Source organism: Aquimarina macrocephali JAMB N27 (assembly GCF_000520995.1).
Taxonomy (GTDB): Bacteria; Bacteroidota; Bacteroidia; order Flavobacteriales; family Flavobacteriaceae; genus Aquimarina; species Aquimarina macrocephali.
This window is the reverse complement of record NZ_JACA01000001.1, coordinates 230,687-287,580: the sequence shown is the minus strand read 5'-3', so window position 1 is coordinate 287,580 and position 56,894 is coordinate 230,687. Positions and strand designations below refer to the sequence as shown.

The window sequence follows — 56,894 nt, the reverse complement described above, 5'->3', positions numbered from 1 at the left end:
ATTTTGCCGTAAAGCACATGCTAGATTAAATTCTTCACTACTGTGATGTATAATATGCCGGTTCCAGAATAAATTTATTGTATGATTAAAGCGATGAGACCAATAGCCAACAAAATCTAAGCCGATAAAGGTTAAAATGTATATCAAAATTGTAGATTTAATTTCTATTAAAGCCAGATGTTCAACCATCCACTCATAGCTTAAAATAATAACAGTAAGGCCTATCAAGCTTTTGAGTGTGTTTGTGATACCCGAACTAATACTCGAAATTGTATCCATACCTTCATTAACCGGTATTTTTCTCCATCTACTTATTAAATATTCAATAAGTATGAGTACAATAAAGCCTGGTATTGCATAGCTTAATGCGGTTGCATAAGTTTCCATTTAACTAGTTTTATCTAAAAATAAGGAAAATATTTATTTCGAAAAATTAATTCAATCAAACAATTCGAAGCTGCCATATAACCATAAAAAAAGAGATGTCATGGGAGTTGAAAAAAGAAGTAAAGTGCTACTTGAAAAAAACTAAAGAAATTGAGTTATTTTTTTCATTTTAAAAGACTATATTTGCAGCCTGAAAAAAGCTAGTATTCAGTATGGTTGAGTACTTGATTTTTTTAACATAGTTAAATACTAAACATTAAATAGTTATATAATGTCTAAAGTTACGGGTAAAGTATCTCAAATTGTAGGTCCGGTTATCGATGTAGAATTCGCAGCTGGTACTGAATTACCAAAAATTTATGATTCGTTAGAAATTAACAAAACAGACGGTAGTATACTAGTGTTAGAGGTTCAGTCTCACATTGGTGAAGATACTGTGCGTACTATTGCAATGGATTCTAGTGATGGATTGAGCAGAGGGATTGAAGTAGTTGCAACAGGAGCTCCTATCCAAATGCCAATAGGTGGTGACGTATATGGACGTCTATTTAATGTAATTGGGGACGCGATTGATGGTCTTGGAGATCTTCCAAAAGCAGGAAAAGCAGGACTTTCGATTCACCGTCAAGCTCCTAAATTTGAAGATTTATCAACTTCTACAGAGGTTTTATTTACTGGGATTAAAGTAATCGATCTTATTGAGCCTTATGCAAAAGGAGGTAAGATTGGATTATTTGGTGGTGCCGGTGTAGGTAAAACAGTACTTATTCAGGAGTTGATTAATAATATTGCAAAAGGACATGGTGGTCTTTCTGTATTTGCAGGAGTTGGAGAAAGAACACGTGAGGGGAATGACCTTCTTCGTGAAATGTTAGAATCTGGAATTATCAAATACGGTGATGATTTTATGCACTCTATGGAAAATGGAGGATGGGATCTTTCTAAAGTAGATAAAGAGGTAATGAAAGAATCTAAAGCTACTTTCGTATTCGGACAAATGAATGAGCCTCCAGGAGCACGTGCACGTGTAGCACTATCTGGTCTTACTATAGCAGAATATTTCCGTGATGGAGCTGGAGATGGACAAGGGAAAGATGTACTTTTCTTCGTAGATAATATCTTCCGTTTTACACAAGCAGGTTCTGAAGTATCAGCACTTCTGGGACGTATGCCATCAGCGGTAGGTTACCAACCTACATTAGCAACAGAAATGGGTGTGATGCAGGAACGTATTACTTCTACAAAGAAAGGATCGATTACATCTGTACAGGCAGTTTATGTACCTGCAGATGACCTTACCGATCCTGCACCAGCAACAACATTTGCTCACTTAGATGCAACAACAGTATTATCACGTAAAATTGCAGAGCTTGGTATCTATCCAGCGGTAGATCCACTAGATTCTACTTCAAGAATCCTTTCGGCAGACATTCTTGGTGATGAGCATTATAATTGTGCACAACGAGTAAAAGAGCTATTACAACGCTATAAAGAATTACAGGATATTATTGCTATCCTTGGTATGGAAGAATTATCTGAAGAAGATAAGTTAGCTGTAGGACGTGCGCGTCGTGTACAACGTTTCTTATCTCAACCATTCCATGTAGCAGAACAATTTACTGGTATCCCAGGATGCTTAGTAGATATTAAAGATACCATTAAGGCATTTACAATGATTATGGATGGTGAATTAGATCACCTGCCAGAAGCAGCATTTAACCTTAAAGGAACAATCGAAGAAGCTATAGAAGCTGGTGAAAAAATGTTAGCAGAGGCATAAATTAGTAGTGAGAAGTTAGTAATTGAGTAGTGAGATTAGTTTCTTTCTCATTATAGTCTAAATACTAATTACTCAATACTCAATACTTAAAAATATGTATTTAGAAATAGTAACTCCAGAAGCAATATTATTTAGTGGTGAAGTAACTTCGGTTGCTGTACCAGGAATAGATGGAGAGTTTCAGATGTTAGATAATCACGCACCTATTGTTTCTTTGCTAGGAAAAGGAGATGTAAAAGTGTATGGTGAGATGAATCTAGAAGAAGAAGTTGCCGATAAATTCATAAAAGGTGGAAATGGAGCAACACTACTTTCTATTACCTCAGGAACTATCGAAATGAAAGATAATAAAGTTATTGTACTTGCAGATTAGTTAGATTAATACGATAATTAATTATTAATAGTATATATGAATCCCTGTTACATCTAGATGTAACAGGGATTTTTTATTTAAAACCCCAAGGAATTATAAAAAGAGATGCTAATATTATGTTTAGAATTTGAATTATCGAATAAAATAAATAAGACTGTCTGTCTAAATAGCTGGTTTTTAGATAAAATTATGTTAAACAGCCTTTTTTAGTAAAAAGGTTTTATACTTTTCCAGAGCATATATAATCACTCTAATTATTAAAACCTTACATATGATTCAAAGACTGATCACCTTTGTAGTTATACTAAGCACCTCATTGATTTCTGCCCAGAAAAAAACATTGACTCATGCTGACTACGATTTATGGAAAAATATTACTGATGTTAAAATATCAGATAAAGGGAAGTTAATTGTATCTACTATTGAAACCAATACCAAAAGAGGAGATGGCTATATAGAGATATATAATACTCAAAATAAAACTAAATTTAAGTATCCTAATGGATACGATACTTCAATATCCTTAGATGAGAGCTATGTAGTTTTTAAGAAAAGACCTAAATATCAACTCACCAGAAAAGAAAAGAAGGAAGAAATAAAAAAGGAAAATAGAACTAAAGATGTATTGTTTGTCTACGATGTGAAAAATAATACTATTTATGATTCTATCTTAAGGGTGAAAAAATATAAAATGCCCAAAAAACAAGATGGTTGGTTGGTTGTTGAAAATTTTAAAAAAGTAAAAAAGAAGGAAAAAGGAAAGAAAAAGGCAAACTCTGAGCAAAAAACGGATAGTATAGATAAAAATGCTCCAATGGCGTTTAAACAGAATTATGCATTGGTTTATAATTTAAAAACAAAACAGAAAGATACAATTCATCAAATAAAAGATTTTATTCTACCCGAGAAAGGCAAGACATTTTATTATACTTTGAAAAATAAAAAGGATAAACAAAAAGATATCGGAGTCTACGAGTATCACTTAACATCTGGAGCAAAAGTTGCTATTGATACTACAAAATATATTTATGATAAGCTGGCAGTATATAAAGATGGAAATCAATTTGTTTATCTATCTGCCGTTGATTCTACAGCAATAGACTCCTTAAAGTTTGAATTGTATTATTATAAAAATAAGGAGCTACAAAAGCTTGTAAATACCCCAGATAAGAACCTTAGAGAAAACTGGGAATTGAGTAAAGATCAGACACCTTTTTTCTCTGATAATGGGGATAGGTTATATTTTTATTCAAAACCAAAAGTAGTGTACTCAAAAGATACTACATTATTAAAAGATGAAATACCACAGGTAGATGTTTGGAATTGGCAGGATAAATTGATTCAGCCAGAACAGAAATCAAAATCTGAACAGCTTAATAAAAAAGCATTTTTGTCTTATTATAATACCAAATCTAGCCAGTACATTCACATTCAGGATCAGACAATCGAAACTCTTAATTTTGATAAAAATAAGCAACAACAATATATAGTAGGGTCAACAACATCTCCATATGATGTAATGCGTTCATGGGATTATCCATGGACAAAAGATTATTATGTGATTAATACCAATACGGGAAATAAACATTTGATTCTTAAAAACAAAGGAAGGCAACCTATTCTTTCTCCAGATGGGCAATATGCATTGCATTATGATATGAAAGAAAAACATTGGTTTTCGATTGATTTATCGGCTATAAAAAAAACAAACCTTACCAAAGAGTTGGATGTAGCATTTTATGATGAAGATGATGATCACCCTTCATTACCTTCTCCTTATGGTTTTGGGGGATTTGATTCGAAAGGAAACGCATTGATTTATGATAAATTTGATATTTGGCGAGTTTCTCTTTCTGGAAAAGAAAAACCAAAGAATCTTACACAAAATGGAAGGAAAAACAATGTTGAATACAGAACAAAAATGTTGGATCCTGAACAAAAAAACAAAGCAACATATAGTAATAAAGAATTATTGATTACCAGTTTTGATAAGATAACAAAAACTTCTGGATTGTATACTTTACGAAAAGGAAAATTGATAGAAAAAATCAGGCCGTCAGAGTTTCGTATCAACTCCTATCGAAAGGCAAAGAATGCCGAGGTGTATAGCTATAGAAAACAAAACTTTACTACATTTTCTGATCTTTATGTATCAACAAATACATTTCAAAACTCAGATAGAATAACAGCAGTAAATCCACATCAAAAAGATTTTAAGTGGGGAACTTCAGAATTGTTTTCCTGGAAAACATATGATGGTAAAAAACTAGAGGGAATTATTTATAAACCCGAAGATTTTGATCCTTCCAAACAATACCCTTTGATCACTTATTTTTATGAAAAACGATCTGATAGCTATCGTAATTATCATATCCCTAGACCCAGTGCTTCTATTGTAAACCCTTCATATTTGGTAAGTAATGATTATATCATGTTTGTTCCCGATATTGTGTATGATGAAGGTAAACCTGGAGCCAGTGCATACAATTGTATAGTCTCTGGAGTAGAAGCTTTAGAAGAATTAGGATATATAGATAGGGATAATATAGGAATACAAGGGCAAAGCTGGGGAGGATATCAGGTGGCATATTTGGTAACTGTTACTAATAAGTTTAAAGCAGCGATGGCGGGCGCACCAGTGAGTAATATGACTTCTGCTTATGGTGGAATCAGATGGAAATCGGGATTGAGCAGAGCATTTCAATACGAAAGAACACAAAGTAGATTAGGTAAAAACTTATGGGATGGATTTGATCTTTATATTGAAAATTCACCACTTTTTGGTATCCCTAAAATAGAAACTCCATTGCTAATGATGCATAATGACAATGATGGAGCAGTACCTTATTATCAAGGTATAGAAATGTTTATGGGAATGCGTAGATTACAAAAACCAGTATGGTTACTGGTGTATAATGAAGAAGCTCATAATTTGAAAAAAATAAAAAACAGGCAGGACCTTTCTATCAGAATGATGCAATTTTTTGATTATTATTTAAAAGGAGAGCCTGCCCCTAAATGGATGACCAAAGGGGTTCCTAGAATACAAAAAGGAAAAGACTTGGGGTATGGTTTAGAGAATACAAGAGCATCAAGTATTACGCCCAGTTCCAATGAATAAGATGCCATTCTGTACCATCAGATTCATGAGTGATTAATGTTTTAAAACCGATGGCATAATGCGCTTGTAAAGAACGCAAATTATTTGATGCTACTTCGGTGATTAGGAGATTATATTTGTCTTGTAATTCGGTTTTCATGGTTTGATACAGACCTCTAAAAATCCCTTGTTTACGATAGGCTTTATCAATACATACCTGTCCCATTATTACATAGGATATAGAAGAATCTAAGTGATTTTCGATTATAGAAAACATGGGCTTTAGTAGTTCTATATCCTCTTTAAAATCTTTTAGCATACACAATGCATACCCAACTACTTTATCACCATCTTTAGCAATGATATGAGGTTGTTTGTTATTCATTTTTCTTAGAATATCAAGATCATGTTGTACAGAAACAAAACCCTCTGCTTCTTTTTCTGTTTGAGAAATTGAAACAGGTAGGTTATTATGCTGAAGCACTAAAATCTGCTGTAATTCTGTCTCAGAACTAATAACAGTATACGTTATATTCATTGTATATTATTTAGGTTTTAACCAGTTTTCGCGTTTATTTATGGCCTCTTTACTAGCGTTTTGTAGTAATTTGGTTTCAATATCTGGATGTGCAGTAAAAGTCATTTCGGTTTTTACTTCCTTACCTAATCTTTTGTAGGTTACCGTTACCTTTTTACCAGGAATGTATTTTTTTAGTACCTCAGATAATTGCTTTTCATCTGTAATAGGATCTTCATTTATAGCTATAATAATATCATCTTTATCTAATCCTGTCGTATAAGCCGGAGATCCCTTTTTTGGGTAATCAGAGAAAAAAGCATCGTTGTTTTCAAACTTTATGGGTACTCCTCCAAAGTATACTTTTTCTTGATTGTTAATCATTGAAATTCCAAAATTAGCAAATAGAGTTTTATAATCTGGTACCTGGCTACTATTAATGTATTTATCAAAGAAATCATTGGCAAACGACTCTCCTGCATATTCGCGCAGTGTGGTTAACAGATGCTCTTCTGTATACGGGATTTCGGTTTTTCCATATTTTTGCCAAACAAGCTTCATGTAGTCATCAAGATTAAGGCTATCCTTATAGTTTCTTAAGGATAAATCCAGAGCTAACCCTAGCATACTGCCATAAGAGTAATATGATATAAATGTATTTCCTCTGTTTACAGGATCTACAGATGTTGCTGCATCTACAAAAGGAGCCTGGTAGCTCATCTCTGTAGGATTAAAATACACTCTGGCAGGAGAGTTCCATACATAATTAAAAGACCTTGCTAACCCTTGTATATATTGTTCCTGACTTATAATACCTGCTCTGCATAAAATTAATCCCGTATAATAACTGGTAAATCCTTCTGCAAACCATAATTCTCCAGACATATTGGCTTTTTCAAAATCAAAAGGCTCTAATGTTTTTGGTCGTATACGTTCTACATTCCAGGCATGAAAAAACTCATGAGAAACAGTTCCTATGTTTCTGTCCATTCCCTCCTTGGCAAGACTACGAGTACTGGTTAGGATAGTAGAATTTCTATGTTCCATACCATCGCCAGATACATTCGGCATATAACAGGCCAAAAAAGTATAGGTTCCGTTGTCAAATTTTGGATATTCTCCAAACACTTCTTTCTCTTGCAGTACTACTTTTTTGACTTTTTCAAAATAAGTATTAGCTTCTTCTTCGGTTCCCAAGTGGTGTAATGCAAATTGTATGGTGTATTCTGAACCTTCAGATTGAACGGTAAATGCTTTTACCGAGTGATTGCTAATTTCTACAGGACTATCCATAAAATACTGTAGATTAGGTGCAGTATATTTATTATTTTCAACAGGAAAAAGTTGCGTGGCAATCTTCCAGTTTAGATCTTTTCTAGCATCAAAAGTTACTTCTATAGGGCTGTCTTTAAGAGCAGGAGCAAACATAAAAGTAGCAGGAATATTGAGGTGTGCATGGGTTTCATCAATTTGAGAATACGTCCCATCTCCTCGATCTGCAAATAGAATATAGGATACTTTAATGGTACCATCATGACCAGAAACATCCCATTGATGAGGGTTAGGGCGGGTTACCTTAACTTCTTTACCTTGACTATCAGTAACCTTTACATCATAAACATTTTTAGCAAATTCATGCAAAGCATACCTTCCAGGGGATGTTCTACTCATTCGTAAAGAAATAATATCTGTTTTTATATCAGAAAATGTAGCTTGTATTTTAGCTTCATGATGAACAGCATTGTCAAAAGATATGTGATATTGATTTTTTGATTGAGAGAAGCCTAATTGAACACATAGTATCGCAATTAATATCTGTACTAATTTCATTATGATTTGTTTGTGAAATGATGATGAAAATCAAATATAGGTATTAATTGTAGTTCTTTTTAGGTAACTTTTTAATAAGGATGACTTATACTAGAAAGTTTAACAATATTTTTTATTGTTAATGCTACCATCTTCAAATCATTTACTTTGAAAAAAGAAAAATCCCGAAAATATACCTGTGGTGTTTTTTCCTTTTTTATAACTCCGGTATTTATAATTTTTGGGATTCCATTTTCAAAGAATAATGCCTGTGGAGATGTTTCAATAGCATTAATGTTGTATATATGTCCATCATAAAGCGGTTCAATAGTAGAAACATTAGTATGCCCGACAATTATATGAGATGCATTATAAACTTTAAGAATCTCTTCTACTTCTTTTTTTGAAGATTTTTTAATTTCATCGTTTTGTTTTACATAGCCTCTATATTGAGTTACTCCTGTTTTTCCTAATATAATTTCCTTAAGATTTTCATCAATGGGTTTGTCGTTCCAATAATCCCAAATAGCTTGATTTATTTGCTTTATAGAATATTTTTTTGTTGCGGTTTCGGGACTAATTCCTCCATGAGTAATTAGGATGGTTCCGATTTTTAGTAGTACAGGTCGTGTTCTTAACCATTGTCCTATATATGTTTTATTAGAAAAAGCATCTTTAAAAGACATCATCTGTTGAATAGCAAATAAATTGGTAGGATGTACACGACTGAAATTTCCTCTGAGAACATACTGTTCATGATTTCCAAGTAGATAATGAATCATTCCTCCAGCTAATTCTGCCTGTTCTGAAAGCTGAACTATTTTCCATAGTACTGTACTCACTTTAGTTCCACGATCAACCATATCTCCTGCAATAACCAAATGGTTTTCTCCAAAACTCCAATTACCGAGAGAATCAATAACCTTAAGGTTTTTTAAAAGAGTATCCATATATTCATAATCTCCATGAATGTCACTAATAAAAGCAATCTTATCAGGAGTAGTTGTAATTTCTGTGACAGGTACTTTAATTTCTGGCAAGGAAAAATTCAAGGTAGTATCAATGGTAAAGTTTTTAATAATAGAATCATACGTTTTGTGGTGTGCTTTATCATTTTGATACCAATCTACAGATATGATATTGTCTTTTTGATATGTAACAATAGGGCCTTCAATAAAATCATCATCAAATGTCGGGATATCTGCAGCCCCAGCCAAAGTAGCATTAAAATCAATAAATTTTGATCTTATAGGAACCTTAAGTGTTTTGTAAATACCATTCTCTGTCAATATAATAGTACTCTGATTTAGTTTGTAAACTATAATAATCAGAATTAAGATAAGTATTCCTAATATTGGATAAAGTAGAAATAATTTCCATTTTTTGATCTTTTTCATTTTTGTTTCGATTTAGGGTTAGACAATAGTTTTCTTAGGCAATGACATGTGATCATTGCCTATAATAAATAGTTCAGAAAATTGAGATTACTTAATTCTGGATATAAATTTATTCTTCGATGTATTCTAAAATATCAGATGGCTGACAATCCAGAACCTTGCAAATAGCTTCTAGTGTTGAAAAACGTATTGCTTTAGCTTTTCCAGACTTGAGAATAGAGAGATTAGCAGTGGTAATGCCAATTTTTTCTGCCAATTCTTTACTCTTCATTTTTCGCTTGGCTAGCATCACATCAAGATTTACAATTATTGGCATAGTTATATTGTTAGTTCGTTTTCTTCCTGTAATTGAACTCCTTGTCTAAATATGGTTGCAATAAAAAGAGCAAAAACACCTAGTATGATATGTAAAAACACTGCATACAAATCATTAAAATTTCCTCCTTGAAAAATAAGCAACTGAATGCTACCATATAATACGGGAAAGAATAAATTTATAATTGTAAAATAAGTCAAATGCTTTATCGCATTTTTTGAAAATAAAGTTTCTGCTTTAAAAGTCTCAAAAACAAGCGATAAGACATAGAAAAATGACGCATAAAAAAAGAAGAATACAATAATTGATGCAAATGTATTGATTTCATACACTCCCTTTATTACCGAGTCGGTATAAGGAATCTTAATCTGAAAATTATTACCAGAGATATTTAAAAAAGAATTAGTAACCATAGCAAATGCAATAAATAATAGAAAAACCCCGTATCCGATAGCAGTAACTCTGGTCACATAAAACAATAATGTTGACAATGATTTTTTTCCGAACATTTTCATAGTTATATTGTTAATTCATTTTCAGATTGAATTTCAATACCTCGTTTAAAAATCAATGCAATAATAAAGATAATTCCGGCCATGAAAAGGAATTCTGAGCTTCCGAAATCTAGTTCAAAAACAACCCCTTTCTTTAATAACCATTTGCTGTACCTACTTGCAAAATAAGCTAATAAACCTATCCATAATGAGACATAGCTAATATTAGAAATTAGATTTGCTACAACAGGAGTAAATGGCTTATCAAAATCAATTTTTGAAAAAATCCTAATGATTAAATAAAACATATATGCCTTAAAAGCTAATATGGAAACAATTAGTGATAGAAGCATAATATAATACTGAATGGAAAAATTATAAAGATTTGATAAACCTAAACCTAGATATAGATCCTTGGTGGCCTCTTCGTTTACAAGAAGACTTATTGCACTCGAAATGAGTATTGCTCCCAACTTAATACATAAACCAATGAATATAATCCATGATACTATTTTCATTGCACTTAAAACTTGTTTTGTTTTCATTTTTATTATCGTTTAACGATAACAAAAATACAAAAATTATTGATAAACGATAATTTTTGTCAAAAAAACCTATTTTTTAATTTTTGGTTTTAGCTTTCTAAAACCTCGTGGTATCTTTGAAACATGATTTCCAGAAAACTAAAGCAAAAACTAAATAATCGTATCGAAAATAACTCTCTTCGGTTATTAACTGATTCTAAAGGGTTGATTGATTTCTCGTCTAATGATTATTTGGGATTTACATCATCCAAGATAATTTTTGAAGGAGCACATCAATTATTGGTTAAAAAAACACTACAAAAAAACGGAGCAACAGGTTCTCGTTTGCTTTCTGGAAATCATAAATTATATGTAGAAGCTGAAAACATGCTTGCAGATTTTCATAATGCTGAAGAAGCTTTGATTTTTAATTCTGGGTATGATGCTAATGTTGGTTTTTTTTCTTCGGTACCACAACGAGGAGATGTTATTTTTTATGATGAACTAATCCATGCCTCTATTAGAGATGGGATGCAGATGAGTAATGCAAAATCGTATAAATTTAAACACAATGATATAGAAGACCTAAATTTTCAGATTGAGCGAAATCGAAATGAGAGAAGCGATCAAGAAATATATATCGTCACAGAGTCTGTTTTTTCAATGGATGGGGATTGTCCAGACTTAAAATCGTTAATAGCATTTTGCCAGAAATATAGTTACCACCTTATTGTAGATGAAGCACATGCGACTGGTGTATTTGGAGACTATGGTGTGGGGCTACTCCAGAAATTAGGGTTAGAAAATCAGGTTTTTGCAAGAATCAATACCTTTGGTAAGGCTTTAGGTTGCCATGGAGCAGTTGTTTTAGGATCAAAGGATCTAAAAGCATACTTAGTAAATTTTTGTAGAAGTTTTATATATACTACCGGATTACCACCACACTCTATTGCAACAATCCAAATGGCGTATGAAGAACTTAAATGTACATCTGAAATTGAAAAACTCATTGAAAATATTACTTTTTTCAACCAAGAACTTAAATCCAAACATCTAACATCAAGATTTATTAAAAGTAATTCTGCAATACATTGCTGTATTATTTTGGGTAATGAAAACGTGAAAAAAGTTGCAAACCAAATTCAGATAAAGGGATTTGATGTCAAGCCGATTTTGTCACCTACTGTGCCACAAGGTAAAGAACGATTGCGCTTTTGTTTACATTCTTATAATTCTAAAGAAGAAATCTCGGAAGTCTTAGAACTACTTGCTACTTTTGTATGCATATGAGCGAAACATTTAAAACTGTCGCTGTTTTTCAATATTCGGCAGAAGCATTGATCATCAAAGGAAGAATAGAATCAGAAGGAATCCAGGTTTTTACTATGGATATGCATACTATTGATACAGATCCTTTGGTTAGTAATGCCATCGGAGGCGTTAAATTGAGAGTAAAAGCAGAAGACGAACAGAAAGCACTGCAGATTATAGAAAGTATACAAGAATATGCTATAGATGATGATCAGGGAGAATCTATTTGTTGTCCAAAATGTAATGGAGAAAAAATAGTTCTGGATTCAACAATCGATAGCCTTAAAAGTTTAATTCTTTTTCTATTGTTTCTATTACCAATTAATCAAAAAACGAAATATAGATGTGAGGACTGTAATCACAAATTTTACTTAAAATGAATAAAAAGATATTCGTTACAGGAATAGGTACAGAAGTAGGCAAAACTATAGCTTCGGCAATTGTGGTTGAGGCACTACAGGCTGATTACTTTAAACCGATACAGGCGGGGGATTTAGAATATTCAGATACCGATAAAGTACAAGAGCTGGTGTCTAATTCAAAATCTAAGTTTCACGACAATAGCTACGCTTTAAAAACGCCGATGAGTCCACATGCCGCGGCAGAAATTGATCAGGTTTCTATTGAAATTGATAAAATAACACTTCCCAAAACCAATAATCATTTGGTTATTGAAGGTGCCGGGGGACTATTGGTGCCATTAAATAATAAAAATACAATCCTGGATTTAATACACTCTGATTACCATGTTATCGTAGTTTCCAGACATTATTTGGGAAGTATTAATCATACCTTAATGACCATTCAGATTTTAAAAGAAAAAGGATGTACTATATCTGTTATTTTTAATGGGGCAGCACATAAAACTACCGAAAGTATCATAAAAGAAATGACAGGAGTTACAGTTATAGGAAGAATTGATAATGAGCCTTATTTTGATAAAATGGTGATTGCAGAATATGCAGAATTGTTTAGAGATCAATTAAAATCACTTTAGTATTTATAAAAATATTCGCTTTCGCGGAAATGACACACATATGACTTTAAAAGAAAGAGATAAAAAACATCTTTGGCATCCACTCACCCAGCATAAAATACATCCCGAAGCATTACCAATTATAAAAGCAAAAGGAGCCTTGCTTTATGATGAAGATGAGAATACATACATCGATGGAATTGCTTCCTGGTATACTGCCATGTATGGTCACTGCAATGATTATATTTTAGAGAAAGTACAATCTCAAATGCAGCAATTAGATCAGATTGTATTTGCTGGTTTTACTCACGAACCTGCCATAAAATTATCTGAAGAATTGATAAAAATATTACCAGATAATCAAGAAAAGATATTCTTTTCAGATAATGGTTCTACTGCCAATGAAGTAGGAATTAAAATGGCACTACAATACCATTTTAATAGAGGAGAAAAAAGAAATACAATTATCGCTTTTGAAGATGGTTTTCATGGAGATACTTTTGGAGCTATGTCTGCCTCAGGATTATCAGTGTATAACGGTCCGTTTGAAGATTTTTTTATAAATGTTAAACGTATTCCTACTCCTAATTTTGAAAATATTGATAGTGTTATAAAAGAATTACAAGAATGTATCGCAACTAATGAAGTAGCTGCTTTTATATATGAGCCACTAGTACAGGGAGCCAATGCAATGTATATGTACGAAGCGAGATATTTGGATCAAATCCTTACTATTTGTAAAGACAATACCATAATTACCATTGCAGATGAGGTAATGACAGGTTTTGGAAAAACCGGAAAAACATTTGCTTCTGATCATGTAGAAACCAAACCAGATATTATTTCGATGTCTAAAGCTTTAACAGCAGGATTCGTACCTATGGCGGTAACAAGCTGTACTCAGGAAATCTATGATGCTTTTCTTGATGATTCTATTGGCAAAGCCTTTTTTCATGCACATACGTACTCTGCTAATCCTATAGCTTGCTCGGTAGCCCTCGCGGCGATAGCACTTTTACAAAGTGAAGAAATCCAAAATAATATTGACAGAATAACAATGTCTCACAAGGATTTTGATGCTAAAATCAAAGACCACCCTAAAATTAAAAGGACTAGGCAAGCAGGAGTGATCTACGCCCTGGATCTGGATATTGAGATGGATCGTTATGGTAAAAAACGTTATGAGATATTTGACCATTTCATGAAAAATGGTGTAGCATTAAGACCACTGGGAAGCACAGTTTATATTTTGCCTCCTTATGTGATTACTCAGGAACAATTACAGAAGGTGTATGATACTATTGTTGAGTTGTTAGAAGGTATTTAATCTTTTAACGTCTCTTTTATAGAAGATGTAAACCTCTCTTTGTCATCAATAAAAAATGCTATCGTTTTATACACTTTTTTCATTCCATAAAGTCCAAAAAATGTATTTTCTTGCTTCAAAGTAATTAGCATATTATGACTTTCTAACTCACCAAGTGGAGATAATTTTATAGTCTTAGTATCGAATTCGATTTCTTTGCTTGTGATTTCTATAGATTCAATAGTATTAATATCTATTGTGGTTTCACTAAGGATACCATAGCGTAGATACAAGATACCATCTTCTATGATAATGGGTCTTTTAATAATAGATTTTAGAAAACCAAGAATTTGAATACTGGAATATACACTCAATATACTTGCAATCCATGCAGCAATTGCACTCCATTTTAATAAAAGAACATGTAGTACATAGGTTTCAACACCAATGATTACGATAAGTGCAGCTAATAAAGAAATGGTTCCGCTGTTTTTATGATAAGTAAATTCATTTTCAGCTAGGATTCTCTTTTTCCAGGATATGAATCCATAATAGAATACCGCAAGCTCCATAGTAAGAAATATTGCAATTTTACCAGGTGCAATTTCACTACAAGTTTCCTTTAACGCAGAGAAAAAATCTAACTCCTGTTTTGCATTTGCTTTATATCTTTTTATGGTTTGGCGAACTTTATAAAACACAAAAACACCAACTCCCAGTTCTACAAAAGGAAAAACCCAGTTTTTTGCCCAATTTAGTATAGATTGATGCTCTTGCGGGATAATATAAGAAGCGATAACCATTCCCAGAATAAAAAAAGGGACGATTGTAGTTTTAGGAATATTTTTCTTTTTGATTAATATAAAATAAACAATAGGTATAGTAAAAAGTAGATCAAGAGTGATACCAATTGATAATGCACTGGTATTTGTTGCAAATATTTGTGATTTGGTGATCAAAATCACTGATAAAATAAGGAGTAATGGTACTCCAAACACTACTAAGTTACTATGGGTTTTCGTTGTCATACTCATTTTGTTGATATCCTAACAAGTCAATTTGTTCATCGGTCTCATCAATGATCACATACATTTCTTTATAGGTCCATTGATCATTCTGTTTGGTGCCTACAACAAATAATTGTGCCTCACCTTTTGGCCCTTTTATAGGAATTGATATATCTGCGGATCCTGTGTTATTCTTATATGAAAGACTACCGTTCATTATACCATTAGTTTCTATAGGTTCTCCCAGGATATTTACTGTATATTCATCGTCATTTACTTTAACAAGAGCATCCTTGTAAGGAGTAGACTCAGTAATTAACTCACTCACACCAAATATTAGAGAGCCCAAAAAAATAAAAAATATGACAATAAGAGTAAGACACCCCCCTACAGGAACTGCCCATCCCCAATTTCTGGCAAACCAGCTTTTTTGTTGTATATGCTCTTCCATAATTTTTATTATTATATCCTATAAAGATAAGTATCTAAAATGTGTTTTTTGTTACTAAAATCTTATGATAAATGATATTACTATTGAACAAGATAGAACAAACCAGTACATTTGCCAAAACTTGAAAATTGCAACAAAAAATATCAATAACAGGAATTTCTTCTATATCTCCATTGGGAGTTTCTTCTGGCGATATATGGAAAGCATATAAAGATCCATCACATCGTATCTCTTTTAAAGATTTTGAAGGAGAACAAGCCCCGATTGCATTACTTTCTCAAAACGCAAAACAAAAAATAAAAGAATTAAGAGCAGAGAGTTCTCATTATGAGGCATTGGATGACTCTGTTCTTTTTGGTGTTTTTGCCGCCAGACAAGCAGTTAAAAATGCTGGATGGAATGGAGATCGTAATTTTGGGATTAATATAGGTTCTTCTCGTGGGGCAACAGGGCTTTTTGAAAAATATCATCAGGAGTTTCTAAAAAGCGGTAAATCGTCTACGTTAAGTTCACCTACGACTACGCTCGGAAATATTTCATCGTGGATTGCTCATGATTTACAAACCAGTGGACCAGAAATAAGTCACTCGATTACATGTTCTACGGCACTACATGCTGTGCTTAATGGTGTTGCCTGGTTGCAATCGGGTTTGGCAGATCAATTTTTGGTTGGCGGAAGTGAAGCTCCATTAACACCATTTACTATTGCACAAATGAAAGCCCTTAAGATATATGCATCAAATGATAAGGTGGCTTATCCATGCCAGGCAATGAATTGGAATAAAAAAAGAAATTCTATGTTTCTTGGTGAAGGTGCTGCTATTGCATGTTTAGAAAAAGGAGTAAAAGAAAATGCTTTGGCTTTAATAGTAGGTATTGGTTATGCTACAGAACCATTAAAGCATAATATATCTATATCTACAGAGGCAGATTGTTTTCAAAAATCCATGAAATTGGCTTTAGGCGAAACCCCTGCAGATGAGGTAGATGCTATTGTATTGCACGCACCTGGTACAGTAAAAGGAGATCTGGCAGAATATAATGCTATTAAAGCTGTTTTTAAAGATTCATTACCAGCTTTGACAACTAATAAATGGAAAATAGGACATACCTTTGGTGCCAGCGGGATCTTGAGTTTGGAGCTTGCAGTATTAATGCTAAAACATCAGGAATTTATTCCGGTCCCCTTTGTAACATACGATAAACTTCCTAAGCAGTTAAACAAAATAATAGTAAACGCTGTTGGTTTTGGAGGCAATGCTGTTAGTATTTTGCTCGAGCGTCTTTAATTTTTTGCGATATTTGGAATATAAAATTTTTGGTATTAGAATGCTGTTATATGCGTTCTCAAGTAATTAAAAAGATTTATAATACATGAAAACACAAATCACTCTTTTTTTAGTAAGTCTTATCTTACTTTTTTCAGCCCATGCACAAGAAACTATTCATAGTGAGTTTGAATCTCAGCTAATCAATATAAATGGATACAAGATTAATGTAGAAACTAAAGGTAAAGGAAATCCAATAGTATTTATTGCAGGAGGACCCGGAAATTCTCATGATTATATGCAGGGTAATTTTGGGAAATATCATAAAAATCGGCAAGTAGTTTTTTTTGATGGTTTAGGGAGAGGACTGTCTGATGATGCTAAGGATATCAAGGAATATTCTATACGAGGTGATGTAGAAACGTTAGAAGGTATTAGAAAAGCGTTGCAGTTGACTAAATGGACAGTAGTAGGGCATTCTTATGGTACAGTAGTTGCTCAAGCCTATGCTTTAAAATATCCTCAATATACAGAGAAGATGATATTGATTAATGGGTTTCATAGTGGATTAATGTGGCAGGCAAATTGTGATAGTTATAATCATTACGCCAAAACACACTTTCCAGAAAAATGGAAAGTAGTTGATTCATTACGATCAGAAGGATTTGTATCTAGTGATTCAGAGTTTTCGAAAGTATATGGAGATTTTCCAACAAAATATATATACTATCATAATACAGAATTAAGACAACCTGTACCCAAAGAAGTAAAACGTTCATGGAACTCTGATGTGTATTATACCATTGTTGGTAGAGATGCTGATTTTCATGTTACGGGTGATATGGGAGACATAGATTTCAGAAAAGAGTTAAAGAAAATACAATCACCAACTTTAATCATTGCTGGACGTTATGATGGTGTGTCTACTCCAGAATTTGCAATACAGTATAAAACCTATATGCCTAAGGCAGAGTTTGTAATGTTTGAAAAAAGTGGCCATAACCCATATCTGGAAGAGCCAGAAAAGTTTTTTAAACTGTTTGAGCGTTTTTTAGAGATAAAGCATTAATTTTTGAGATATGAGTTTATCATATTAATTGATACAAATACACCAGATTTTCTTACATTTGACTTTTAGATTTAGATGATTTATGAGCGTTATTAGACACGATTGGACCAAGCAAGAGATTCTTGATATTTACAATACACCTATGATGGATTTACTGTATAAAGCAGCAACTATTCATCGCGAATATCATGATCCAAATGTTGTACAGGTATCTACCCTGTTATCTATTAAAACAGGAGGATGTCCTGAAGATTGTGGATATTGTCCACAAGCAGCCAGATATCATACTGATATCGAAGGAAATGACCTGATGAGCGTACAGCAAGTAAAAGCACAAGCACTTCGTGCAAAATCTTCTGGAAGTTCTAGAGTATGTATGGGAGCTGCCTGGCGTAACGTTAAAGACGGTCCAGAATTTGAAAATGTACTTGAAATGGTTCGTACTATCAATAAACTTGATATGGAAGTATGTTGTACCTTGGGTATGATCACCGAAAATCAGGCACAGCGATTAGCAGAGGCAGGATTATATGCCTATAACCACAATTTAGACACTTCAGAAGAATACTATAAAGAAGTAATTTCTACCAGAGGATATGAGGATCGATTAAAAACGATTGATAATGTTCGTAAAACTAATGTAACTGTCTGTAGTGGTGGTATTATCGGTATGGGAGAAGAAGTAAGTGATAGAGCAGGAATGTTGGCAGCATTATCAAAATTAAGCCCTCAGCCCGAATCGGTACCCATAAATGCTTTAGTAGCAGTAGAAGGGACACCAATGGAAGATGAAAAGCCTGTAGAGATATGGGATATGATTAGAATGGTAGCTACTACCAGAATTGTTATGCCAAAAACACAAGTACGATTATCTGCAGGAAGAACCGAAATGAGTAGAGAAGGGCAAGCGATGTGTTTCTTTGCAGGAGCAAATTCTATTTTTGCAGGAGATAAACTACTAACGACTCCTAATCCAGATGTAAATAAGGACATGGAGATGTTTAAAACATTAGGACTTAATCCGCAAAAACCGTTTGTAAAAAAGGCTCAACCAGAAACAATTGAAGCAGAAGATTCTATATTTGAACCTCTGGGAGAAAAGCCTAAATGGTCCAGACCAGACCATACTATCGAAAGAAATCAAACAGCAAAACAGAAAGCTAAAGGAATAATAGCGGATAAGTAAAGATATCAAGGCCTTTTAAAAAATTAAAGGTTTTATAATATTCTCTCTACGTCTTTTATTTTTTTAATCGTCGGATTATGTTGATGTAGATCAGTATAAAATTGCCATCACCTACTTTTGGCTGATATCGCGTTAATTCTTATGGCTTATTTTTTAGTAAGTGAAATTAAATTTAGAACAAATACCAAGGGTAAAAACAATTACCAAAGAAGAATTTCTTAAGAAATATGTAACATTACAAAAGCCGGTTGTAATCGAACAGTTGACTGTAGATTGGCCAGCGTATACGAAATGGAATCTTTCTTATATCAATGATGTAGCAGGTAATAAGACTGTTCCTTTGTATGATGACCGACCAGTTTCGTCTGAGCGTAGATTTAATGAGGCTCATACTAGTATGAGAATGAGAGAATATCTTAATCTACTTGAACAAGGGCCTACCAATTATCGTATTTTTTTATATAATTTACTAAAAGAAGCACCTTTGCTTCAAGAGGATTTTAGATACCCAGAAGAGATAGGGTTAAAATTTATGAAGAAACTACCATTTTTATTTTTCGGAGGTAGTGGCTCTAAAGTATTTATGCATTACGATATTGATTTAGCCAATATTCTTCATTTTCACTTTCATGGAGAAAAACAATGTATATTATTTCCACCTTCAGAAACAAAGTATTTATACAAATTACCACATTCACTACTATCTCATCAAGGAATAGATTATACAAATCCTGATTTTAAAAAATGGCCTGCGTTAAAGCATGCCAAAGGGTATATTGCAAATTTAAAACATGGCGAGACATTGTATATGCCCGAAGGGTACTGGCACCACATGACATATTTAACTCCAGGATTTTCTATGAGTATCCGTTCTGCAGCCCAAGGAGTTACTCAGTTTTCTAAAGCTTGTTATAACGTGTTTTTTATGCGATATCTGGATAATTTTATGCGAAAAACCAGAGGAGAGAAGTGGATCGATTATAAAAATAATAAAGCAGTTCTACGAACAAATAAAAGAAATGATTATTCTAAAAAACAAAACCTCGACTATGAGCAAGAAACTCAGTAATCAAGATTTTGTTTTCTAAGGATGTTTACTATCAGAAAAAATCTGATTAAAAATCTCTTAGCATGTTTACAAGGTTGGGGTGAATTTTTTTAAATTCTTAATCACTTCAACAGCAGTTTCTACAACTTCTACGATATCATCAATTAAGTCTCCAATAGGACCTCCTCCTTCTATTTGAGTAATTTCTTCAAAACTTAATTCACTTACTTTTAATTCGTTTAAATTTTTCATAGTTAAATAATTTGTAGATTTATAATTCTAATTAATGTTTTAGTTTTTTATCGTTTTCTGGTTCAAACTTAAGAAGCAAGAGTCTCATATTTTGAGATAGACTAAAATTTTGTGTCTACTTATCGTTTACAATGATTTAGGCAATTTGGATAATATTGATTTTTTTTAAACCTATCCTAAATTTAAAATCGGATACACTTGATAAAGATTTACAGGTATGATGGATAAAAAGCCTGGTATAACGTGTTTTTTATGTGATGTCTGGATAATTTTATGCGAAGAACATGAGGAAAGAAGTGGATCGATTATAAAAATAATGAAGCTATAAAAAAACCAATAAAAGAAGTACTTAGTTTATTGATTTTTGCAACAAACCTAATCATATAAAGTTTTTTGAGTACATAATTCGTCTTGTATACGTCTGGATGAAAACAAAAAATCAAGAATTTTTTTAGATATAATTGTAAATATTGATCAATGAACACAGTAAGTTCTTTATTGATAATTAGTGCTTCTCAGGGGTTCATTTTTGGTTTGGTTATTTTAGTTTCTCCATTTTTCAGAAGTAAAACCAATAATTATTTAAGTTATACAATATTGATAGTTTCTTTATTGATGCTCAATGTGTATCTTGATGATATGGCTGTGTTTGTAAAATACCCGAAGTTTAAGGTATTATACGACATCGAATGGGTTTTTTTATTCCCGGTTTTTTTCTTCCTTTATTTTTTAAAATCAATCAATCATGATTTAGAAAAAAGTAAGAAACGATATTGGTTGTACATACCTTTTATGTTTTCTGTGATTCTTAATGTGGTTTTTAATCTGGAACATGTCTATAAATGGTATACTTATACTTGGGAACATAAAGAGTATGCGTACGGGTGGATTTTTAGTTTTCAGGAATTGGGCTATTATTCATTCAATTTAATTATTGCTATTTGGTCTTATAAGATTCTTAAGGAAAAAAGGTATTCAACTCATCCTAATACTAGATGGCTAAAAAAATTATGTGCTAGGATATTTTCCTTAATAACATTTTGGGTTATAATAGGTGTTATCGATAAGGTTTTTAATATAGGTTATGAAATCTGTATATCTATTATATGTACAAGTACTTCTGTATTTGTGTTTTGGGTTGTGTATTATGGAATTTATACATTAAAACTTACCAATAATAAAAAAGATAATATCGGTGAGGTTAAAAATGTCACTTTATATGTAGATGCTACAGAAACCCTTGATAAGAGACAACAGAAAGAACTAACGAATCCAGATACTTCGTTTTCAGAAGATAACATATATTTTCAAAAGTTAGAAAATCTTCTTCAAAAAGATTGTATTTATCGCGATCCAAATTTGAGTCAAGAGATGATAGCTAAACTATTAAATATAAGTTCGGGTTATCTATCGCAGATTGTAAATGATATTACAAAAAAGAATTTTACAGTATATATTAATTCCTATAGAGTTAAAGAAGTTAAGCGTATGATTCTTAATACAGAATTTGATAAGTACAGTCTATTGACTATAGGGCTAGAAGCAGGATTTAAATCCAAAACTACATTTTACACTTCGTTCAAAAAAGAAACCAAATTAACTCCTAGTCAGTTTAGATCTAAAAACAAAAAGGTTCCGAATTTTTAAATTTTAATAATATCGAACATTGATTTCATAAAGCCTATCTAGTTTTGGCTATAATTAATTGCGTATCGGTCTATTTATAAATTGATGTTTGCGAGTACTTCATTGCGATCATTTTTAATGAAACCGATAGGTTTTTATTTGTCAATGAAACGTAACTTTTAAAAATGTAGATTAATATGAATTCACACATCAGTATTAAAAATTTAAAAAGATATTTTTTATTCTTATCCGTGATTTTATTCATGGCCTGTCAGTCTGATGATGATCAACCCCAACCAGAAAAAACTATAAACGGTTTTTGGTTAGCCAAAGATAAAGGGTATGTCATTGAGATTACAGACAAAAAAAAGGTGTTGTATGGCGTAAATTCGGTCGGATGCACAATCATAGAAGATAATTTTGTGCCAGAAGAATCTTTTGGTGTAGCGCTAGCTCTTATTGGTCCTAACGAATTGATAGCAGAGCCAAGGCTTAGTGCATCAAATATTGAGTTCAGGAGGTTATTAAATCAAAATGAATTTTGTCTTCCTCAACAAATTGCAAATACTAAAGATCCAAAGATTAATTTTGATCATTTTTGGAATATTTTTAATGATTATTATGCTTTTTTTGAAACAAGAAAGGTTAACTGGTCGCAATACAAGAGTTTAAGAGAACAAGTAACTTCAGAGAATTTTTATGATACCTTAGAGGGGTTAGTTCTCCTTATGGAGGATGGGCATGTAGGAATTGATGATGAAGCTAATAATATTGCAATCGATGCTGGTTCACCTAGTTTATTTTCTCGATTAAATTCAAGTTTAAGCGGAGATTTAATTATTGAATCCGGAGAAGATTATAATAAACTTTATAACCAGAAATTACAAACCATAGCATCAAAATATTTAAATAATAAAGTTGAGATTGATGAAAATGGAAAAATAGCATGGGGGTTAATTGGTGATGATATTGCATATGTTAATATTTTAAGTATGGAAGGTTATGGTTCTAATGCAAAAAATGAGTTGGAGACATTAAACTCAATATTAGATAAGATAATGAGTGATCTTAAAAATTCTGGGGTTTCTAGACTAATAATTGATGTTCGCTTTAATGGTGGAGGATATGATATGGTTTCGGTGAATATCGCTTCACGATTTTTAGACCAAGAGCGATTGGCATTTTCTAAAAAAGCAAGATTAGGAGATGGCTTTACAAAAGGCACATCAATAAATATGACTCCAAAGGGTGATTTTCAATTTACAGGAGATATTATGTTACTTACAAGTCCTTTGACGGCAAGTGCAGCAGAAGTTTTTACACTATGTATGAAAGATTTGCCATATGTAACTATGATTGGAGATAATACAAATGGAGTTTTTTCGGATATTCTAACACATACTTTGCCAAACGGAGCTTTAATAGGGTTGTCTAATGAGGTATATAGCGATGCTAATGGAGAAGTGTTTGAAGCTATTGGGGTTGGCCCAAGTGAAGAGAATAGGGTTCCATTATTCTCTAATAATGATTTTATTAATGAAAAAGATAGAGGAATTGACTTGGCAATAGAAATATTAAACTAATAGAATACTATATAACAAAATCCCAAAGGGTTCTAGAATGATTTCTTTGGGTTTTTTTTATTAAAAAAGCTCATTTGCTTTTTCATAAACAAGAGTGGTCTCCCATCCTCGATATAAAAGATAATCAACAAGTTTTTTGCGTTTCTTGTTCTTATCGTGTTCTGTTAAAGTACTGTATTTCTTTTCGGCAAGCTTATGAAAAGTTTCAAAATAGTCTTTTTCTGATATTTCTTTAAGTGCCGTTTTTACATTGTAAGGTGAGATGTTACGAAATTTAAGCTCTCGAACTATGCGTTGCTTACCCCATTTTTTGATATTAAATTTTCCTCGGGCAAAGGCTTTGGCAAAACGTTCTTCATTAAGAAAATTATGATCCAGAAGATGCAGGATGATTTTTTCTTTAGCCTCAGGAATAAGCCTCATCGTCCTTAATTTATCTTCGACATCTTTATGGCAGCGTTCCTGATAGGCACAATAATGTTCCATTTTTCGCAGTGCTTCGGCTACAGTTATAGATGTAATAGGATTCTTATACATTACCGCAAATGTACAGTGACTTTTATAATTACCCCAAAAGTTATGCCTCTAAAATTAATAATCTGTTGGTAATTACATCTTTTTTACAAACATTATATTGCTTTAAAAAGGCTCTTACTTTTTCTTCTTCATTTTTTTCTTTTAAATCTTGTAACAGATTTTTTTTCGTTAATTTTTTAAGATCCAATGGAGCATATCTTGTTTTAAAATAATAAGTTTCAAAAACAGGCCAATCAGGTAATATTCTCTTATTTTCTTTATAAACATGAATCCAATTATTACAACCTACAAACTCACAAAAATTACCATTTGGCAGAATAGTAAAATGAAAAGGATCGATTTCATGATCATGATCCATATCAGAAGCTATCATTTGCTTAAGTTCCTTGGCATTAATTGGATTAGAAGCATAAAACAAAAGAGTTTCTAGCTTATGTGTTAGGTCATAAGCCTCGATTTTCCCCATTCCATTAAAGTTTTCAAGGATTTTGTAGAGTAGCTCTTTTTCGTTTGTCATGGTTTATGTTTTTGAGATATATAGAATTGAATTGTCTTTTTATAAAGGAGTGCTTAGAAGCATAATTCTCCTATAATCAAATAGATCATAGGAGAAAATGAACTCACTAACTTAACTCATTAGTTTACAAGCTAGTATCTTGACCTCCGGGACCGCTTCCAGCCCATCCCCAATCTTTATTAAATTGGTCATCTAGGCCAGGTAATCCTGGTGTATCAGAGGTAGAAGTTGCAGGAAAAAAAGTACCTCCTTCTATTGTGATTAGTTCTGATGCATTTAATTCCTGAAAGGATGCAGTGTTATAACTTTTCATGTGATTTCGTTTTAAGATTGATGATTGATGAAATTAAAGTGTTTTTAGAAACCTGGAGTTTCTTTTTTAGGAAAATAGTTATCCCACTCTCTAGGGTCGCCAAATGGTACGATAGGAAATATATCTAAATCTCCCAGGTTTGCTATTGCCAAACCACCATTGATGATACTTAATTGGGCATTGTTTAATGCTTCGAATGATTTTAAATTTCTCATGATTTTTGTTTTAAGATTGATGATTATTAATGATACCAAAGTGCTTAGAGCACTGTAAGTAGATGCTTTAAGTTTTCTAAAACTTCTTGGATTAACTCTAATTCTGGACATTCAATATCCTCTCTTCCACAACCACCATTAATGGTCGTAATTTCTTTTGATGATAATAATGTGTACTGACTTATAGCTTGATTTTTCATGACACTTAATTTTTGCAATTTGTTATAATTGTTTGATTACTTTTTTTACATTATGTACAAAGATGATAGCCTCGGTTACTAAGCTTGTGTAAAATCCTGGGAAAATTATACCTCCCTGTGTTTCTCTGGTTTCAGTGGTGTTTAATGGTTGAACTCCAAGTTTTTCTAAATTTTTCATGTTTTTTGTTTTTATGATTACTATTTATTTTGTGGTAATAAGTATTAAAAGTCTTGTCACTTCCTTTTCATAGTACAATGATAAGTGGTGAATGTCTCATCTTATGAGACGCTATATTTTTTTCTGAAAAAAGTGTAGAAAAACCCTGTTAGAATGTGATAAGATCTTCTATTGCATAGTGATCTGATAGCTTTCTATTATTAAAAATAGTAAGTGGTGTTTGCAGAATATTATTCTGAGTGCACCATTTTTTATGTTGAGCATATGTTGCTCTTGATTTCTCAGATATTTCTATAGCGTATTTTTCTTTTAACGTATTTAAATTCTTGTGTTCGAACCATTTACTTAATACAGATAAGAATTCTGATTTTGTCATTTTGTAATAAAGCTCAATAAGAAATTGTGAGATTTCATTACTATCGGTATCAGAAAAAATCAATGAGAAATTGATGCCTTCAGAAGTTTTATTGATTTCAAGAATTTTTTGAAACTCCTTTGCACAAAGATGACAATATGGATTTATAACCAATGCTGCTCTTTTATCGATATCCTTAGCACCCTCGAATATAATATGGTTTTCATTAAATGCAGTATTAAGAAGATTCTCTTTCTCTTGTAGTAGACTAAAAACTTCGGGATTGTTTTTTAATCTTGCATATTTATACATGCTTTCTTTAAACCGGAAATACTTATATACAGGGCTTTTTAGATAGGACCATATAATGATGATTAGCGAAAAAGAAATACCAGGTATGAGAAATCCATTTATAGATGATTCGAAGTTGTTGTTAAAAAGAAAATATGAGGAAAGTATGGTTTCAATAAAAAATACCCCTTGGATTGCCAGGCATAGGACACACCATTTCTTGACTATTCTATATTGATAGTAAATAGAGAAAAATATATACGGAAATGCAAAAAAGGAAAGTATACTTATCAAAAAAGCAACACTCTTGAAATTAGAGGTCATAGAGGCAATGCAAACTGCTATAAAACTTCCTAAAAAATATAACAATCCTAAATCAGACATAGAAAGCCAGGGAAAAATTTTGGAAGCCCCAGAATTTAAAACACCTTCGCAACTTATATGATCATTAGATTTACAAAATTTGGATTTATGTATGATACTAACTTCGGTATATACTATTAATAAACTAATAAGAGTCCCAGCTAATTTTGTAAGTAAGAACAGGTTAAAAACCCCATGATAACTTTTAATCGATATGGTGATAAGAATAGCTAATAAAGACAAAGCTCCAAAATGCTTCGTTCTTTTTAGTTTTTGGCGAGCTAGATCTTCATTAGACATCTCAACAATAGCATCGGTATCAATCAAAAGTACAATACCATTCCATTTCCGTAAGAAACTCTCGAAACTCTCCACAATAAGATCATTGCTATTACCACTATAATAGCTTATTTCTATATTTGAAATTTTAGTAACGATTACCAGGCCATCTTCTATAGAATATGCTAGAAAAATCGGAGATAATTTCAATAATTGATCTGATGAGATTCTACCAGCTTTGTTTTCGACACCTATTTTTTTTAAAGTATCAGAAAAAGAAAAAATACTGGGATAATCCTGATGACTAAGCAAAAGTGATTCTAATTTCTCATTAGAAATTTCTAGCGAGAGTTCTCTTTTAAGTTGCAAAAGAGCTTTTAATACTGTTTGATCCAAAATAAATTGTTTTTTCAGTTATACATTAGAGTGAATGCAATGTATTTCAGACAGCCGAACGATCGAACGGCCAGAGAATTCACATGATCATCTGAAAATCACAAAGATTCTTTTATATAGGTTTCTATACTTATAGAAGATTAGGCAGTTAGTTCACCGAATAGTTGAGCAAATAATCATATCGATTAATATCGGTTGTTAAAACCTCAATGTTTTTTATCACGGTTTTATTTTTTATTCTTTGCCCCTGTACATTAATATCAATATCGACAAAATCAGTGATTTCATTATTCTCCATATCGATATCTACCAGGGCTGATTTGCTTAGTAATCTGTATGCTGCAATATTTGCTGTATGTTCAAGATCAGGAAATTTAGATATTTTCACTTCTCCCGATATAGTAACTACATTACCTTTACCATCAATACTTATGCTTCGGCTATTTTCTTCGGTTTTATGTTGAACATCGATTTGGGAAAATAGTTTCTTAAATTGATCAGCTTGTTGTTGTCTCTGATCTAATGAAATAGGAGTTATATTTTTTGATGTTTCGTTTACAGCATATATTTTGTCCTCATCTTTTCTATAGAAAACATCATTATCTTTTTGCTTGGTATACACAAATAAATCGGTAATAAATTCTTCTACCTGTATTGTGTTTTCTACTGTTTCTATTTCTTTTATAATATGTATTAAGACTTTTGATTCCATGATATCCTGTTTTTTGATACTGAAACAAGTTCAGCACGAGTTGATGATTTTTTTAATAAAGTAAACAACCCTCTTGGCAATATGCCAGAGGGTTATTTAATGGTCTAGTGTTTAATATGGTATATAAATTTACCTATTGCAACTCCGGCATTATAGAAAAAGATTACTGCAACAATTGCAAGTACAACATATTCTAAATAAGGAGTAATATCAACACTACTACCTTTTTGAAATATACCCATGATAGTTATATTAGTTAAAAAGGTGGTAAAGCCCTTTTCCTATTGCTTCTCCAGCTTTATAAAGCCCACCGATAGCTGCAAGTACTACTGCTGCTCCAGCTGCTGTTACTGTGATAGGATCGATAACACCACCTTCTACGGTTCTTAATTCATTGCTTGATAATTCTGCTACGTTTAATTCTAAAGTATTCATGTTGTTTGTTTTTTAAATTAATTAATGTTTTGTTTTAAATTTATTTTACACCTTCGTGCTTGTCTTTTTCATCTTGGTATCCATTGTATGCACCAAGTCCTAGAGCACCAACTGCAACTACAACTATAATACCGATACACCATCCGCCACAAACGATACCTCCGTTAATTTCTGTTGCTTCTTGTTTTGATAATTCTTGAAATTCTAAGTTGTTTAAATTTTTCATTTTTTTACGATTTAATGATTAATGATTTTTAATTTATGCTTACACTATCTATTCCGTCAAATTGATATGTAAACTGTTTTTTGTTGTTGCAACAATCGTGAAAAGTGTTGTTGTTTCCCTTTCACAGTACAATGATACGTTGGGGCTGTCTCATCTTCTGAGACTGATATTTTTTTTTCATTTTTTTCACGATTATTTTTAAAGAAGGCATGATATGTAGGATAATAGGGGTTGCATCATTACCACTTAGAAGTCTATTAAGAACTTCACTATTTGTATTTCTTAGAACCTGGTCCAGAATCTACTTCAGAATAGTATACTATAGTTGTTAAGATTTTTTCAGAAGTATACTTATTGCCATTTCTTAATATCTCTCCAGAATAATGGGCTGGTTTGTCATAAAGCAAAAAAGAGCCTTGTTACGACAAGACTCTTTTTTTTACAATGCAAAAACTGATTTGTGATCAATCCAAATGTTCCGATTTCAATAAAAGGATGGAGGCCGCCATCGGTTTGTATTAATTGATGCTCATTTAGACTTTTAAATGATTATGATGGGATAAACGTTGTAGCAGGAATATTGAAAATACCAGTAATAACTTCACAAACGATTTTACGAGTAGTAGCAGATATTAGTATAGTACCTCCGTTATTGTTTAAAAGCTCATTTGATTGCAGTTCCTGAACGTTGTAGTTGTTTAAATTTTTCATTTTTTTATGTTTTTATAATTAGTGATTATTTGAATTTTTATAGTTTTCCTTTTCTTCTTCTGGTACACCAAAAAGATAATCTGCTAAAGGTTGCAACCATTTAGGAATAGGAAATGCTGATCCTCCGTTGGTTTCTAATGCCTCTTTGTTACTTAGATTTTTCATTTTTTTACGATTTAATGATTAATGATTTTTTTGTTACAACTGTAAATACAGCTACGCTATCTCTTTTATATTACAATGATACTGTGCGATGGTCTCATTTTATGAGATACCTATATAAAGTTTTATAAAATGAAAGAAGGTTAATAGGCTATATAATTATTTTCATTTTTTAAAGGCAAACCCAAAGAATAATTGATATAAAAAAATCCCGAAAAATTGATTTTCCAGGATTTTTATTCAAAAGAATTTTTCATTTTACTTTCCAATTTCAGGATCATGTATCTATATGGTTGCGTTAAACATAAGTATGGTGTACAATTAATAATATAATTGATTTCATAATTTTTTTGTTTACCTATATTGAACAATTTAAAATTATAGGAAGTACTATAAATCCTTTTGCCTATAGTTATATTTGCAATGTTTCATTTTATAAGATTGCAGCTAAACATTGTAATCTTTCAAAAGAATTTCCACCACTTACTGATCTAATCTCTGTAGCATCAAGTTCTTTTGTGTAAAACCCAAATTTAAAACCTACACTTTCTTCGTATACAAAACTCTGTATTGTAAAATCATAAGTGATAGGAGCGTTTAGATCTTTCATAATATCAACGATCCGATAGGTTTGTGCTCTGGAGATCCCTAATCTCGATGCTAATTCTACTGGAGTTCCTGTGGCTTGTAGGCGTATGAGTTGGTCAATTCTCTCGATAAGTTCGATTTGCTTGATGATAATATTCATAACTGTTCGTTTTTTGATTAATAAAGTATTTTAATGATTGATGTGATTGAATTTTTTATGCGATTTGTAATCTTTATATCGCTTTACAACATCCAATCCATCATGTCATCATGATCTATGTAGATTTCGTACTCTTCAGAGTAGGAAATAACATCAGATATCACATGTTTTAGTTCTGGATCATTGATTTCTTGTTGCAAAAAATCTTTTTCTAATTTGTGCTCTGTTAGGTTGCTTTCTTTTTTTTGTGGATCATAATTTTTCATGAGTTTATTTTTTAAATGTTATTATACTATTCTTAGGCTTGGATATTTAAAATCTACTTGCATCATAATACTTTGAGCACTATAAGAAGATACCTCAAGTACTTCTTTCCCATAGAGTTTACGAGTATAAAAACCATAGGTAAAGTTTGCGGATTCTTCATAGACATAGCTCTGTAGCGTGATATCAAATACAATAGGAGCATTAAGTTGTTTCATTACTCCAAGAATCTGAAACAAAGATGCTTTTGAGATTTCCAATTTTTCGGATAATTGATCAGGAGTTCCTGTTTTCCCCAATCGTATAAACCGATTTAATCGTTCTATGACTTCAATTTGACGCTCTATTTTTTTCATAACCAGATATTTAGATTAAAAAGTTTTTTAGCATTTTAAAAACATAATTATCAATTAAATTTTGCTGAACCATCTTCTAGTTATGCAACAGCATTTATTTTAGGTATGTGATCTGCTATTGGCATTTGTTTTTGCCATAGTTCATAGTATTTTTCCTGTCGGGTATATAGTACATTGTGATTGCCTTCTTCTACCACTTCCCCTTTCTCGAGTACTACAATTTTATCGGCATTAATCACCGTACTTAATCGGTGAGCAATAATGATGATAGTTTTATCCTGATCGCGCAGACTTTGTACTGCTTTCTGGATATAATTTTCAGAAGTACTGTCCAGTGATGAGGTAGCTTCGTCTAATACTAATACTTCAGGGTTTTTATATAATGCTCTGGCAATGGCGATACGTTGTTTTTGCCCTCCAGACAGGGTAGCTCCATTTTCTCCTAAATATGTGGCAAAACTATTGGGTAGGTTTTCTATAAATTCAAGAATACCTATGGCTTTACATACTTCCATAATGCGTTCTACATCGGGAGCAAATTCTCCTACTGCAATATTGTCTATCACATTACCGGCAAACAGATCTATTTTTTGTGGTACCACACTTACCAGATCTCTAAGACTACCATTCTCGATGTGTTTCAGATCCTGTTTTCCTATTGATATTTGCCCTTTCTGGATTGGATAGATATTTTGTAGTAAAGACATCAGGGTAGATTTTCCAGAACCACTTTCCCCGATAATTGCAGTGATTTTTCCTTTCGGAATCTCAAGACTGAAATCTTTAAAAACTTCAACTCTGGATCCATATCTAAACCCTACATTAGAGAAATTAATATCACCAATGCTATCTTTTGTGAGTTTTATTTTCTGTTCATCTTCTTCACGTTCCAGATCCATGATCTCAAACAAACGATCTGCTGCAATAAGTGCATTTTGAATCTGTTTATTAGCGCTGATTAAACCGGCAACAGGACTGGTAAAATATCCTATGATGGCATAAAAAGCCATAAGCTCTCCGGCAGTAATTTCTTTTTGAATCACAAAAAAGGAACCACTCCACAATAGGATAATGGTAAATAATTGTGCAATAGTACCGGTACTAGAGTTAGAAAACACACTGTTTAATGCAGACTTGTATCCTGTTTTTAATAGTCCGATAAAACGGGTTTCTGTTTTAATATTAGCAAAACCTTCAAGGCCAAATCTTTTGATGGTTCCTACAGCGTTTAAGGATTCTACCAATTGACTCTCCAGATCTGCAGATTTCTCCATAATCCCACGTTCTGTGCGTTTGTTCAGTTTATTGGTGATTACATATATGATTGCATATATTGGGATAATCGCCAGCATGATCAGCGCCAGTTTCCAATAATAGGTAAACATCAATCCAAAAGAGAACACCAGGATCAGGATATTAACGGTTAGGTTTAAAGCTACCCCATTGATAAAGTTTCTGATTTTTACTGCATCACTAATCCGCGAGATAATCTCTCCGACCCGCATGGTATCAAAAAATTGCTGAGGCAGTTTTAACAAGTGTTTATAGTATCCCAGAATAAGTCGCGAATCGATCTGTTGCCCGGTTTTAATCAGGAAAACATCCTTATATGCTCCTACTATTAGTTTTAGAAGTAATAATGTGACCATTACAATCCCTAACAGGTTAAGCAGTTTGGTACTGGTACCCATAAAAACATGGTCAGTAAGTTTTTGGATGTATATCGAGGTAGAAAATCCTAATAAGGTATAGATGATCGCCCCAACAAAAGCCTGTATCAATACTCCTTTATGCGGTTTTAACAAAAACCAGAATCGTTTATATACCGATACTTTTTCATTACCCGTTATAAAATCTTCTTTTGGTAATAGTAGTACCAATACTCCTGTCCATTCTTTATTAAATTCTTCATGTGTTTTTTTATGAAACCTGCCATCACCCGGATCCATTATTTTGATGTGCTCTTTAGTCACTTCGTAGACCACTACATAATGATGCAATTTCTCATTCACGATCACATGAGCGATGGCAGGTTTAGGGATTTTAAACAAACTGTCCAGATCCCCGCGTACTCCTTTGGCTTCAAACCCGAGTTTATCGGCAGCTTCAATTAATCCCAATACATTGGTTCCTTTTTTATCTGTACTTGCAAACTGTCGAATACGTGCGATAGGCAGTTGCAATTTATAATGTGCTGATACCGATGCCAGGCAAGCCGCACCGCAATCAGTGATATCGTGTTGTTTTATTTTTGTCTTAGCCATGATTCGTTTAGTTTTGAGAGGTTAGTATTGAGTATTGAGAGATTTGACGTTCGAAATGGATGGTGTGATATTCAAGATGTAATAAACAACTCCTAACTGCTGACTTTCTCCTAACTTTTTCATTTATTTTTTTGGTTTTTACATTCAACATTAGATATTCCGTATTCGTTATTCGACATTCATTACTTCTGCTATAGTGGGACTCGATGGGTTAAACCAGTCATCGACTTTATCATAAAGTAATTCATACAAGGTGCGTTGTGTAAGTTGAAATCGTGCGCTTAGTGTCATCCCTTTGTTAAAACTACCTTTAAAACCATTTTTAAGTTCCAGATGTCCTTGGTCGATAGCACAACGTACTTTAAAAACTGGTCGGTCATTAATGATATCCACATCTTTGCTAATCTCCAGAATTTTTCCGGTAGCCAATCCCCATTGATTATAGTTAAAAGCATCGATCTGAAAATTCACCGATTTATTCCGCCCCACTAAACCTATATCTGATGGCGAGAGGTAACATTCTGCAATCAATCCGGTATCAGGGGATATTTCGGCAATAGTTAATCCTCCTGCAATTAAACTACCTGGCTCGATACCCAAAACATTTTTAAGAATCCCATCTATTGGTGCTATGATCACCAATTCTTTTTGATTCTGTTTTAATTGTGTTAATCCGCTTTTTAATTCTCTGGTGGTATTCTGGTACTCTGTTACTGTCGCCTGCCAGTTATTTTTTTGTTGTTTTCGGTATTGTTGTAGTGTACTGGATGCCAGTTGGTGTTCAAAAGCAGTATTCTCATAATCTACTTTGGCGATCACTCCTTTTTCATATAGTTTTTGATTACGCAGGTAATCGATTTTTGTTTTTTCAAATCGGGTTTTTAACTCCTGTATTTTTTGAGTGAAGTACAGATACTCTTTTTGGTAACGTGCCGATTGTATGTTATTAAATCTCGGGGTAGCCGTATTGATCAGATATTCGCAATCTGCAATAAACTGCCGGGTTTCTTCAATCTGTGTCGAGGATCGGGTGATTTGTTCTTTCACGACAGAGGTATTGGTCATAAGCAAGGTATCTCCCTTATTTACTTTTTGATTATCAACCATATTTACAAAAACAACTTTACCCGATTGAAGTGGAGTAATAGCAATTCGTTCTTTACTAGGCCTTAGCATCCCTCTTGCTGTAGTATAGATATCGACTTTGATAAATGGTAAAAGTGCTAATGCAATGACAAAAGCGACCAATATCGTTGTATAGATCATTTTACTTTTGCTGGTATGTTCAAACTGATGCACCTCTATGGTGTTTTCTATAATTTCTTTTGGAAATAATTGTTTCATGCTGGATATTCTTTAAACGTTAACAATAGATTGATACATGATGATAAAATGATCCATCAGAAAAGTCGTGAGTTGTGAAATGAAATTGATCAGTACGTGTATCATAAGTTTTGATTTTTTTGAGTGAAACTAAAGCGACTGCTACGTTTTTTGATTTGATCAAATATACCCCTGATAAAACCCCAAAAACAAGAGAAGGAAGTCGTGATTCCTGAAAACAAACACGGAATTCGCAGAATTCAGACTTTTAGTTTAAAACAGTAATCATCTGATTATCATGTGGTTTTGTTATAATTATCTAAAAGAAATCTTAAAACAGAAAATAGTATATTTATGTCCTATTAAATAAGTACAGCATAATACCAACACCTCTTGAAACTAAAAAACCCATATACCTTCTTTGATCAGTATTGTCTAAGAACTCCCCTTTTATCATTAGACTTTTATCATAACCTTACCAAAGAGAAGGATATACCTGTAGAAGTGTTTAAAGATGTCTGGAAAAATGATAGCATTAGAGAAGCTATTTTCCTGGCGTCACCAGAACTATTTTCTGAAATAGAGAAATGGTTGTCGGGACAACTCAAAGATGTTAAAAAGAAGAAACGATTAGAATCGTCGTTGTTAAAATATTTATCCAGGATGAGTTCGCGTTGTACTCCTTTTGGATTATTTGCCGGCTGTAGTATAGGAACATTTGGTAAGACCACAGCAATAGAATTGTCTAATTATGATACCCATCAAAGGCAAACTCGGTTTGATATGAACTTTTTGGTGGCTTTCTCACAAAAGATGGCCAAAGAAGAGGCAATCAAAAAGCAGTTATTGTGGTACACTAATAATAGTCTCTATAAAATCGGAGATCAATATCGATATATAGAATACAAGTATAACAAGTATAATCGGCGAGAACATTCTATCGAGGCAGTAGCCTATGCAGAGTATCTCGAAGATATAATCGAAAGTGCCAGGTCTGGTAAAAAAATAAAAGAATTAGCTTCTCTCTTGGTTGATGATGAAATTACTCATGAAGAAGCTTCAGAATTTATAGATGAATTGATAGACAATCAAATTCTGGTGAGTGAGATAGAACCTTCTGTAACCGGAGATGATTTTTTAGAACAGTTAGAAGCTTGTTTAGGTCGAATAGAAGGTACTAATGCTATACTAACAGAGATTCATCATTATAAAAAATTTCTGGAGCAAATAGATCAGAAACTAGGTAATGGATCTGACGAATACTTAAAACTTAGTGAACGAGTAGCACAGTTGGAAACGCCTTTTGAGTTAAAATATCTTTTTCAGACCGATATGTATACTCAGGCACAATCTAATCAATTAAATATACGGTGGGGGTATAAACTAACACGAGCACTAGAGCTATTAAATAGAATGAGTAGTGCATCATCAGAAACGCACTTGCAAAAGTTTAAAGATGCATTTACAAAACGATATGAAACCCAGGAAATTCCTCTGGCTACAGTTTTGGACACCGAGATAGGTATTGGATACCTGCAGCATCAGAGTGCTAATGACTCTACTTCTTTTTTAGACGATCTGTATATTCCTTCTAAACCTGCTTCACGACAAGAAATGCATTGGACTCCGGTACAGGAGATTCTAAATAAGAAATTACAACATATTCATAAAGAGAACCAGTATACACTAGCACTCGAAGATAAGGATTTTGAACACCTCGAATTAAACTGGAGCGACTTGCCCGATACTATGTCGACGATCGCTCAAATTGCAACAGTTGATGGTGAAGAAAAGATGATATTTTCTTCTATAGGAGGATCCTCTGCAGCAAATCTGTTAGGGCGGTTTTCTACCGGAAACGAGGATATTTTAAAACACGTACAGGATATTGCGGCTATAGAACAAGAAATGTATCAAAACCAGATCTTGGCCGAAGTTGTTCATTTACCAGAATCCAGAACAGGTAATGTGATTCGAAGGGCAACGATACGTGAGTATGAAATCCCATATTTAGGAAAATCTAATGTACCTATAGAGCAGCAGGTAGCGATATCAGATCTAATGATATCGGTGCAATATGGCCGTATCGTATTACGATCAAAAACACTTAATAAAGAAATTATTCCTCGTTTGACCAATGCTCATAATTATAGTGCTAATGCATTGCCGGTATATCATTTCTTATGTGATGTACAAAAGCAAGGCGGTCGACCGGGTCTTGGGTTTTATTGGGGAGAAGCGTTAGAGAAGCATACTTTTTTACCTAGAGTGGTATATAAAGAGTTTATATTGGCAAAAGCCCGATGGAAGATCACAATGGCAGACTTACCTTTTCTAAAAGAGAATAATGAAAAAGAGAAGATGGCAATGGTAACTAGCTGGAGAGCAAAACACAATATACCCGAGATGGTGCAATTGATCGACGGGGATAATACTTTGCTAATCCACCTGGGGAATACGAATTCGATAGATATGTGGTTAGATACCATAAAAAATAAAAAAGCCTGTGTATTAGAAGAGTTTTTATTTGCAGAAGAAGGGCAGTCTAGTGAGCAAAAAGGTACCGTACAGCAAGAAGGTATGAGTTATACCAACCAGTTTGTGATCTCGATGTATAACCAGGAAAAACTAGAGCAAGCAAGAAAGAAGATCGAAGCATCAAAAGCAGTTGAGGTATAAGTAAAATAACATTTTCGTCACATCGAGTGATCCTACGATAGGAGGATTGTATCGAGATGTACTTTGGATTTGTTAAAAACATAAAACAAGGGGATATTACATGAGTGCAAAAAGAACATATATACTAGGAGACGAATGGCTATACTACAAAATATATTGTGGTGCCCGTACGTCTGATGTACTCCTTACCGAAACCATAAAACCGCTCACAACACAGTTGCTGGAACAAGGGCTGATCGACTCCTGGTTTTTTATACGCTACGGGGATCCTGATTTTCATATCAGGATACGATTTCATCTGCCCGATATACATGCTGTAGGAAGGGTGATCCTGCATATCAATGCAGCAATGCAGCGATATGTAGAGCAACGAGTGGTATATAAACTACAAACCGATACGTACATACGAGAATTAGAGCGTTATGGTATAAACACTATAGCTATCTCTGAAACCCTGTTTTTTTATGATAGTACCATGCTGCTGGATGCTATTGAGTTGATCGAAGATGAAGAATTGTACTTCTTATTTATAGTAAAAGCGATCGATAGATTATTAAACAGTTTTGGCTACGAGCAACAAGAAAAGTTAGAGTTAGTAACCCGAAACTGCCAGGGATTTAAACGAGAATTTCATGCAGATAAAGGACTAAATAAGCAATTAGATAAAAAATACAGAGGGTTAAAAAGCAAGCTTTCTTCTTTTTTAGAGACAACTTCTATGCAGGAAGACTATAAAGTCCTGGATGATTTGTTGGATCATAAAGCAAAACAATCATTAGGAGCAGTACAAAAGATCATGAAAACACAGCAGGATAACCAGTTAGAAATGCCATTAGACGATTTGCTAAGCAGTTATATACATATGCTGGTAAATCGTGCCTTTAGATCCAAACAACGATTTTATGAGTTGGTGTGTTATGATTTTTTAGTACGATACCAAAAAACAAAAGTAAGCTATACTGTATCATGAAAAAACTAGTACTCATCGTTAGTATCTTTTTTTTATACACTATCCTGGGAGTTGCTCAGGATACGAGTACGTTTACCATCCCGGATTCGCTAAAGAATAAAACGTTTGATGAGATCGAAAGGTTAGGGTTTAAGTATTATAATGATTCTATTAAGCATGAAATTTATGCAAATACGTTATTAGTCAAAGCAAAGCAAAAAAATGACCCATTGTCTCTTGCCAAAGCATATCGATCTGCGGTATTTATGTTTAAGAATAAATTTCCTGAAAGAATTGCATATCTGGATAGCTCAATCGCGATAAGTAAAGATTTAAATCATAAGCTATATCCTGCGGTACCATATTCTATTAAAGGAGGAGAATACAAACAAATAAGGGATTATAATAAAGCATTGGATAGCTATCTGGCGGCCTTAAAATACTCTAGTGCATCCAATAATAAAAACTTTTACTATCTAACCAAACACAATATTGGTAGCTTAAAAGAAGATATAGGAGAATTTGATGAGGCGGCTACAATATTTAAAGAAGTCATAGATTATGAAGATAAAAATAATATAAGTGGTATAGGGCATTTAGTTACCATGTTACATTTAGCAGATTCGTATAGAAAACTAGAATATAGGGATTCTGCCACCTTTTATAATACCAAAGGAATAAAAGAATCGCTTAAAGATAGTTTAGAGCTTTATCCTTTTTTTGTGTTACATGAAGGCATCAATTTATTCTATAAACAACAGTATCAAAATTCACTAGATAGTATAAACAAAGCAATGCCTTTTATAGAGGAATTTAGACCAAGAGTAGAAGAGTCATTGGTTAATACCTATATCCATTTGGCAAAACTCTATAAGGAATTTGATAATAAAGAAAAGTACCTGGAGTATTTATTAAAAATCAATCAATCGTATGACCGTTCGGGTTTTGTTTCTATAGAAATGCGAGAAGGATATGAACTATTGATTGATCACTATAAATTGGTAGATGATAAAAATAAACAGTTATACTATATTAATAAATTGTTTGCCGTAGATAGTATCCTGGATACCAATTATAAAAACCTAAGTAAAAGAATAGTGTTGGAGTATGATACACCGAAACTATTAGAAGAAAAGCAAAATCTAATTGATGCTCTAGAACAAAAGGAGAAAAAGACGAGTATAAAGTTTATCATTGTCGTCTTTTTTGCTGTGGTACTGATCATTGTTGTTGTCCTGATCTATATTAAAAATGTAAGGTATAGAAGGCGTTTTAAAGAACTAATGCATACACCAACCCTCAATACTGCTTTACCTAAAGAAGTATTGGATAAGGATCCTGCAACACCAGAAGCAATAGGGATTTCTGAGGATATTGTAAACTCAGTCTTAGAAGGCTTGCAAAAGTTTGAAGATAAACAGGGGTATGTATCGGCGAATATTACTACCGGGGAGTTGGCCAAAAAACTACAGACCAATTCTAAATACTTATCTAAGATCATTAATACGTATAAGAAAAAAAGCTTTAGTGTGTATATAAATGAATTGCGTATTGAGTATGTGATCGAAAAACTAAAGAATGAATCAAAATTTAGATTATACACTATCAAAGCAATTTCTCGCGAAATAGGGTTTAATACTACCGAAGCTTTTTCTAAATCCTTCTACAAAAAGACGGGAATTTACCCTTCTTACTTTATCAAGCAACTCGAAAAAGGAAAATATGTAACTATTTGATTTTAAATTATTTAAAAGTCTGATTTCTTAGAATACAGACTAGTAGTTCCTTTTTTTACTTTATTTTTTTAAGGTTATCCCCTACATTTGTTTTGAACTCATAACATAAAAACTCATGAAAAATCAACATCAAACAAAGAAGCTGGGATTAAAAAAACTAAACATTACCCTATTAACATCACATAAACTATCGCAGATCAGAGCTGGAGAAGTGCCAAGTGCTGCAGTTAATGGATGTGAACATTCTGTATTTGCTGATTGCCGAAGTTTTAATAAACCGCCATGTGGTAATCAAACAGATATTAATGATCTTGTTGCATATAGATAAACATTGATTACAATTGCAATACAATAAGTACTACGTATATATTAATCAAGTAGAAAAAAAATAATCGCCCTGACTTAGACAAGTCAGGGCGATTATTTTTTTAGAGGTTAGTTATTATTTCAATACTTTTGATAGGCTAACCAAAACCAACTATGCGAGCCATCTATCTTACGCTATTGATCTTCTTGTTATCATTTTTTGGGTATGGGCAACAATTTCAAATCCCGGATTCGTTACAGGATAAGAGTATTGATGAACTTGAAAATTTAAGTTATAAGTACTATCCCGATACGCTCAAATACAAAATTCAGGAAATATACGATTAAAGCTATCGCACAAGAGGTCGGTTTTAATACCGCAGAGGCGTTTTCTAAAACGTTCTACAAAAAAACAGGGATATATCCCTCGTATTTTATAAAAAAGCTGGAGGGGTAGAGTTTTGGGTTTGAGTACACACCTGTCACTTCGAGTGCCGCGCTTTTGGGTGTGGTGTATCGAGAAGCATGTTATTATGGATTCCAGCCTACGCTGGAATGACAAATCACTAAGTGGTTATCATGTTGAGCATATTGACTACTCGTTTGTTATTCTGGCTTACGCCAGAATCCATTATGCCTGTCATTCCGGACTTGATCCGGAATCCACATTGGAGTAATAATTTTGATATGGAATTGCATTTTTACTTAATACACGCCGTCACTTCGAGTGCCGCACTTTTGGGTGTGGTGTATCGAGAAGTTATTTATTCTTAAGTTAGTGGTTTTTGTTTTGTTCCTCTGTAGTTAATAAGTTCAATTATCTTTTTTTGAGGTCTTATTCTGTAGATGATGTAATTGTTTTTATCTATGACCGCCTTATGAGTGTGCTTATATTGACTTGTTGAAGGATAGATTTCGGGGTATTTCGCAATTCTTTCTATAAACTCCTTTATTTTAATCTCCAAAGCTTGTATTTCTTTATGAGTCCATTCGGCTTCTAAATACTCTAATACTTTTTCTAATCCTTTTAGTGCCTGTGGTGTCCAAACAATTTTTAACGTCATTTCTTAAAACGTTTCATTACAGTATCATTATCGATATATTCTCCTCGATTTGCTTGTGCTATTCCGGTTTTGATTTCTTCTTGTTCTTCACTATTCATTTCTGTCCACCAATCGGTTTGTTCTTCCTCAAAGACCTTTTTAAGTTTAACCAAAAGTGTTTCCTTTTGCGTTTGCAATAGTAAATGCATCAATTCTAATTTTGTAGCTTCAATATTCATCACACTCATTTTTACATTTATAACAAAGATAACTAGTTTTTGTAAAACTTTAGAAAGTATATCGAGAAGCAATCGAAGGTTTTGTTTGATAGGTGTGTTAACCATTAAAAACAAAAAAACCCGGCACTGTTATCAGGCCGGGTTTAATTTTATTTTATCAATTCACCATTTTTATCGTGAAAATGATATTCTAAATACGTGTAAGCGTCTCTAGGTACAATCTTTACCCATCGTTTATGGTTAAAATACCATTTGGATCGGGTGGATGGAAATCCTTTGGTTAAAAAAGCTGCAATAAAAGGATGCGCACTTAGCGTTATCTTTTTATGATCTTTTTTAATTAATTTTTCTAATTCGACTTTCATTTTTTCTACCAATACTATAGGCGCCTCAACTTCGCCATTTATTCCGTTTGGATCATCCTCTCGGGTTTTGATATTCATTTCTGGTCGAACGCGTTGCCGCGTAATTTGAATCAAGCCAAATTTACTTGGCGGTAAAATTTTATGCTTCGCCCTATCGTCTTTCATCTCTTCTCGCAATTGGTTGAAGAGGGTTCTACGGTTATCTGCATTATTCATATCGATAAAATCGACTACAATAATACCTCCCATATCTCTAAGACGCAGTTGACGGGCTACTTCAGCTGCACTAATCAGATTTACTTCTAGTGCAGTATCTTCTTGGTTTTTGGCTTTATTAGATCGGTTACCGCTATTTACATCGATTACATGCATTGCTTCTGTATGCTCTATAACCAAATAAGCGCCCTTACTCATAGATACCGTCTTGCCAAAACTTGTTTTGATTTGCCGTTCAATACCATATTTTTCGAAAACAGGTATTTTAGGATTATGAAGTTTTACAATTGATTCCTTTTTTGGAGCAATTTCTTGCAGATACTCTTTGATTCGGTTGCAGAGATCTTCATCATCTACAACAATAGAAGTAAAAGTGTCATTAAATACATCTCTTAATATAGAAGATGCTCTATTCATTTCACCTAGTACTTTTGAAGGGTGATGAGCTTTGTGCAATTTTTTACACATGCTTTGCCATCGTCCCATTAGATTTTCTAAATCTTTGTCTAGTTCTGCTACTTTTTTGCCTTCTGCTACTGTACGTACAATAATTCCGAAACCTTTTGGCTTAATACTTTTTACAAGCCTTTTTAGACGTTCTTTTTCTTCTGAGGATTCTATTTTTTGAGAAATAGAAATTCGATTCGAAAAAGGGACTAAAACAATATATCGACCGGCAATCGAAAGCTCTGAGCTAATTCGAGGGCCTTTGGTAGATATCGGTTCCTTTACTATCTGTACTAATAGTGATTGATTTGATTTTAACACATTGGTAATAGTACCGTGTTTATCAATATCGTTCTCAAAAGGAAAATCCTTAAGAGAATAATTTTTTAATTTACCTGTGCTTACACGTTTTATGAATTTAAGTAATGAAGATACTTGAGGACCAAGGTCATGATAATGCAAAAATGCATCTTTTTCATAGCCTACATTAACAAATGCGGCGTTTAGACCTGGGACAGATTTACGGATTTTGGCAATAAAAATATCACCTACCGCAAAATCACTGTCGTCTTCTTCCTTATGTAATTCAATTAGTTTTCCATCCTTTAATAAGGCAAAATCCGTAGAGGAACCTGACCTAATGATCAATTCGTTGTTCACTCTGATTAGATTTTTATCCCGATAATTATCGAGATGGATTAAACAATTTTTTCACAGGAATTTTTTACAATTCCGTTGAAATAAAACAAAGATACCGGTAGTGGGGTAGTATGTTTTATTTCGATTTCAAAGAACTTAACTTTTTAAATGAAAAAAGTAGTTAGAAACTACTTTTTCTTATGGCGGTTGGCTCTTCTTCTTTTTTTACGCTTGTGCGTAGCTACCTTGTGTCTTTTACGTTTTTTACCACTTGGCATAGTGTATGCTTTTTATATTTATAATTATTTATTTTACTTCTACGTTAGTTTTTACACCTTCTACAAATACTTTTGCAGGTTTAAACGCAGGTATATTGTGTGCAGGAATTTTGATCGTAGTGTTCTTAGAAATATTACGGCCTGTTTTTTCTGCTCTGGTTTTGATAATAAAGCTACCAAATCCTCTAAGGTATACATTATCTCCACTCTCTAGTGAACTTTTCACCTCTTCCATAAAGGTTTCAACCGTTGCCTGAACATCACCTTTTTCTATTCCTAATTTTTCCGAAATTTTTGCTACAATATCTGCTTTAGTCATTATATTACCTATTTAGGGGTTTTTAAATTTTCAAGGGGGCAAATATAAGAATTTAAAATCCAAAATATCAATACTTAAGATGATATTTTCATCTTTAAACGTTTAATTTTGTAAAACTTATAATTTTACTATGATATTTTCTAAAAAACTCATTACGTGGTACTTACAAAACAAAAGATCGATGCCATGGCGAGAAACTAAAAATCCATATCATATTTGGCTTAGTGAAATTATACTTCAGCAGACCAGAGTGGCGCAAGGATTACCATATTATATGTCATTTACAGAGGCTTTTCCAACAGTATTTGATCTTGCAAATGCAAGTGAAGAAGAAGTGTTAAAATTGTGGCAGGGATTGGGATATTATTCCAGAGCCAGAAACTTGCATGCCACTGCAAAATACGTTGCAAATGATTTAAATGGCGTTTTTCCTACTACATATAAAGGTCTTTTACAATTAAAAGGAGTTGGAGATTATACAGCGAGTGCAATAGCTTCTATATGTTATAAGGAAGCAGTTCCTGTTGTAGACGGAAATGTGTATCGGGTATTATCACGGTATTTTGGAATCGATACACCTATTAATAGTACAAAAGGAGTAAAAGAATTCAAAGAACTTGCAATAACCTTAATGGATCATGAGGAACCTGCAGAGTATAACCAGGCAATTATGGAGTTTGGAGCACTACAATGCAAACCCAAAAGCCCGTATTGTATTATATGCCCGCTACGAGATAGTTGTGAGGCACTAAAAAATGGAAAAGTAGAAGTGCTACCGGTTAAAATCAAAAAACTAAAAATCAAGAAACGTTACTTTAATTATTTGGTGTTTTTTACAGAAGATAAGAAAACAATTATCCAACAAAGAGTAGGTAATGGTATATGGAAAGGGTTATATGAATTTCCCTTAATAGAAAGTGACGCGATAGATATAGATACGATATCGTCTCACACTGTTTTTAGAGAAATGATAAAAGATAAAGAGTACGAAATTATACCACACCAGGAAGAACCTATAGTGCACAAATTATCTCATCAGCATCTGTATACTCGATTCTATATCATCAAATCAGATATCCCTTCAAAAGTAAACCAGGATCAAAAGATCGTTGATTATGAAGAAATACATGCATATCCCGTTCCTATTCTGTTAGGTAATTTTATAGATATATTTTTTCAGCAGAATTGATATTGAGAAAGATCTAAAACCTAAGTTAAGACGATTGGGGTATCATTTATGTATTAATTTTTTTATTACATTTACTATAAACAAAGTTATTTAAAACTACTTTGAAAAATAAGAAGTATTAGGATAGCGTTATTTAGTACAGTTTGTCATTTCTTTGCAATGATAAACCAAAACAACAAATCATAAACTAAAATGTCAGGAACATTAAATAAAGTAATGCTTATAGGGCATACGGGTGATGAGGTAAAGATGCATTATTTTGAAGGAGGTAGTTGCATAGGTAGATTTCCTCTTGCTACTAATGATTCGTATGTAAATAAAAGCACAGGAGAGCGTGTAAATACTACAGAGTGGCACAATGTCGTAGTCAGAAATAAAGCTGCAGAAATTTGCGAGAAATACCTTAATAAGGGAGATAAGGTATATATTGAAGGTCGTCTTAAAACCAGAAAATGGCAAGATGAGCAAGGAAAAGATAGGTATAGTACAGAAATACAGTGTACAGATTTTACTTTTCTTACGCCTAAGAATGAGAACCAACCTTCTGAGCATAAACCTCAGAATACACCTCAAACGAATACACCTGCTGCCAGTAATTCGCAGGAAGTTTCGTCTAATTCACCAGCGACAGAAGACGATGATCTTCCGTTCTGATATGTCTAACTAAACAAAGATAATTTGGACCCTGATCCTGAACCGTTATTTATTTCACTATTTGTTTTTGATTTTATGCAAACCATTAATGTGGTTGTACTGGTAGTGCTGCTCATTTTTTCTGCATTAATATCAGGTAGTGAAGTAGCTCTTTTTTCTTTAACTCCTGCAGATCTTAAAGATGAAGAGAATGCGTCTAAGAATCTTAAGATTGTGTCTAAATTACTAGATAACCCTAAGAAGCTATTAGCTACCATATTAGTAGCGAATAATTTTATCAATATAGCGATAGTGTTGCTTTTTGATACCTTAGGTAAGATATATTTTAGCAATCTTGATTATGTTTGGTTAGGTTGGATTAATGTAAGATTTGTGGTCGAAGTAGGGGTCGCAGCATTCCTGATTTTATTGTTTGGTGAAATTTTACCCAAACTATATGCCAGTAGAAATAAAGTGAAATTTGCCAAATTTATGGCAAGACCTTTAGCAGTTCTGGATTGGATCATTGCGCCGATTAGTATGCCAATGCGTAGTATCACTGTTGGGATTCATAATCGATTAGGGAAACAGAAATCTAATTTGAGTGTAGATCAATTATCACAAGCATTAGAATTAACCTCAGACAAGGATACTACAGACGAAGAGAAGAAAATATTAGAAGGTATTGTGTCTTTCGGAAATACAGATACTAAACAGGTGATGCATCCTCGTATGGATATTTTTGCGTTAAATAGTGCAACTGCATATCAGGAAATTCTTCCTGAGATTATCGAGAAAGGATATTCCAGGATTCCGGTATATGAAGATAGTATTGATAATGTAATTGGGATTCTATATGTAAAAGACCTATTACCTTATATTAATACACCTTCTTTTGATTGGATATCTTTATTAAGATTACCGTATTTTGTGCCAGAGAATAAAAAACTAGATGATTTACTTAATGATTTTAAAGATAAAAAAAATCATCTGGCTATTGTTGTGGATGAGTATGGCGGAACCAGTGGTTTGATTTCTCTCGAGGATATTATAGAAGAGATTGTAGGAGATATTAGTGATGAGTTTGATGATGAAGATTTAATATTCTCAAAATTGGATGATCGAAACTATGTTTTTGAAGGAAGAACGGCTTTAAAAGATTTTTATAAAGTACTGAAACTCGAAAACAACGGCGTTTTTGAAGAAAAGAAAGGAGATGCAGAAACCATAGCAGGATTGTTATTGGAGATTTCTGGGAGTTTTCCGAAACGTGGGGAAATTATCAAAGTAGATCAGTATGCGTTTAAAATAGAATCGTTGGATAACAAGCGAATAAAACAAGTGAAATTGACCATTAACGAAAATGAAAATAGTTAGATTTTTTATAGTGACCAGCGTATGTATGCTATTTTCTTGTGGAGGTGAAGTATTGCCTAAGCCAGAAGGAATGCTACGATTAAGTTATCCTGCTCCCGAGTATAAGGAGCTGGTATTGCCTTGCCCTTATTCTTTTGAAAAGAATGAATTTTCAGAACTTCGTAGAGCCAGAAGAAATAAAAATTGTTGGTATAATCTAGAGTATAAAAAGCTAAGAGCTACAATGTATATTTCTTATTATGAAATTAATAATAACCTGGATTCATTACTTAGGGATGCTCAAAACCTTACTCAGGAACATGTGATCAAAGCAGATGGGATCGTGCAAACACCTTATGCAAATGAAGAAAATAAAGTATATGGTGTGTTTTATGAGGTTTCTGGCGATGCTGCTTCTCCATCTCAGTTTTATGCAACCGATAGTATTCGGCATTTTATAGTAGGTTCTATGTATTTTAAGGTGAAACCTAATTATGATTCTATACTTCCTGCTGCGAATTATTTGCGTAATGATATGAGGTATTTTATGGAAACTCTTCGCTGGAAAGAGTAAAAAATTTAAAATACGTTTATTAATAGAAGTGAAAAGAATCATTTTGTGATAAATTGAAAAAAGTTTAAACCATTTTATAGTTAATTTTCTTCCAAAAGGTATTCTGTGTACTTATAATTTTATCACTTTTGCAACTTACTTCGCAAAAATGCAAAACACAAAACTAAAATGGATATATCTGGCAGTACTTTCTGTGGTTTGGGGTAGTTCATTTATTCTTATCAAAAAATCATTGATTGGACTTACGCCGCTACAATTGGGTGCATTAAGAACGCTATTTGCAGCAACATTTTTATTCTTGATTGGGTTTAGGAGTATGCGAAAAATAGCAGCATCGGATTGGAAATGGGTAATCATATCTGCCTTTGCAGGAACATTCATCCCTGCGTTTTTATTCGCCTTTGCCGAGACAGAAATTGATAGTGGTATAGCATCAATCCTTAATTCTACCACACCATTGGTTACTTTGATCCTGGGGATGTTGATTTTCTCTATGCGATTTAATAAAAACCAATTCTTTGGTGTGATTGTAGGGTTAATTGGTTGTGTTGCTCTTATATTAGAAGGAGCTTCGGTTAACCCCAATCAAAACTATTGGTATGCGTTATTAGTGCTTTGTGCTTCGGTATGTTATGCAATAAATGTAAATATCATAAAAAGATATATGCAGCATATCTCGCCTATGGCAATTGCTAACGGAAATTTTGTTGTATTAGTGATTCCGGCTTTAATCGTCTTATGTTTTTCAGATTTTTTTAAAACAGAAGTGATAACTAGCCCAAAAGTACATATGAGCTTGATGTATGTTTCTATACTAGCGATAGTAGGTACGGGTATTGCCAAAGTATTGTTTAATAAACTGGTGCAGATCAGTACTCCGGTATTTGCGACTTCGGTAACCTATACGATTCCTATTGTAGCCATGCTGTGGGGGATATTGGATAATGAGAAATTTACATTTTATCAAGTGCTAGCTTCTGGAGTTATTATCCTGGGAGTATATTTGGCTAATAGGAATAGGTAATTCTCATTCTCTTATGTCGCTGTTAAACAATAAATTAACAAGCTTTTAAGGTTAAAAAACTCTTAAATTCCTTACTTTTAAGAGAGAATCCTAAAGAGCGAAACCATGAAAAAATCAACTATTCCTGTTATATATGGACTTCTTATTGCTATTGGACTTATTGCGTATTTTTTAATCCTTTCTTTGATCGGTGTACAAACAGAACCTGTTTTTAGTCTAGGAAATGGTATTATAGTAGCTCTTGGTTTGTACAAAGCCATGAAAAACTACAAGCAGGAAAAAGGAAGTGATTTTGAATATCAAAAAGGATTTATGGCAGGGCTTTTTACTGGGTTTAATGCTACAATTGTTTTTATTATTTTCTTTGCGATCTATGTAACTAATATCAATACTGATTTCTTACCAGAAATGCTGGCGAATTGGAGTTCGCATTATCATGTAGGAGTAGGAATAGTTGTGTTTGTTGCAGCAGTTATGGGGTTTGCCACTACTTTTGTGCTTACGTTATCTTTTATGCAATTATTTAAAGAAAGTTGGAATCCAAAAAAAAATCGCAATTCAAAGCCTGTAGAGGCATAAAATATTTGTCATTTAATTAATTAGCAGTATATTTGCACCCGCCTATTTAAAAATAGGCGCAGTTCTTTATTTATAAAAATAATTAATTAAACGTTACGCTATGTACGCAATTGTAGAGATAGCAGGGCAGCAATTTAAAGTTGCAAAAGACCAAAAAGTATTTGTACATCGTTTAGCAGGAGAAGAAGGAGACAAAGTCTCTTTTGATAAAGTTCTTCTTGCGGCAGATGGAGATAAAGTTACTTTAGGCGCCCCAGCTATAGATGGAGCTCAAGTAGGAGCAAAAATCACAAGACACCTTAAAGGTGATAAAGTTATTGTTTTCAAGAAAAAGAGACGTAAAGGATACCGTGTTAAAAATGGTCACCGTCAATCTCTTACAGAAATTATTATCGAAAGTATAGTAACTTCTGGAGCTAAGAAAACAGCAACTAAAAAAGCTGAACCAAAAGCTAAAGCAGAGAAAGAAGTAAAAGCTTCTGCTCCTAAAGCTGAAACTAAAGCAGCCGCTCCTAAGAAAGAAGCAGCAAAGCCAAAAGCTGATAAAGAAGATTTAAGCACTAAGACAGTAGCTGAATTAAAAGACATGGCTAAGGCTCAGGGAATTTCTGGTATTTCTTCTATGAAGAAAGCAGAATTAATTGAAGCTTTACAAGGAAAATAAAAAACGGCAGGTAACCCCTGTAAGTATTAACAATATAAAACCGAAAGAAAATGGCTCATAAAAAAGGAGTTGGTAGTTCGAAAAACGGTAGAGAATCAGAATCGAAACGCTTAGGTGTGAAGATATTTGGTGGACAAGCTGCCGTGGCTGGTAACATCATTGTAAGACAAAGAGGTACAGCCCACAAACCAGGCGAAAATGTATACGCTGGTAAAGATCACACCCTACATGCTAAAGTAGATGGTTTAGTGAAATTTACTAAAAAGAAAGACAATAAATCCTATGTTTCTATAGTTCCATTTGAAGCATAAAGGATCTTTCCTTTGTAATATAAAAAACCCTTTTCTTGTATAGAAAAGGGTTTTTTGTTTGTTATAAGCTCTCTAATGCGTACTTTGGATTTAAGGAATTTTCTGTTTTGACCTCTCAGAACCGAGCGGTTAAAGACTTTTTCCCTATTCTTAAAAAAAGAAATATATTTATCATCAAATTTAAAAACCTAATCATGAAAAAGTTATTATTATTAACATTGTTAATGACTGTTACCCTTGCTTTTAGTCAAAAAAGAAAAGATCAAGAAGGAAGTATTAAAAATCTGAAAGGTATCACAGCGTATAATTTAGTTTTCGATTACGAAAATCTTAAAGTTGACAAGTTTGATACTGAAGAAGAATTCCTGAAAAACAAAATGGAAAAGAGAGAAGCTAAAGAAGCTGGTAAAGGAGAAAAATTTAAAAAATCCTGGTTTGCTGATCGCGAAAATTTATTTGAACCAAAATATATAGAGTCTTTCAATAAACGTTTTGATGGTGGAGCTGTTAAAGTTGAAAAAGGTTTAGACGGTGCTACTCATACTATGAAAGTTAAGACAACATGGATTTACCCGGGATATAATGTAGGTGTTATGAAACAGCCATCTAAGGTAAATGCAACAATCATTGTATATGAAACTGGTAATCCTGATAAAATATTATTCTCTACAAAATACTTTAAGGTACCAGGAAGTAATTTTTATGGAGCCGATTATAACTCTGGATACAGAATAGCCGAGAGTTATGCTAAACTAGCTAAGGAAATGGCAAAATATATCCTTAAAAAGGCGAAGTAATATTGGTTAATCTTTGGTATAACTCAAAAATAGAAAAACGATGAATACTTTAATAGCTAAAGCATTATGTTGTATCTTCTTTTTATGTATAACCTTTGATGCAACTTCACAAGATATTCCTAAATACGACTATCTTGAGGTTATTGTAATTCAAAAGGCAAATAATAGAGGTAAGGTAAAAAGAATTAAGGTTGAGGAGCAGACCTCTTTGGTGGGCAAACAAATAACCATTAAGCAATTAGAGGACCTAGAGAGGACTTCAGATTTGCTGAATTATATGAATGCCGCTAATTGGGAGTTTGTAGATCGACAATCTATTGTTTCTGAAGAGAATGATCCTGTATGGATGAGTTATATCTTTAGGAAAAAGAAATAATAATACTGCTATTGTTCTAAATAAAAACCCCTTATCGAAAGATAAGGGGTTTCTTGTTTATTTCTAAAATCTAACCGCCACAGCGATCTTTTTTTAGTATCTGTAATATTCTGGTTTGTAAGGCCCTTCAACAGTTACACCAATATATTCAGCTTGATCTTTGCTAAGGTCGGTAAGTTCTACTCCAATTTTAGCAAGGTGTAATTTTGCTACCTTTTCATCTAAGTGCTTCGGAAGCATGTATACCTTGTTTTCATAACTTTCGAGATTAGTCCAAAGTTCAATTTGTGCTAAAGTCTGATTGGTAAATGAATTACTCATTACAAAACTTGGGTGTCCTGTTGCGCAACCTAGATTTACTAAACGACCTTCGGCAAGAAGTATAATGTCATTACCTCCAATATTGTACTTATCTACTTGAGGTTTGATCTCAATTTTCTCGCTTTGCGAATTTAACCAAGCCACATCAATCTCATTATCAAAATGTCCAATATTACAAACAATGGTTTTATCTTTCATTGCTTGAAAGTGTTCTCCACGAACAATATCTTTATTTCCGGTAGTAGTAATAACAACGTCCGCTTTTCCAACAACAGTTTCTAGTTTTTTCACTTCAAAACCGTCCATGGCTGCTTGTAAAGCACAAATCGGGTCAATTTCAGTAATAGTTACTATAGAACCGGCCCCTCTAAACGATGCAGCGGTACCTTTACCTACATCTCCATATCCACAAACAACAACACGTTTACCAGCAAGCATTACATCGGTAGCACGACGAATCGCATCTACAGCACTTTCTTTACATCCGTATTTATTGTCAAATTTTGATTTAGTAACACTATCGTTTACGTTAATCGCAGGCATAGGAAGTGTTCCATTTGCCATACGCTCATATAGTCTATGGACTCCAGTAGTTGTTTCTTCAGATAAACCATTAATTCCTTCTACTAATTCAGGATACTTATCTAACACCATATTAGTTAAGTCTCCCCCATCATCAAGGATCATATTTAAAGGTTTGCGATCTTCGCCAAAAAATAGAGTTTGCTCTATACACCAATCAAACTCTTCATCATTCATACCTTTCCAAGCGTATACTGGGGTACCTGCTTCTGCAATAGCAGCTGCAGCTTGATCTTGAGTAGAAAATATATTACAAGAACTCCAAGTTACTTCTGCTCCAAGAGCCTGAAGTGTTTCTATTAACACTGCAGTCTGGATCGTCATGTGAAGACAACCTGCGATACGAGAACCTTTAAGAGGTTGCTCATCTTTATATTCTTCACGAAGAGACATAAGTCCTGGCATTTCTGCTTCAGCTAATTCGATTTCTTTTCTTCCCCAGGCAGCTAATGAAATATCTTTCACTTTGTAAGGAACATAAGGTACAGTTTTGGTACTCATAGTAGTTAATTTTATGTTTATGAAGTGCTTTCTGGTATTTCGCACTAAATTGTTCTAAATTCGTTCCCGAAAAATCGAATAATATTCCTTTTTCGGTTTGCAAAGGTACATAATAACTTTAAGAATTTAAATGCCTCTTTACAAAACTATAACAGTAGATGAAACTACTAATGTGTTGATTTGGAAGATTGAAGAATCTTACGAGTCCCTATGTCAGGGAATAGAATTAACACAACACTGCCAGAATAGAGTAGATAATATGAAATCTGATATGCATCGCAGAGGCTTTATGAGCGTTCGACATCTGCTGGCTGCATTTGGTTATACCGATCATGATCTGTATTATGACGAATTTGGAAAACCACATCTTAAAGATGGAAAACAAATTTCAATTACCCATTCTTATGAATTTGCAGGAATCATAATCAGTGATAAACTCGTTGGAATCGATATCGAAAAACAAAGAGAAAAGATTCATAAAATTGCGCATAAGTTTGTGAATGAATTTGAGAATGATTCTCTAGAAAAACAAAGACTGGATAAGACTCGTGCATTAACTATAATTTGGGGAGCCAAAGAATCTTTGTATAAGTTATATGCAACGGCGGGCTTGAGTTTTGAACAGCATATTTTTATTTCTCCTTTTACATTAGAATATCCATTTGTTTATGGAGCTGTTAATTATAAAGATGAAATAACTCATTATGATATGGCATTTATAGAGTTTGAAGGATTTACCTGCGTATATGCTTTACCAGCTTCAGAAATATGAATTTTATAACCACAAATACATGAATATTTTATGGGAAATATCATACATAAAAAGATAACATGCAAATATCAATAGAATTAACCCTTACCCCTCTTCAAGCTGATTTTGAAGAACATATTATTCGTTTTATAAAACGGTTACGAGCATCAGAGTTTACAGTTTTAGAAAATCCTTTAAGTACTCAAATTTATGGAGAGTATGATAAAGTAATGCCTTTTTTGACTTTAGAGATTAAAAATGCATTTGGAGATATGGATCACGTTTTGGTGTATATGAAAATGGTAAAAAGCAATAGAAGTAATTATGAGCCCCATTTTTGAATTTTTATTTGGGCAGTATTCAGAATACTCCGATTTACACATAGCCCTCGAGATTATAGCGGCACTTTTTGGTCTGTTAAGTGTGATCTTTGCCTGGTTTAATAAGATTTGGGTGTATCCAACAGGTATTATTAGCACTGCAATTTATGTGTATTTATTATTGCAATGGTCATTATTAGGAGATATGATGATCAACGCGTATTATTTCATAATGAGTATTTATGGGTGGTATATCTGGACCCGAAAAGTAGATGAAACACATGTCACTCCAATCGCAAGAACAACTACTGAAGAAAAGAATATATCAGCAATAATTTTTATCATGACCTTGCTTTTTGTGTATGGAGTTTATGTTGTTTTTGATAAGTTGAATGATTGGACGGCCTATATAGATACTTTAACTACGGCAATATTCTTTGTTGGGATGTGGCTAATGGCAAAAAGAAAAATCGAAAACTGGGTTTTTTGGATTATTGGAGATATTATTTCGGTACCGTTATATTTTTATAAAGGATTTACATTTACCAGTTTGCAATATGTATTATTTACGATTATCGCAATTTTTGGATATATCACATGGAAGAAAAGCTTAGACAACAACCCAGCAATTGTATAAAAATAGTATTGTTTGGCCCAGAATGTACGGGCAAAACTACATTATCTAGGCAATTGGCAGCGTATTATAACACCGAGTGTGTTCCTGAATATATGAGGGAATATTTGCAAAGAAAATGGGATGAGACCAAAGAAGTATGTGTATACGATGATATGCTTCAGATTGCAGAAGGTCAAATGAAATTAGAAAATGAAATGGCCCAAAAAGTTAACACCCTGTTGTTTTGTGATACAAACCTTTTGGAACTAAAAGTATATTCAGAAGCATACTATGACGGGGCAGTTCCCGAAACCTTAAATAAAATTTCATTAGAAAATGTTTATGATTTGTATCTTTTGACTTATATTGACATTCCTTGGATTGCCGATGATCTAAGGGACAAACCCCACGAACGAGAAGAAATGTTTTTAAGATTTAAAGAATGTCTTGAAAAACATAATCTTCCATATATCGTCATAAAAGGAGATAAAATATCTCGTTTTGAAAAAGCATTGACACACATTAGCCAACTAATAGAAGATAAAAGTGAATATAACGGATAAAGATATTAAGTTAATTAAATCAAAAGGATTAACGATTGATAAAGTACTCTCACAAATAGAAATTTTTAAAAATGAAATCCCTTTTGTTGCATTAAGAAGTGCAGCAACACTGGATAATGGAATCCTTAAGTTTTCTGAACACTATCACTCAGAACTTACCAAGTTATACGATTCTAGAGTGCCGCACCTTGATACTATAAAGTTTGTTCCTGCATCTGGTGCAGCTACACGAATGTTTAAAGATTTATTTCGGTTTCTTGATAATTATGATTTTAAAAAAGAAAGCCTTAATTCTTATACGAATCATGAAAAAGCAAATGCAATACGTCTTTTTTTAATAGGCCTGGAAAAATTTCCATTCTATGATATAGTTATGGAAAAAGTAAAAAGCGCCTATCCTAAATTTAGATCTTTATCCGAAGGGAAGCAATTGTATATTTTTGTCGAAATGATGTTGAAGGAAAAAGGATTAAACTATGGGACTTTTCCTAAAGGGTTGTTTCCTTTTCATAAATATGACGATAGTATAGCAACCTCTTTTGAAGAGCACTTATATGAAGCAGCAGGTTATAATGCTAACAATAAAGGCGATTCTAAACTACATTTTACCATTTCTAAAGAACATCTCGAAGCTTTTAAGGGAGAATTTGAAAGAATTAAGAAAGAAGTTGAAGAGAAGACTAATACTAGTTTTAGTATTACATACTCATTTCAAAAAACAGAAACAGATACTATTGCAGTAACAGAGGATAATGAACCGTTTAGAAAAGAAGATGGGTGTTTGTTATTTAGACCTGGAGGACATGGAGCGTTGATCGAAAACTTAAATGATTTGGATGGAGATATCATTTATATTAAAAATATAGACAATGTAGTAGTGCGTAAATATCAGGATGAAGTTTCGGGATATAAAAAAGTACTTGCAGGTAAGTTAATCGAAATTCAGGACGAAGTATTTAGGATATTAAATGCGATTGATGAAAAGAAACCATCAGAAGCAGAATTAAAGGATATCAAGAAATTTTTAGTGAAGCAACTTAATGTTAGGTTACCATTGGATTTTGATAAGTTTTCTGATACATATAAACTTCAATTCTTGCGAGAATCTTTAAATCGACCTATTCGGGTTTGTGGTATGGTGATTAATGAAGGAGAACCGGGAGGAGGACCATTTTGGATAAAGCGCGAAAACGGAAGATTGGTATTACAGATTATCGAGGCACCACAAATTGATAAAAAAGATCGTAGACAAGAAGAGATTCTTGGTAATGCTACTCATTTTAATCCAGTTGATTTGGTATGTGGTGTACGAGATTATAATGGAAATAAATTTGACCTGCTGGATTTTGTGGATCCTGATGCAGGATTTATTACAGAAAAAACTATGAATGGTAAGATCCTAAAAGCACTGGAACTTCCTGGATTATGGAATGGTGCAATGGCAAATTGGATTAGTGTGTTTGTAGAAGTGCCATTAACTACATTTAACCCTGTAAAAACAGTAAACGACTTACTTAAGTCGGCGCACCAGGTAACTCTTTTTTCGTGAATACTTCAGTAATTATAAATGAACTAAAATTTAAAGCCATTCGAAGTTCTGGATCTGGAGGTCAACATGTAAATAAAGTATCTTCAAAAATAGAGCTAACTTTAGATATTATGACATCTACAGGATTTACCGATGATGAAAGATTAAGGTTAAACCAGAAGCTGTCTTCCAGATTAACCAAATCTGGTGTTTTAGTATTACAATGTGACGATAGTAGAAGTCAACATAGAAATAAAGAACTGGTAATTAAAAGGCTTTTGGATATTCTTAAGGCTAGTCTCCATATTCCTAAGAAAAGAAAACGAACTAAACCATCTAAGGGAGCTATCAAAAAACGCTTAGATAAC

At 33.1% G+C, this 56,894-nt stretch carries 68 protein-coding genes (2 of these 68 running past the window's edge); 34 read left to right on the top strand and 34 right to left on the bottom strand.

What is annotated here, in order from left to right:
• On the bottom strand, window positions 1-387 hold the start of the coding sequence (locus Z054_RS0101435) for a sterol desaturase family protein (RefSeq protein ID WP_024768323.1). The gene continues 888 nt to the left of window position 1, outside the view; 387 of the gene's 1,275 nt are visible here — the first part of the coding sequence; it begins with the start codon at window positions 385-387; the stop codon falls past the left edge of the window.
• Window positions 388-658: 271 nt separating this feature from the next.
• On the opposite strand from Z054_RS0101435, the gene atpD reads away from it, so the two are divergent.
• From atpD to Z054_RS27685, 3 genes are all read left to right on the top strand, one after another.
• A complete protein-coding gene (gene atpD, locus Z054_RS0101430) occupies window positions 659-2,167 on the top strand; it encodes a F0F1 ATP synthase subunit beta (RefSeq protein WP_024768322.1) in 1,509 nt (502 codons plus the stop codon).
• A gap of 94 nt (window positions 2,168-2,261) precedes the next feature.
• Complete coding sequence (locus Z054_RS0101425; RefSeq protein WP_024768321.1) at window positions 2,262-2,540, top strand: F0F1 ATP synthase subunit epsilon; 279 nt, start codon at window positions 2,262-2,264, stop codon at window positions 2,538-2,540.
• 271 nt (window positions 2,541-2,811) lie between these two features.
• Complete coding sequence (locus tag Z054_RS27685; protein WP_024768320.1) at window positions 2,812-5,661, top strand: alpha/beta hydrolase family protein; 2,850 nt, start codon at window positions 2,812-2,814, stop codon at window positions 5,659-5,661.
• Here the strand turns inward: Z054_RS27685 and Z054_RS0101415 are convergent.
• The 6 genes from Z054_RS0101415 to Z054_RS0101390 form a co-directional block, all read right to left on the bottom strand.
• On the bottom strand, window positions 5,639-6,178 hold the full coding sequence (locus tag Z054_RS0101415) for a GNAT family N-acetyltransferase (RefSeq protein ID WP_024768319.1): 540 nt from the start codon (window positions 6,176-6,178) through the stop codon (window positions 5,639-5,641). The genes Z054_RS27685 and Z054_RS0101415 overlap by 23 nt on opposite strands.
• A gap of 6 nt (window positions 6,179-6,184) precedes the next feature.
• On the bottom strand, window positions 6,185-7,987 hold the full coding sequence (locus Z054_RS0101410; protein WP_024768318.1) for a M61 family metallopeptidase: 1,803 nt from the start codon (window positions 7,985-7,987) through the stop codon (window positions 6,185-6,187).
• Window positions 7,988-8,058: 71 nt separating this feature from the next.
• Window positions 8,059-9,363 carry a metallophosphoesterase gene (locus tag Z054_RS29795; protein WP_024768317.1) on the bottom strand — a complete coding sequence of 435 codons (1,305 nt, stop codon included), beginning with the start codon at window positions 9,361-9,363 and terminating at the stop codon, window positions 8,059-8,061.
• Between the two features lie 109 nt (window positions 9,364-9,472).
• Window positions 9,473-9,679: a helix-turn-helix domain-containing protein gene (locus Z054_RS0101400; RefSeq protein WP_024768316.1), complete on the bottom strand. Its 207-nt coding sequence runs from the start codon at window positions 9,677-9,679 to the stop codon at window positions 9,473-9,475.
• Window positions 9,680-9,681: 2 nt separating this feature from the next.
• Window positions 9,682-10,194 (bottom strand): DUF2975 domain-containing protein, encoded by a 513-nt coding sequence (locus Z054_RS0101395; protein ID WP_024768315.1) that lies wholly within the window; start codon window positions 10,192-10,194, stop codon window positions 9,682-9,684.
• A 2-nt stretch (window positions 10,195-10,196) separates the two neighbouring features.
• Window positions 10,197-10,718: a DUF2975 domain-containing protein gene (locus tag Z054_RS0101390; RefSeq protein WP_035090099.1), complete on the bottom strand. Its 522-nt coding sequence runs from the start codon at window positions 10,716-10,718 to the stop codon at window positions 10,197-10,199.
• A 123-nt stretch (window positions 10,719-10,841) separates the two neighbouring features.
• Here Z054_RS0101390 and Z054_RS0101385 point away from each other — a divergent pair, with 123 nt between their 5' ends.
• The 4 genes from Z054_RS0101385 to bioA are packed head-to-tail and all read left to right on the top strand — an operon-like array spanning window position 10,842 to window position 14,311.
• Window positions 10,842-11,987 carry an aminotransferase class I/II-fold pyridoxal phosphate-dependent enzyme gene (locus Z054_RS0101385; RefSeq protein ID WP_024768313.1) on the top strand — a complete coding sequence of 382 codons (1,146 nt, stop codon included), beginning with the start codon at window positions 10,842-10,844 and terminating at the stop codon, window positions 11,985-11,987.
• Entirely contained in the window at window positions 11,984-12,388 is a 405-nt protein-coding gene (locus Z054_RS0101380) for a putative signal transducing protein (RefSeq protein ID WP_024768312.1), read from the top strand. Before Z054_RS0101385 ends, Z054_RS0101380 begins: the two co-directional genes overlap by 4 nt.
• A complete protein-coding gene (gene bioD, locus Z054_RS0101375) occupies window positions 12,385-13,005 on the top strand; it encodes a dethiobiotin synthase (RefSeq protein WP_024768311.1) in 621 nt (206 codons plus the stop codon). The genes Z054_RS0101380 and bioD overlap by 4 nt, the downstream gene beginning before the upstream one ends.
• Window positions 13,006-13,045: 40 nt before the next feature.
• Window positions 13,046-14,311 (top strand): adenosylmethionine--8-amino-7-oxononanoate transaminase, encoded by a 1,266-nt coding sequence (bioA, locus tag Z054_RS0101370; protein ID WP_024768310.1) that lies wholly within the window; start codon window positions 13,046-13,048, stop codon window positions 14,309-14,311.
• Here the strand turns inward: bioA and Z054_RS0101365 are convergent.
• Entirely contained in the window at window positions 14,308-15,318 is a 1,011-nt protein-coding gene (locus tag Z054_RS0101365) for a hypothetical protein (protein ID WP_241461378.1), read from the bottom strand. The genes bioA and Z054_RS0101365 overlap by 4 nt on opposite strands.
• On the bottom strand, window positions 15,299-15,748 hold the full coding sequence (locus tag Z054_RS0101360) for a cytochrome c oxidase assembly factor Coa1 family protein (protein WP_024768308.1): 450 nt from the start codon (window positions 15,746-15,748) through the stop codon (window positions 15,299-15,301). The genes Z054_RS0101365 and Z054_RS0101360 overlap by 20 nt, the downstream gene beginning before the upstream one ends.
• 128 nt (window positions 15,749-15,876) lie before the next feature.
• On the opposite strand from Z054_RS0101360, the gene Z054_RS0101355 reads away from it, so the two are divergent.
• From Z054_RS0101355 to Z054_RS0101340, 4 genes are all read left to right on the top strand, one after another.
• A complete protein-coding gene (locus Z054_RS0101355) occupies window positions 15,877-17,037 on the top strand; it encodes a beta-ketoacyl synthase N-terminal-like domain-containing protein (RefSeq protein WP_024768307.1) in 1,161 nt (386 codons plus the stop codon).
• A gap of 85 nt (window positions 17,038-17,122) precedes the next feature.
• Window positions 17,123-18,085 (top strand): alpha/beta fold hydrolase, encoded by a 963-nt coding sequence (locus Z054_RS0101350; protein WP_024768306.1) that lies wholly within the window; start codon window positions 17,123-17,125, stop codon window positions 18,083-18,085.
• A gap of 82 nt (window positions 18,086-18,167) precedes the next feature.
• Window positions 18,168-19,271 (top strand): biotin synthase BioB, encoded by a 1,104-nt coding sequence (gene bioB / locus Z054_RS0101345; RefSeq protein WP_024768305.1) that lies wholly within the window; start codon window positions 18,168-18,170, stop codon window positions 19,269-19,271.
• Window positions 19,272-19,431: 160 nt separating this feature from the next.
• Window positions 19,432-20,340: a cupin-like domain-containing protein gene (locus Z054_RS0101340; protein WP_024768304.1), complete on the top strand. Its 909-nt coding sequence runs from the start codon at window positions 19,432-19,434 to the stop codon at window positions 20,338-20,340.
• A 66-nt stretch (window positions 20,341-20,406) separates the two neighbouring features.
• On the opposite strand, the gene Z054_RS31520 is transcribed toward Z054_RS0101340, so the two are convergent.
• Window positions 20,407-20,571: a hypothetical protein gene (locus Z054_RS31520; RefSeq protein ID WP_161635227.1), complete on the bottom strand. Its 165-nt coding sequence runs from the start codon at window positions 20,569-20,571 to the stop codon at window positions 20,407-20,409.
• A 477-nt stretch (window positions 20,572-21,048) separates the two neighbouring features.
• Here Z054_RS31520 and Z054_RS0101330 point away from each other — a divergent pair, with 477 nt between their 5' ends.
• On the top strand, window positions 21,049-22,218 hold the full coding sequence (locus Z054_RS0101330; protein ID WP_024768303.1) for a helix-turn-helix domain-containing protein: 1,170 nt from the start codon (window positions 21,049-21,051) through the stop codon (window positions 22,216-22,218).
• Window positions 22,219-22,394: 176 nt separating this feature from the next.
• Window positions 22,395-23,780, top strand: a complete 1,386-nt coding sequence (locus Z054_RS29790) for a S41 family peptidase (RefSeq protein WP_084050023.1) — start codon at window positions 22,395-22,397, stop codon at window positions 23,778-23,780.
• A gap of 60 nt (window positions 23,781-23,840) precedes the next feature.
• Here Z054_RS29790 and Z054_RS0101320 read toward each other — a convergent pair whose 3' ends face one another.
• The 19 genes from Z054_RS0101320 to Z054_RS0101245 all read right to left on the bottom strand — a co-directional run bounded on the left by Z054_RS0101320 (window position 23,841) and on the right by Z054_RS0101245 (window position 34,646).
• Window positions 23,841-24,317, bottom strand: coding sequence for a regulatory protein RecX (locus Z054_RS0101320; RefSeq protein WP_024768301.1), 477 nt, complete (start codon window positions 24,315-24,317; stop codon window positions 23,841-23,843).
• A 40-nt stretch (window positions 24,318-24,357) separates the two neighbouring features.
• Window positions 24,358-24,834 carry a hypothetical protein gene (locus tag Z054_RS0101315; protein WP_024768300.1) on the bottom strand — a complete coding sequence of 159 codons (477 nt, stop codon included), beginning with the start codon at window positions 24,832-24,834 and terminating at the stop codon, window positions 24,358-24,360.
• 124 nt (window positions 24,835-24,958) lie between these two features.
• Window positions 24,959-25,147, bottom strand: a complete 189-nt coding sequence (locus Z054_RS0101310; RefSeq protein ID WP_024768299.1) for a hypothetical protein — start codon at window positions 25,145-25,147, stop codon at window positions 24,959-24,961.
• A 44-nt stretch (window positions 25,148-25,191) separates the two neighbouring features.
• Window positions 25,192-25,362 carry a hypothetical protein gene (locus tag Z054_RS31515; protein ID WP_161635226.1) on the bottom strand — a complete coding sequence of 57 codons (171 nt, stop codon included), beginning with the start codon at window positions 25,360-25,362 and terminating at the stop codon, window positions 25,192-25,194.
• Window positions 25,363-25,406: 44 nt separating this feature from the next.
• Entirely contained in the window at window positions 25,407-25,562 is a 156-nt protein-coding gene (locus Z054_RS31510) for a hypothetical protein (protein WP_161635225.1), read from the bottom strand.
• Window positions 25,563-25,584: 22 nt separating this feature from the next.
• Window positions 25,585-25,740 carry a hypothetical protein gene (locus tag Z054_RS31505; RefSeq protein WP_161635224.1) on the bottom strand — a complete coding sequence of 52 codons (156 nt, stop codon included), beginning with the start codon at window positions 25,738-25,740 and terminating at the stop codon, window positions 25,585-25,587.
• A 148-nt stretch (window positions 25,741-25,888) separates the two neighbouring features.
• Window positions 25,889-27,424 carry a vitamin K epoxide reductase family protein gene (locus Z054_RS0101295; RefSeq protein ID WP_024768297.1) on the bottom strand — a complete coding sequence of 512 codons (1,536 nt, stop codon included), beginning with the start codon at window positions 27,422-27,424 and terminating at the stop codon, window positions 25,889-25,891.
• Between the two features lie 148 nt (window positions 27,425-27,572).
• Window positions 27,573-28,136, bottom strand: a complete 564-nt coding sequence (locus Z054_RS0101290; protein WP_024768296.1) for a hypothetical protein — start codon at window positions 28,134-28,136, stop codon at window positions 27,573-27,575.
• A 104-nt stretch (window positions 28,137-28,240) separates the two neighbouring features.
• Window positions 28,241-28,378, bottom strand: a complete 138-nt coding sequence (locus Z054_RS31500) for a hypothetical protein (RefSeq protein ID WP_161635223.1) — start codon at window positions 28,376-28,378, stop codon at window positions 28,241-28,243.
• Window positions 28,379-28,388: 10 nt separating this feature from the next.
• Window positions 28,389-28,571 carry a hypothetical protein gene (locus Z054_RS32075; RefSeq protein ID WP_024768295.1) on the bottom strand — a complete coding sequence of 61 codons (183 nt, stop codon included), beginning with the start codon at window positions 28,569-28,571 and terminating at the stop codon, window positions 28,389-28,391.
• A 40-nt stretch (window positions 28,572-28,611) separates the two neighbouring features.
• Entirely contained in the window at window positions 28,612-28,797 is a 186-nt protein-coding gene (locus Z054_RS0101275; protein ID WP_024768294.1) for a class IIb bacteriocin, lactobin A/cerein 7B family, read from the bottom strand.
• 269 nt (window positions 28,798-29,066) lie between these two features.
• The gene (locus Z054_RS31495; RefSeq protein WP_161635222.1) at window positions 29,067-29,204 is read right to left on the bottom strand and encodes a hypothetical protein; all 138 of its coding nucleotides are present in this window, start codon (window positions 29,202-29,204) and stop codon (window positions 29,067-29,069) included.
• A 142-nt stretch (window positions 29,205-29,346) separates the two neighbouring features.
• Entirely contained in the window at window positions 29,347-29,508 is a 162-nt protein-coding gene (locus Z054_RS31490) for a hypothetical protein (protein WP_161635221.1), read from the bottom strand.
• An 18-nt stretch (window positions 29,509-29,526) separates the two neighbouring features.
• The gene (locus Z054_RS31485) at window positions 29,527-29,673 is read right to left on the bottom strand and encodes a hypothetical protein (RefSeq protein ID WP_159025427.1); all 147 of its coding nucleotides are present in this window, start codon (window positions 29,671-29,673) and stop codon (window positions 29,527-29,529) included.
• A 430-nt stretch (window positions 29,674-30,103) separates the two neighbouring features.
• Window positions 30,104-30,418, bottom strand: coding sequence for a hypothetical protein (locus tag Z054_RS32205; protein WP_024768293.1), 315 nt, complete (start codon window positions 30,416-30,418; stop codon window positions 30,104-30,106).
• Window positions 30,419-30,501: 83 nt separating this feature from the next.
• Window positions 30,502-30,684: a hypothetical protein gene (locus Z054_RS0101260; RefSeq protein WP_024768292.1), complete on the bottom strand. Its 183-nt coding sequence runs from the start codon at window positions 30,682-30,684 to the stop codon at window positions 30,502-30,504.
• A 21-nt stretch (window positions 30,685-30,705) separates the two neighbouring features.
• Complete coding sequence (locus Z054_RS27670) at window positions 30,706-31,038, bottom strand: hypothetical protein (protein ID WP_024768291.1); 333 nt, start codon at window positions 31,036-31,038, stop codon at window positions 30,706-30,708.
• An 80-nt stretch (window positions 31,039-31,118) separates the two neighbouring features.
• Window positions 31,119-33,302, bottom strand: coding sequence for a peptidase domain-containing ABC transporter (locus Z054_RS0101250; RefSeq protein WP_024768290.1), 2,184 nt, complete (start codon window positions 33,300-33,302; stop codon window positions 31,119-31,121).
• 168 nt (window positions 33,303-33,470) lie between these two features.
• Complete coding sequence (locus Z054_RS0101245) at window positions 33,471-34,646, bottom strand: HlyD family secretion protein (protein ID WP_024768289.1); 1,176 nt, start codon at window positions 34,644-34,646, stop codon at window positions 33,471-33,473.
• A gap of 372 nt (window positions 34,647-35,018) precedes the next feature.
• Here Z054_RS0101245 and Z054_RS0101240 point away from each other — a divergent pair, with 372 nt between their 5' ends.
• The 5 genes from Z054_RS0101240 to Z054_RS31480 all read left to right on the top strand — a co-directional run bounded on the left by Z054_RS0101240 (window position 35,019) and on the right by Z054_RS31480 (window position 40,643).
• On the top strand, window positions 35,019-37,304 hold the full coding sequence (locus Z054_RS0101240) for a lantibiotic dehydratase family protein (RefSeq protein ID WP_024768288.1): 2,286 nt from the start codon (window positions 35,019-35,021) through the stop codon (window positions 37,302-37,304).
• A 100-nt stretch (window positions 37,305-37,404) separates the two neighbouring features.
• The gene (locus tag Z054_RS0101235) at window positions 37,405-38,274 is read left to right on the top strand and encodes a thiopeptide-type bacteriocin biosynthesis protein (protein WP_024768287.1); all 870 of its coding nucleotides are present in this window, start codon (window positions 37,405-37,407) and stop codon (window positions 38,272-38,274) included.
• Window positions 38,271-39,989, top strand: a complete 1,719-nt coding sequence (locus Z054_RS0101230; RefSeq protein ID WP_024768286.1) for a helix-turn-helix domain-containing protein — start codon at window positions 38,271-38,273, stop codon at window positions 39,987-39,989. The genes Z054_RS0101235 and Z054_RS0101230 overlap by 4 nt, the downstream gene beginning before the upstream one ends.
• Before the next feature lie 115 nt (window positions 39,990-40,104).
• Entirely contained in the window at window positions 40,105-40,317 is a 213-nt protein-coding gene (locus tag Z054_RS0101225) for a hypothetical protein (RefSeq protein WP_024768285.1), read from the top strand.
• Window positions 40,318-40,469: 152 nt separating this feature from the next.
• Complete coding sequence (locus tag Z054_RS31480) at window positions 40,470-40,643, top strand: hypothetical protein (RefSeq protein ID WP_161635220.1); 174 nt, start codon at window positions 40,470-40,472, stop codon at window positions 40,641-40,643.
• A 422-nt stretch (window positions 40,644-41,065) separates the two neighbouring features.
• Here Z054_RS31480 and Z054_RS0101220 read toward each other — a convergent pair whose 3' ends face one another.
• From Z054_RS0101220 to Z054_RS0101205, 4 genes are all read right to left on the bottom strand, one after another.
• The gene (locus Z054_RS0101220; protein WP_024768284.1) at window positions 41,066-41,359 is read right to left on the bottom strand and encodes a type II toxin-antitoxin system RelE/ParE family toxin; all 294 of its coding nucleotides are present in this window, start codon (window positions 41,357-41,359) and stop codon (window positions 41,066-41,068) included.
• On the bottom strand, window positions 41,356-41,577 hold the full coding sequence (locus Z054_RS0101215) for a hypothetical protein (protein ID WP_024768283.1): 222 nt from the start codon (window positions 41,575-41,577) through the stop codon (window positions 41,356-41,358). The genes Z054_RS0101220 and Z054_RS0101215 overlap by 4 nt, the downstream gene beginning before the upstream one ends.
• 149 nt (window positions 41,578-41,726) lie before the next feature.
• Entirely contained in the window at window positions 41,727-43,265 is a 1,539-nt protein-coding gene (locus Z054_RS0101210) for an Rne/Rng family ribonuclease (protein ID WP_024768282.1), read from the bottom strand.
• Between the two features lie 285 nt (window positions 43,266-43,550).
• On the bottom strand, window positions 43,551-43,841 hold the full coding sequence (locus Z054_RS0101205; protein ID WP_024768281.1) for an HU family DNA-binding protein: 291 nt from the start codon (window positions 43,839-43,841) through the stop codon (window positions 43,551-43,553).
• A 130-nt stretch (window positions 43,842-43,971) separates the two neighbouring features.
• Here Z054_RS0101205 and mutY point away from each other — a divergent pair, with 130 nt between their 5' ends.
• The 10 genes from mutY to Z054_RS0101155 all read left to right on the top strand — a co-directional run bounded on the left by mutY (window position 43,972) and on the right by Z054_RS0101155 (window position 51,344).
• Window positions 43,972-45,030 (top strand): A/G-specific adenine glycosylase, encoded by a 1,059-nt coding sequence (mutY, locus tag Z054_RS0101200; RefSeq protein WP_024768280.1) that lies wholly within the window; start codon window positions 43,972-43,974, stop codon window positions 45,028-45,030.
• A gap of 192 nt (window positions 45,031-45,222) precedes the next feature.
• On the top strand, window positions 45,223-45,684 hold the full coding sequence (locus Z054_RS0101195; RefSeq protein ID WP_024768279.1) for a single-stranded DNA-binding protein: 462 nt from the start codon (window positions 45,223-45,225) through the stop codon (window positions 45,682-45,684).
• 24 nt (window positions 45,685-45,708) lie between these two features.
• Window positions 45,709-47,040, top strand: a complete 1,332-nt coding sequence (locus Z054_RS0101190) for a gliding motility-associated protein GldE (RefSeq protein ID WP_024768278.1) — start codon at window positions 45,709-45,711, stop codon at window positions 47,038-47,040.
• Window positions 47,027-47,593 (top strand): gliding motility lipoprotein GldD, encoded by a 567-nt coding sequence (gldD, locus tag Z054_RS0101185; RefSeq protein ID WP_024768277.1) that lies wholly within the window; start codon window positions 47,027-47,029, stop codon window positions 47,591-47,593. The genes Z054_RS0101190 and gldD overlap by 14 nt, the downstream gene beginning before the upstream one ends.
• Before the next feature lie 148 nt (window positions 47,594-47,741).
• Complete coding sequence (locus Z054_RS0101180) at window positions 47,742-48,617, top strand: DMT family transporter (RefSeq protein ID WP_024768276.1); 876 nt, start codon at window positions 47,742-47,744, stop codon at window positions 48,615-48,617.
• Window positions 48,618-48,722: 105 nt separating this feature from the next.
• Window positions 48,723-49,196, top strand: coding sequence for a DUF4199 domain-containing protein (locus tag Z054_RS0101175; protein ID WP_024768275.1), 474 nt, complete (start codon window positions 48,723-48,725; stop codon window positions 49,194-49,196).
• 100 nt (window positions 49,197-49,296) lie between these two features.
• Complete coding sequence (gene rplU / locus Z054_RS0101170) at window positions 49,297-49,860, top strand: 50S ribosomal protein L21 (RefSeq protein WP_024768274.1); 564 nt, start codon at window positions 49,297-49,299, stop codon at window positions 49,858-49,860.
• 50 nt (window positions 49,861-49,910) lie between these two features.
• Entirely contained in the window at window positions 49,911-50,171 is a 261-nt protein-coding gene (gene rpmA, locus Z054_RS0101165) for a 50S ribosomal protein L27 (RefSeq protein WP_024768273.1), read from the top strand.
• A gap of 194 nt (window positions 50,172-50,365) precedes the next feature.
• On the top strand, window positions 50,366-50,968 hold the full coding sequence (locus Z054_RS0101160) for a hypothetical protein (protein ID WP_024768272.1): 603 nt from the start codon (window positions 50,366-50,368) through the stop codon (window positions 50,966-50,968).
• Window positions 50,969-51,008: 40 nt separating this feature from the next.
• Window positions 51,009-51,344 carry a hypothetical protein gene (locus Z054_RS0101155; protein ID WP_024768271.1) on the top strand — a complete coding sequence of 112 codons (336 nt, stop codon included), beginning with the start codon at window positions 51,009-51,011 and terminating at the stop codon, window positions 51,342-51,344.
• Between the two features lie 93 nt (window positions 51,345-51,437).
• Here the strand turns inward: Z054_RS0101155 and ahcY are convergent, their stop codons facing one another.
• Entirely contained in the window at window positions 51,438-52,748 is a 1,311-nt protein-coding gene (ahcY, locus tag Z054_RS0101150; RefSeq protein WP_024768270.1) for an adenosylhomocysteinase, read from the bottom strand.
• A 130-nt stretch (window positions 52,749-52,878) separates the two neighbouring features.
• On the opposite strand from ahcY, the gene Z054_RS0101145 reads away from it, so the two are divergent.
• The 6 genes in view from Z054_RS0101145 to arfB are tightly spaced (at most 59 nt apart) and all read left to right on the top strand, a layout consistent with a single transcriptional unit that may run on beyond the window.
• Window positions 52,879-53,520, top strand: coding sequence for a 4'-phosphopantetheinyl transferase family protein (locus tag Z054_RS0101145; protein WP_024768269.1), 642 nt, complete (start codon window positions 52,879-52,881; stop codon window positions 53,518-53,520).
• 59 nt (window positions 53,521-53,579) lie between these two features.
• Window positions 53,580-53,840 (top strand): hypothetical protein, encoded by a 261-nt coding sequence (locus Z054_RS0101140; RefSeq protein WP_024768268.1) that lies wholly within the window; start codon window positions 53,580-53,582, stop codon window positions 53,838-53,840.
• Window positions 53,824-54,456 (top strand): nicotinamide riboside transporter PnuC, encoded by a 633-nt coding sequence (gene pnuC, locus Z054_RS0101135; protein WP_024768267.1) that lies wholly within the window; start codon window positions 53,824-53,826, stop codon window positions 54,454-54,456. The genes Z054_RS0101140 and pnuC overlap by 17 nt, the downstream gene beginning before the upstream one ends.
• Entirely contained in the window at window positions 54,417-54,998 is a 582-nt protein-coding gene (locus Z054_RS0101130) for an AAA family ATPase (RefSeq protein WP_024768266.1), read from the top strand. The genes pnuC and Z054_RS0101130 overlap by 40 nt, the downstream gene beginning before the upstream one ends.
• Window positions 54,982-56,547: a DUF4301 family protein gene (locus tag Z054_RS0101125; protein WP_024768265.1), complete on the top strand. Its 1,566-nt coding sequence runs from the start codon at window positions 54,982-54,984 to the stop codon at window positions 56,545-56,547. Before Z054_RS0101130 ends, Z054_RS0101125 begins: the two co-directional genes overlap by 17 nt.
• On the top strand, window positions 56,544-56,894 hold the 5' portion of the coding sequence (gene arfB / locus Z054_RS0101120; protein ID WP_024768264.1) for an alternative ribosome rescue aminoacyl-tRNA hydrolase ArfB. Its footprint extends 51 nt past the window's final position; the window shows 351 of its 402 coding nt (coding positions 1-351); its start codon is at window positions 56,544-56,546; its stop codon lies beyond the right edge, outside the window. Before Z054_RS0101125 ends, arfB begins: the two co-directional genes overlap by 4 nt.

Excerpts from the sequence above, each read along its gene's own strand:
- atpD (WP_024768322.1), top strand. The coding sequence starts at position 659 with ATGTCTAAAGTTACGGGTAAAGTATCTCAAATTGTAGGTCCGGTTATC.
- Z054_RS0101425 (WP_024768321.1), top strand. The coding sequence starts at position 2,262 with ATGTATTTAGAAATAGTAACTCCAGAAGCAATATTATTTAGTGGTGAA.
- Z054_RS27685 (WP_024768320.1), top strand. The coding sequence starts at position 2,812 with ATGATTCAAAGACTGATCACCTTTGTAGTTATACTAAGCACCTCATTG.
- Z054_RS0101415 (WP_024768319.1), bottom strand. The coding sequence starts at position 6,178 with ATGAATATAACGTATACTGTTATTAGTTCTGAGACAGAATTACAGCAG.
- Z054_RS0101410 (WP_024768318.1), bottom strand. The coding sequence starts at position 7,987 with ATGAAATTAGTACAGATATTAATTGCGATACTATGTGTTCAATTAGGC.
- Z054_RS29795 (WP_024768317.1), bottom strand. The coding sequence starts at position 9,363 with ATGAAAAAGATCAAAAAATGGAAATTATTTCTACTTTATCCAATATTA.
- Z054_RS0101400 (WP_024768316.1), bottom strand. The coding sequence starts at position 9,679 with ATGCCAATAATTGTAAATCTTGATGTGATGCTAGCCAAGCGAAAAATG.
- Z054_RS0101395 (WP_024768315.1), bottom strand. The coding sequence starts at position 10,194 with ATGAAAATGTTCGGAAAAAAATCATTGTCAACATTATTGTTTTATGTG.
- Z054_RS0101390 (WP_035090099.1), bottom strand. The coding sequence starts at position 10,718 with ATGAAAACAAAACAAGTTTTAAGTGCAATGAAAATAGTATCATGGATT.
- Z054_RS0101385 (WP_024768313.1), top strand. The coding sequence starts at position 10,842 with ATGATTTCCAGAAAACTAAAGCAAAAACTAAATAATCGTATCGAAAAT.
- Z054_RS0101380 (WP_024768312.1), top strand. The coding sequence starts at position 11,984 with ATGAGCGAAACATTTAAAACTGTCGCTGTTTTTCAATATTCGGCAGAA.
- bioD (WP_024768311.1), top strand. The coding sequence starts at position 12,385 with ATGAATAAAAAGATATTCGTTACAGGAATAGGTACAGAAGTAGGCAAA.
- bioA (WP_024768310.1), top strand. The coding sequence starts at position 13,046 with ATGACTTTAAAAGAAAGAGATAAAAAACATCTTTGGCATCCACTCACC.
- Z054_RS0101365 (WP_241461378.1), bottom strand. The coding sequence starts at position 15,318 with ATGACAACGAAAACCCATAGTAACTTAGTAGTGTTTGGAGTACCATTA.
- Z054_RS0101360 (WP_024768308.1), bottom strand. The coding sequence starts at position 15,748 with ATGGAAGAGCATATACAACAAAAAAGCTGGTTTGCCAGAAATTGGGGA.
- Z054_RS0101350 (WP_024768306.1), top strand. The coding sequence starts at position 17,123 with ATGAAAACACAAATCACTCTTTTTTTAGTAAGTCTTATCTTACTTTTT.
- bioB (WP_024768305.1), top strand. The coding sequence starts at position 18,168 with ATGAGCGTTATTAGACACGATTGGACCAAGCAAGAGATTCTTGATATT.
- Z054_RS31520 (WP_161635227.1), bottom strand. The coding sequence starts at position 20,571 with ATGAAAAATTTAAACGAATTAAAAGTAAGTGAATTAAGTTTTGAAGAA.
- Z054_RS0101330 (WP_024768303.1), top strand. The coding sequence starts at position 21,049 with ATGAACACAGTAAGTTCTTTATTGATAATTAGTGCTTCTCAGGGGTTC.
- Z054_RS29790 (WP_084050023.1), top strand. The coding sequence starts at position 22,395 with ATGAATTCACACATCAGTATTAAAAATTTAAAAAGATATTTTTTATTC.
- Z054_RS0101320 (WP_024768301.1), bottom strand. The coding sequence starts at position 24,317 with ATGTATAAGAATCCTATTACATCTATAACTGTAGCCGAAGCACTGCGA.
- Z054_RS0101315 (WP_024768300.1), bottom strand. The coding sequence starts at position 24,834 with ATGACAAACGAAAAAGAGCTACTCTACAAAATCCTTGAAAACTTTAAT.
- Z054_RS0101310 (WP_024768299.1), bottom strand. The coding sequence starts at position 25,147 with ATGAAAAGTTATAACACTGCATCCTTTCAGGAATTAAATGCATCAGAA.
- Z054_RS31515 (WP_161635226.1), bottom strand. The coding sequence starts at position 25,362 with ATGAGAAATTTAAAATCATTCGAAGCATTAAACAATGCCCAATTAAGT.
- Z054_RS31510 (WP_161635225.1), bottom strand. The coding sequence starts at position 25,562 with ATGAAAAATCAAGCTATAAGTCAGTACACATTATTATCATCAAAAGAA.
- Z054_RS31505 (WP_161635224.1), bottom strand. The coding sequence starts at position 25,740 with ATGAAAAATTTAGAAAAACTTGGAGTTCAACCATTAAACACCACTGAA.
- Z054_RS0101290 (WP_024768296.1), bottom strand. The coding sequence starts at position 28,136 with ATGGAATCAAAAGTCTTAATACATATTATAAAAGAAATAGAAACAGTA.
- Z054_RS31500 (WP_161635223.1), bottom strand. The coding sequence starts at position 28,378 with ATGGGTATATTTCAAAAAGGTAGTAGTGTTGATATTACTCCTTATTTA.
- Z054_RS32075 (WP_024768295.1), bottom strand. The coding sequence starts at position 28,571 with ATGAATACTTTAGAATTAAACGTAGCAGAATTATCAAGCAATGAATTA.
- Z054_RS0101275 (WP_024768294.1), bottom strand. The coding sequence starts at position 28,797 with ATGAAAAATTTAAACAACTTAGAATTTCAAGAATTATCAAAACAAGAA.
- Z054_RS31490 (WP_161635221.1), bottom strand. The coding sequence starts at position 29,508 with ATGAAAAATTTAAACAACTACAACGTTCAGGAACTGCAATCAAATGAG.
- Z054_RS31485 (WP_159025427.1), bottom strand. The coding sequence starts at position 29,673 with ATGAAAAATCTAAGTAACAAAGAGGCATTAGAAACCAACGGAGGATCA.
- Z054_RS32205 (WP_024768293.1), bottom strand. The coding sequence starts at position 30,418 with ATGAATATTATCATCAAGCAAATCGAACTTATCGAGAGAATTGACCAA.
- Z054_RS0101260 (WP_024768292.1), bottom strand. The coding sequence starts at position 30,684 with ATGAAAAATTATGATCCACAAAAAAAAGAAAGCAACCTAACAGAGCAC.
- Z054_RS27670 (WP_024768291.1), bottom strand. The coding sequence starts at position 31,038 with ATGAAAAAAATAGAGCGTCAAATTGAAGTCATAGAACGATTAAATCGG.
- Z054_RS0101250 (WP_024768290.1), bottom strand. The coding sequence starts at position 33,302 with ATGGCTAAGACAAAAATAAAACAACACGATATCACTGATTGCGGTGCG.
- Z054_RS0101245 (WP_024768289.1), bottom strand. The coding sequence starts at position 34,646 with ATGAAACAATTATTTCCAAAAGAAATTATAGAAAACACCATAGAGGTG.
- Z054_RS0101235 (WP_024768287.1), top strand. The coding sequence starts at position 37,405 with ATGAGTGCAAAAAGAACATATATACTAGGAGACGAATGGCTATACTAC.
- Z054_RS0101230 (WP_024768286.1), top strand. The coding sequence starts at position 38,271 with ATGAAAAAACTAGTACTCATCGTTAGTATCTTTTTTTTATACACTATC.
- Z054_RS0101225 (WP_024768285.1), top strand. The coding sequence starts at position 40,105 with ATGAAAAATCAACATCAAACAAAGAAGCTGGGATTAAAAAAACTAAAC.
- Z054_RS31480 (WP_161635220.1), top strand. The coding sequence starts at position 40,470 with ATGCGAGCCATCTATCTTACGCTATTGATCTTCTTGTTATCATTTTTT.
- Z054_RS0101220 (WP_024768284.1), bottom strand. The coding sequence starts at position 41,359 with ATGACGTTAAAAATTGTTTGGACACCACAGGCACTAAAAGGATTAGAA.
- Z054_RS0101215 (WP_024768283.1), bottom strand. The coding sequence starts at position 41,577 with ATGAATATTGAAGCTACAAAATTAGAATTGATGCATTTACTATTGCAA.
- Z054_RS0101205 (WP_024768281.1), bottom strand. The coding sequence starts at position 43,841 with ATGACTAAAGCAGATATTGTAGCAAAAATTTCGGAAAAATTAGGAATA.
- mutY (WP_024768280.1), top strand. The coding sequence starts at position 43,972 with ATGATATTTTCTAAAAAACTCATTACGTGGTACTTACAAAACAAAAGA.
- Z054_RS0101195 (WP_024768279.1), top strand. The coding sequence starts at position 45,223 with ATGTCAGGAACATTAAATAAAGTAATGCTTATAGGGCATACGGGTGAT.
- gldD (WP_024768277.1), top strand. The coding sequence starts at position 47,027 with ATGAAAATAGTTAGATTTTTTATAGTGACCAGCGTATGTATGCTATTT.
- Z054_RS0101180 (WP_024768276.1), top strand. The coding sequence starts at position 47,742 with ATGCAAAACACAAAACTAAAATGGATATATCTGGCAGTACTTTCTGTG.
- Z054_RS0101175 (WP_024768275.1), top strand. The coding sequence starts at position 48,723 with ATGAAAAAATCAACTATTCCTGTTATATATGGACTTCTTATTGCTATT.
- rplU (WP_024768274.1), top strand. The coding sequence starts at position 49,297 with ATGTACGCAATTGTAGAGATAGCAGGGCAGCAATTTAAAGTTGCAAAA.
- rpmA (WP_024768273.1), top strand. The coding sequence starts at position 49,911 with ATGGCTCATAAAAAAGGAGTTGGTAGTTCGAAAAACGGTAGAGAATCA.
- Z054_RS0101160 (WP_024768272.1), top strand. The coding sequence starts at position 50,366 with ATGAAAAAGTTATTATTATTAACATTGTTAATGACTGTTACCCTTGCT.
- Z054_RS0101155 (WP_024768271.1), top strand. The coding sequence starts at position 51,009 with ATGAATACTTTAATAGCTAAAGCATTATGTTGTATCTTCTTTTTATGT.
- ahcY (WP_024768270.1), bottom strand. The coding sequence starts at position 52,748 with ATGAGTACCAAAACTGTACCTTATGTTCCTTACAAAGTGAAAGATATT.
- Z054_RS0101145 (WP_024768269.1), top strand. The coding sequence starts at position 52,879 with ATGCCTCTTTACAAAACTATAACAGTAGATGAAACTACTAATGTGTTG.
- Z054_RS0101140 (WP_024768268.1), top strand. The coding sequence starts at position 53,580 with ATGCAAATATCAATAGAATTAACCCTTACCCCTCTTCAAGCTGATTTT.
- pnuC (WP_024768267.1), top strand. The coding sequence starts at position 53,824 with ATGAGCCCCATTTTTGAATTTTTATTTGGGCAGTATTCAGAATACTCC.
- Z054_RS0101130 (WP_024768266.1), top strand. The coding sequence starts at position 54,417 with ATGGAAGAAAAGCTTAGACAACAACCCAGCAATTGTATAAAAATAGTA.